Raw genomic sequence first — 56,546 nt, 5'->3', positions numbered from 1 at the left:
TTCTGTATATTTAATAATAGGTGATAAAATGGATAATAAAATTATCGCAATCATTATTGCAATCATAGCCATTGTTGCTGTTGGAGCATTCTTCCTAACAAGCAGTGGCGAAACCGTAACTATTGGATATCTGCCTTCCGATCACGATGCAGCGCTATTCGTTGCAGATGCTCAAGGACAATTTGCCTCTAACGGCATCAACACCAAATTGGTTCAGTTTAACAATGGTGGTGACCTGATGACCGCCATGGCCAGTGGAGATGTTGATGTCGGTTATGTAGGTATCACTCCTGTTTTGGCATCTATTCAAAAAGGGGTTCCTGTTAAAGTCATTTCCGCCGCTCAAACTGAAGGAAGCGGATTGGTCGTTGCTAAAAACTCAGGAATCAGTTCAGTTTCTGACCTTGCAGGAAAAACTATTGCAACTCCTGGTGAAGCTTCAATCCAATACATGCTGCTTCAATATTACTTGGAACAGAATGGAATGTCTTTAAATGATTTAAAAGTATCTTCAATGAAAGTCCCTTCAATGAATGATGCGCTCAAGACAAATAAGATTGATGGAATGATAACCTTTGAGCCTTATGTCACTATCGCTGAGAAAAACGGTGCTACAGTGCTTGCAGGTTCACAGGACATTTTGCCAAATCATCCATGTTGTGTTGTAGTTGCATCAGATAAGTTCCTGGAAGAACATCCTAATGAAACCAATACCATTTTGGAAATTCATGAAAACGCTACAGAATTCATCAACAGCAATCCTGATGAAGCAGCTTCAATGATTCCATCAGATATAGTTTCCGATGTTGAAGTTGAAAAAGTAGCTATTTCCAGTTTCCCGTTCATTTCAGGACTTGATGACAGTTACAAACAGGATGTAATGGACTTCATGAACCTGGAAGTTGATTTGGGTGTCTTGAAAAATCCTATTTCTGAAGAGGATATCTTTTGGGAAGGTAGTTAATTAACTGCCTCCATCTTATTTTTTTTTTACAAAATGTTTATATACTCAATTAGTTAATACTATATCAAGGGATTCTATATAACAATTGTTAACTTAAGTAATATATTTATAGTTAATTCATAATACTATAATTAGTAATTAAGTTAACTTAATTATTTGGTGATTATAAATGAATAAAAAGATTACATTTGTTTTAGTGTTAGCACTTGCTGCATTTTTAGTAATGGGTTCAGCCAGTGCTGGTCTTTTCGACTTTTTAGGAGGAGGAGACGACACTGTAAAGATAGGTTACTTGCCTTCAGATCACGACGCAGCTTTATTTGTCGCTGATGCTAAAGGCATGTATGCTGATAAAAACATTACTACTGAACTTGTCCAATTTAACAATGGTGGAGACTTGATGACTGCTATGGCTAGTGGAGATGTTGATGTTGGTTATGTAGGAATTGCTCCTGTATTATCATCCATTTCTGCGGGCGTACCTGTTAAAGTTATTTCCGCTGCTCAAACTGAAGGATCAGGTATTCTTGTAACTGAAGATTCACATATTTACTTTGCTAACCAATTAAAAGGAAAAACTATTGCTACTCCTGGTGAAGCTTCAATTCAACATGTGTTACTTTCAGCCTACTTACAACAGCATGATTTATCATTAGATGATATTAATGAGTCTGCAATGAAAGTTCCATCAATTAATGATGCTTTAAAAACCAATAATATTCCTGCAGCCATTACTTTCCAGCCTTATGTAAGTATTGGTGAAAATAGTGATAACATTAACGAGCTAGCTGATTCCTCTGAAATCTTACCTGGCCACCCATGTTGTGTTGTTGTAGCATCAAATGACTTCATTAAAGAGCACAAAGACACTGCTGAAGAAATTGTTGCAATCCATGAAGAAGCAACCAATTTCATCAATGACAATATCGAAAACGGTACTACTGATAAAGTAGTTGAATTATTACCTGAAGACATTGTCACTGACCCTGCTGTGGAAGCTGAATCATTAGAAAGTTTCCCATTCATCTCTGGTTTAGATAATGACTACAAAGCTAATGTGGATTCTTTCCAAAAATTAGAAGTGGATTTAGGAATTTTAAATCAAACTATCCCACACCAAATGTTATATTGGGAAGCATAGTTAAATCAACTATGCTTTAATTTTCTTTTTTTTTAAAAATCAGTATTTTTTATATTGTTCTACTAGGTAATCCATCACTTTTTTGGTTTTTTCATCTGAAACCTTATTGATTATCCTTTGGTTTTCAAGCAATTGGTCCATGTAGACTTTTCTTTGCTCTTCGCCGACAATTTTATATCTAGAGAAGTTGACGAGTCCTTCAATTAGCCCGGACATTCCTCTGTTGAATGCTCTGGCTCCATCGTCATTTATTACGAATTTTCTGATTTTTCCGGTAATGAAATAGATGCTGCTGTCACCATTTATTGGGAAGTTTTCAGGAGTCTTGATGTCAATGTCTTCAACGTCAACGATAATGTAAGCGGGAGTGTCTTTAATGATGGCAATGTCAGCATCATCTGTATAATATTCATCGCCCAGGCAATTTAGTGTGGCATAGGTGAAAACCAAGGGGTCTTGTGTTATATTAACTACATATTCATTGGTATCCAGGATGTTTTGCAATGTTTTTGATCCTTCAAAGAGATGGCAGTGCACTTTATCTTCGCCCAAATAGACGAATGCAAATGCGCCTGCATTCTTAATGCCGTCTTTGCTGATTGTGGTTGTAATGCATTCATACTGCAAATCTTTTTCCACTCCGACTTTGCTCAAATCATATTCCATCTTATCAGCTCGAAAATTAGTTAATCATGAATTTATTAAAAAAGAAAAAAGAGTAATTTCTCAAAAAGAGAAATTATAATTTTATTTTAATGTCGAGTGCGCTTGAACCTTCTTCGTAAACGAAGATTGGGTTAATGTCTAACTCGGATATTTCTGGGAAGTCTAAAGTCAATCTGGCTACTCTTTTGATAGCTTCTTTGACTTCTTCAACATCGCAAGGTGCTTCTCCTCTGTATCCTGCAAGTAGTTTGGATACTTTGGTCTTTTCGATTTGTTCATCGATTTCCTGAGAGCTCATTCCTTTTGCGAGGTTGAATTCCACATCTTCAATAAGGTTAACGTAGATTCCACCCATACCGAATGCAATCATAGGTCCGAATTGTTTGTCTCTTATCATACCGACAATGACTTCCTCACCGGAATCCATCATCTTTTGCACTTCCACACCGTCAGGAACAATGTCAGGATGAGCTGCTTTGGCGTTTGCGATGATTTCCTCATAGGTTGCTTTTGCTTCTTCAGCGTTAGTTATTCCTACTTTTACACCGCCGATATCTGACTTGTGCAATATTTTGTCGGATGCAATCTTAAGCACAACAGGGAATTCCATTTCCTCTGCAAGTGCAGCCGCTTCATCAGCGCTTGTTGATAATTTGATTGGTGCTGCTGAAATTCCATATGCTTCAGCTACTGCGTATGCTTCACTACCAAGCAATGTGTCCCTTCCATCAGCTTTAACCTTTTCGAATATTGCAGCTACTGCATCTTTGTCAACGTCATCCACCTTATCAACGACATCGTCGTATACTCTGTTTTCTAATTGAGCATATCTAGTCATTGCTTCAAGGGCAGTTACTGCAGTTTCTGGGAATACGTATGTTGGCACACCGTTTTCTCTTAAAGCTTCGTTTGCAGCTTCAAATGAAGGTCCACCCATGTTGACTACAATGATAGGTTTGTCAAATTCTTTTCTTTCCTCTAAAATTGCTTGTGCAATTCCATCAGGGTCAGCTGATGCGGTAGGACAAACCATAACGATTAGGCTGTCAACTTCATCTTGACTTAATACGATTTCCAAGGATTCTTTGTATCTGCTTACTGGTGCATCTCCCAATACGTCAATAGGGTTTTTAGCACTACCTTCTTCAGTAACACATTCTTTTAATCTTGCAGTAGTTTCTTCATCGAATTGTACGAGTTGCAATCCTACTTTTTCCATTGCGTCTACGGTAAGTACTCCTCCACCACCTGCGTTGGTAATGATAGCTACATTGTCTCCTCTTGGAAGCGGTGCTTTGGAGAATGCTAAACCTAAGTCAAATAATTCTGCCATTGTTTCTACACGCATGATTCCGGATTGCCTGAATGCGGTATCGAATGCAAGGTCACTTCCTGCAAGCGCTCCTGTGTGTGAGGATGCAGCGGCCGCTCCAGCGGAACTTGAACCGGATTTTAAGACAATAATCGGTTTTTTGTGTGCGGTTTCTCTCATGGTCCTTACAAAGTCCTCGTCATCGGAAATTGACTCTAAATAACAGATGATTACGTTAGTCTCATCATCTTCAGCTAGGTATTGAAGCAATTCGATTTCACTTACACCGGCTTTGTTTCCTAAACTGATAACTTTACTGAATCCAATTCCGGAGGTTACGCTCCAATCGATGATAGCTACCATCATAGCTCCACTCTGTGAAATGAATGCCATGTTTCCTGTTGGTGGCATCATCTGTGAAAATGATCCGTTTAACGGGGTATGGGAATCGGTGATTCCTAAACTGTTTGGTCCAATAATGTTTATTCCATATTCTTTACCAAGTGCTGTTAGTTCAGCTTCTAATTTAGCCCCTTCTTCGCCGACTTCTTTAAATCCGGCGGTAATGACTACCATGTTTTCTACGCCTGCTTCACCGCATTCTTTTACAGTAGGATTTACGAATGCAACAGGGATGGTAATTATTGCCAAGTCTACTTTTTCAGGTATGTCTTTTATATTCGCATATGCTTTTTTACCAAGAATCTCTCCGCCTTTAGGGTTTACTGGATATATTGCGCCTTCAAAGCCATCGTTGATAAGGTTATCAACAATAATATGTCCAACTTTTCCTGGTGTATTGGATGCTCCAATAACAGCCACAGATTCAGGTTTAAACATCTTATTGAGATCGATCATAAATTTCTCTCCATATTGGTTTTATAATTGTCATGTTAATTTATAATGATAAATAATTAACAATTATTCTAATATAATATATGTTATATTATTATTTAAATATATTGTTTAAACATATGGTTAAATTCTTATTGGATAGTTTTAACAATTTTTAGGCCTTTTTCATTTTTTTTGGTATTTTAATTCTATTTTTTATAGACATTTCAATTTCATCAGTTAAACTATATAATGTATGATAAACATAATTAAATATTAATTGATAAACTATTGATATTTTAAGATTTTAAGATATCAAATTCAGGAGATATTATGAGCTTAATTATCGCTTACATTGGAAAAAAAGGATGTGTAATGGCAGCCGATAAAAGAAAAATAGGATATTTCGGTGATAAAGAGAATTTGGATACATTAGAAAAGGAATTATATGAAGGAGTCATTGACAACGACGAAGACTTTTTAAACAGGGCGGCAGAACTGGGGATTTCAATTAAAATCACAGATGATGCCAGCAAACTGAAAGTCGTTGGAAATTGTATTCGTGGTGAAGTAAGCACCAAAGGAACTTTTGAAACAAGAAGAAGAAGGATTTATGGTACAACTAACGGTTATCAAATTGTTGAATTGATAGGTTCAGATACCAAGTCACGTAAGGCAGGTTCCAAAGGAATCATCATTTTCGGTAACAAATATGCAAAGGAATTGGCCGAAAATCTGATTTCAAGGGAATGGAAATCCTCCCAAAGCTTGAGATATATGGGAGATGTCTTTGAAGCTATTTTGACTGAAGTGGCTTCCAAGACCCCTACTGTTGGCAACAAGTTTGATGTACTGATACAACAACCTAGTTTCTCAGATACAAGTGCTCAAAGACATTTAAACATGACAATTGACCAAGACATTAAGGTCTTGACTAAATTTAGACAGGAATTAGCAGAAAAACTACTGCAACAAAGCAGGGAAATTGAAATGGCTGACAAAATCATAGATAATGGTAATGTCGGCAAGGTTGTTTCAATTGATGGTAACATGATACAAGTTCAGTTAAACGATAAGACACAGGCTGTGGATGACAACTGGAAACAGTTAGCAGGTCCAGGCGAAAATGTCTTAATGTTTACAGAAAGCGAAGATATCAAAGTTGGAGACAAAGTAGTTATTAAAGATGAAAATCTATGCCTTAAAAAAGATAAATCCTCTCTTAGATGTGATATAATTTTATGTTCATTGTGATTGGGGATTTAAATGAAGATTACATTTTTAGGCAGTGGTGGCGGAAGGTTTTCTGCCATTTCACAGAGAAGAATGACCGGCGGGTTCAGAATAGATAATCTCGGCGGCAAAAACTATCATATTGATCCGGGTCCAGGTGCGCTTATCAGGACTTACCAATTCGGATTCGATCCTCGCAATCTGAGTGGTGTCTTTGTCACTCATGCGCATACTGACCATTATAATGATGCTGAAATTCTCATTGAAGCAATCACACGCGGAATGACCAAGGAATACGGTACAATATTCGGAAGCAAAAGCGTTTTGGAAGGTTTTGAAAAATGGGGGCCATGCATCTCATCATACCATCAATCCAAATCCGATACTGTTATTCTAAATCCTGGTGAAGTCAATGAAGTAAACGGCATTAAGGTAAAGGGTACCAAAACAGAACATGGCGACCCTACAGGTGTCGGCTTCCAGATAGATTATAACGGATTTAAGGTTTCATACACTTCAGACACAGGATATTTCGAAGAGCTTGCTGACCAACACGAAAGTGCCGACATATTGATTGCCAGCGTGTTGAGGCCTGGAAACAGAACCATTCCGGGGCACATGTGTTCCCGCAACTTCGTGGATCTGATCGAAAAGGTGAAACCGAAGGTTGCCGTAATGACACATTTGGGCCTTAAGATGATATCAAATAACCCTGTCGTTGAAGCCAAAAAGATTTCCAAAAGGACAGGTGTAAAAACCATTGCCGCATTTGACGGATTGTCATTCAATGTTAATTACAACAATCCCAAAAAGTTCAGGCTGATTTCACTTAAGGATGTTGAATCATCAATGCACAGTACCAGTCATGCATTGTTCAACAGCGGCAGAAGAAACTCATATCAAACATCCTTTAAAAATAAGGAGTTTGACGAGCTTTCAATTATAAAAAGAGATTAAATATTATTTTCCAAATTAGTCGGGTGGATGAATCCAGAGCGAATCATATGGTCTGCAAGGACAATTGCAGTGCTTGATTCGGCTACGACTGTCACTCTAGGACAGATGCAGGGATCATGTCTGCCTTTAATTTCTATTTTTTTGTTTTCCATCTTTTCCAGGTCAATCGAATCTTGGCATTTGGAGATGGATGGTGTAGGTTTAACGGCTATTCTTGAAATTATAGGCATTCCATTGCTCATTCCGCCGACGATTCCACCAGAATTGTTTGTTTTTGTGGTTATTTTACCATCTTCAATCTGGTATTCGTCATTGATTTCAGAGCCTGTGCGGTTTGCCACATCGAATCCAAGGCCAATTTCAACTCCTTTTACTGCTCCGATGTTCATCAGGATTCTTGCAAGGTCTCCGTCAAGCCTTTCAAACACGGGTTCTCCGAGGCCTGCAGGCATGCCGACAGCTATTGTCTCTACGATTCCGCCGACTGAATCGCCTTCCTGTTTTTTTGCCAAAATCAATTCTTCCATTTCTTTTGCAGCATTCATGTCTGCACATCTGATTGGATTTTTCTCAATGTTTTCCTTGATTGCATTGAAGTCCTGAGGCTCTGCTTTAATGGTCCCGATTTGGGTTACATGGGAAATGATTTCAATGCCCTGTGTTTTTAGGAGCTTTTTGGCTATTGCGCCACCGATTACATGGCCGATAGTGACTCTTCCGCTTCCACGGCCACCGCCATTGTAGTCGTAGTTTCCATATTTGCTCATCCATCCGAAATCGCCGTGGGACGGGCGTGGAGTATTCTTGAACATGGAATAGTCTTTTGATTTTTGGTTTTTGTTGTAGATTACTCCAGTGATGGGTGTTCCGTCAGTTTTTCCTTCAAAGATTCCGGATAATATTTCAACTTCATCGGCTTCCTTTCTGGGAGTTGTGACGCTGCTTGTTCCTGGTTTTCTTTTGTCCAGTTCCTTTTGAATGTCTTCTGCACTTAATTCAAGATTTGCAGGACATCCATCAACAATGGCTCCAACGGCTTTTCCGTGGCTTGCTCCAAAACTTGTTATTCTGAATTTTTCTCCAATTGAATTTGACATTTTTGGCCTCTTTTTGATAATTAGTGTAATATTTGTATGTTAATGTTTTTAAATGTTTAAATTTTCATAAATATTTTCACATTGTTGGAGTGTCAATCCGGCTGTTAAAGTGCCTTTTTCGGTGTCAAGGGTAAAATTTGCTTTGTTTTTAATAAGTTCATAGATGAATTCCTTATAATTTTTCAATGCTTCTTTGCCATTAGGTCCCGCTTCATTTTTTAGTTTTTCAATGTTGTCTCCACAGTTTATAAAATCGAATATTTTGAGAAGTCCTTTTTTTCTAAGTGAGGTTCTTTTAACATCTTCTTCTGTTGGATTTGGAAATAGAAATTTGATATTGTATGATCCCTTTGAAATGTTATCAATGAGTAAATCTTCTGTAGCTATGTAATTTGATTCTAAAAGGGTCATTGTTGAATTTTTAGTATTATTAAATTTTTTCCCTAGTGAGTACATGTTATTTAAAGAGAGGGGATTATTCATTTCATTTCCATATAAATTTAAATTTATTTCACTGAGCGTTTTGATAAATTCCAATCTGTTGTTTTCATAAATGTCATAAACATATTTGATTGTTTCATAATTGCCTTTTGTACCCTGTGATTCTGGATGCTCCTTGAGATATTCTTCTATCTCCTCTAAATCTTTCAGTATTCCATTTAAATAATCGTCATAGTCTTCAATTGTTTCAAATTTCATGATGTTGCCTCAATTAAATGCACTATCCCTTTAGGTATTTCATCTTTATCACTACTGAATAATTCGATAAGTATTCTTAATTTGGCAGTTAAATAAGCTTTATACTTTTTTTCATCAGATGCAGGATAGCGATAAACTCTCCAGGAATGACATAATCCATTGGTTTTTGATTTTGAATTATTAATTAAATAATCAATTTTTTGCTTATCATTGTTTGCATCGATTTTTTCACCATCAAATTCAGTTAATGTATCTATATCGCTTGGATTTTCTTTGGCAGTAACAAAACTACCATCAATCCAATGGTCAAGATAATATCCAGTATTTTTAATTTCTGATAGATGCTTTTTGTATTCTTTGAGTATCTCTCTTCTTTTAGTAGAATCTTCACTGAATATGCTTTCAGATTCTTCAAGACTCATGTTGTATATTCCATAGGGGAGATATCCTTTTTCATCAAATCCGTTAAATTTTTTTATTTTCATTTATATCACTTTAAATTCAACAGGCGTCTGCATTATTATATCTAAAAAAGTCAGCATATATATTTTTTTCCAAATAACTTCCAAATATTTCCCTAATTTATTTATAAACAATTATTATCTTTTTAAATCAATTTTACAGCATTATACTAATTTTTTTATATTAAATCAATTTCACATAATCAAATCAATAACTGTCAATTTTAAATAATTTCAAATTGAAATATTAAATCAAGTGATTATTATGCAATTCCCAACTACAAGAATGAGAAGACTTAGAAAAAATGCAAAGATTAGAAACATCGTGCGTGAAACTAAACTCGAAAAAGAGGATTTGATTTATCCGATTTACTTCAAGGAAGAGCTGGAGGGGGATGAAAAAGAGGAAATATCCTCCCTTCCGGGTGAATTCAGGTACTCCCTTGACAGCGGAGTCGAATTTGCAAAGCAGCTTGAAGCCAAAGGATTGAAATCAATAATAGTATTTGGAATTCCAAAGGAAGATACGAAAGATGAAATAGCTTCTCCAGACTATTCAGCAACAGGAATTGTCCAAAAGGCAATCAGAAGACTTAAAAAAGAAACAAATCTTGTTGTTATAAGCGACGTATGCTTATGCCAGTACACTTCTCATGGCCATTGCGGAATGATAAGGGAAAATGAGGACACCGATGATGGAATTGAGATACTGAATGACGAGTCATTGCCTTACATTGCCAAAGTAGCGCTTTCTCATGCTGAAGCGGGTGCAGACATCGTTGCGCCTTCAGACATGATGGACGGCAGGGTCGGAGCAATCAGACAGACTTTGGATGATGAAGGATATGAAAACGTAATGATAATGTCCTATTCAGCAAAATATGCGTCCGCATTCTATGAGCCGTTCAGGGTAGCCGCCTGCTCATCACCACATCTGGGCGACAGAAAATCATATCAGATGGATCCTGGAAATTCCTTAGAAGCAATCCGTGAATGCGAGCTTGACGTAATAGAGGGCGCTGACTTCTTGATGGTAAAGCCTGCACTTCCATATTTGGATGTGGTTCGCATGGTCAGGGATGAGTTCATGCTGCCTTTGGTTGCATATAATGTAAGCGGGGAATATTCCATGATAATGGCAGCCATTGATAAAGGATATTTAACTGAAAGGGCAATAACAGAAGCATTGCTTTCAATCAAAAGAGCTGGAGCAGACTTAATAATCACTAACTTTGCACCCTATTTACTTTTAAATGATGTGATATAAATGGATGCATCAGAAATTGCAAAAATAGCTCAAATTGCTTCTGCTTTAGAGGTAAGCGGCTATCCGAAACCGGGAAATGTTCACAGGACTCGTGACTATGATGATATGGTCTTTGAAGACTTCATAATAAGTGGAATTGTAATTGGAGATGCGATTCGTGAAGCATGCACTGATGTTGATGTTGAAAATCCGAAATTGGGAAAATACATCCTGCAGGCAGTTGCCGAAACCGACAGGTGGATCAATAACAACACCAACCTTGGAATTGTCATGATGATAACTCCTATTGCCGTTGCGGCTGCCATAAGCGATTCATTCGATGACATCAGAGAAAACGTTAAGATAGTGATGGGAAATACATCAGTTGACGATGCATGTGACTTGTATGATGCAATCAACATTGCCGACGCCGGTGGAATGGGCGATCAAGACGAATATGATGTAGCAAGCGACAGCGCCAAGCAGGAGCTTAGGGATAATAACCAAACCATGTATGACGTATTAAAGATTTCAGCTCCATGGGATATGCTGGCCCGTGAGATGACAAGTGACATGCCGGCCGTTTTTGAAATAGGTTATCCTACTTATCATGAATTAAAACAGGAAAAAACTCAAAACGAAGCTTGCATATTGACATTCTTGACAATACTGTCTCAAGTGCCGGATACCTTAATCTCAAGAAAGTACGGTTCGGATGAGGCCCTGAAGGTATCCATGATGGTCAGGGACTTGCTTAATTTGAAGGATGAACCCGACTTTGCAGAAAGGCTTAAGGAATTCGATGACTTTTTGTTCAACAACAAATTGAATCCCGGAACAACAGCCGATTTGACAGCAGCTTCAATATTTGTCAGTTACTTGAAATCAAATTTTGAATAGGATGATAATATGGCGGAAAAAATAGCATTGGCTCCTTGCAATGGAATGAGCGCAAACGGACTGGTATCCCGCGTTGCCGTTGGAGACTGCAGAAAAGAGCATGAAAATGTAATCTCAATCTGTATGGGATCAACTTCAGCGGATATCGATGGCAAAAACAATGATGCTCTTAAAAAATATCCTATAATAGCCATAAACGGATGCACCAACAACTGTGTTAACACCATTTTGGAAAATAAGGGCATAGAAGTATTTAAAACAATCAATGCTGCAGATGTTTTGGATAATTATGATGTAAGCGCAAACGACCCATTCAGGCTTGACGCAGAAGCTGAAGAATGTGTGAAGATAATCAAGAGGGAAATTGAAAAATCAATCTAACAAGCTTATATAGAAAACTGTTACGGGTGAAAAAATGGAAATAAGGTATAATAAAGATGTAAAGAACCCTCCTTTGATAGAGGATTTGGTAAATGAATTGTTGAAAGATGATTTTGTGCACTTCAAGATATTGTGTGCAAATGAGGTTCATCATTTCCACAAGGAAGATGATACTATCATCGAGTTTCAGCAAACCTACATGAAGGAATCAAGGTCTAATGGCGACAGGCTATATATAGCTTATCCGGATATTTTTAGGGTTAAATTATACAGGGATATGGCACAATATCTCGAAGATGAAAAGAAGGCTGACGCTTTCAATGAAATCGATTGGACAGGCAATAGAATTATTTTCTAATTGTCTTTTTTTCTATTTTTTTTAAATTTTACACTATCTTTATAAATCACTTTAAACATATATTATCATATTATTAATCTTAATTTTTGGTGTTTAAATGAGTGAGGATATTAAAAAAACCATTAATGAATTGCATATTTATGAAAAGAAACTTTTAAAAGAACTTGAAGCGAATCCGAATGCGACTCCCGAGGAAATTGCCGAAAATACCGGCATGGACATTAAGGCGGTCATGAGTGCAGCAGGATCCCTTGCTTCAAAGGACATCATTGAAGTTGAAAAGGATGTTGAAGAGGTCATTTCCCTAACCGATGCAGGTTTGGACTATGCCGATAAAGGCCTTCCGGAACGTAAGATTCTAGAGGTTCTTGTCGAGAAAAAGGAATTGCCTATGAAAGACCTGGCCGATGCTTCAGGAATTGACAAGAAAGAGACAAACATCGCTATCGGCTGGCTGCGCCGTAAGAACTGGGCTCAAATCGATAAGGGAGTAGTCAAAATAACAGACCTCGGTGATGAAGCCAGTGATAAAATCGGTGACGATGAAGAATTGCTGAATCACTTGACCGAAGCCAGAAACATCATCAAAGGCAAGTTGGATGATGCATTGCTTGACGGATTCAAAAAGCTCAATGACAGGAAAAACATTTTAAAAGTTAAAAAGAATACCTCACACTCTTTTAAACTATTGGATAAAGGTGAAGCTATTTTAAATGAAGGGTTTATTATCCAGGAACAGGCCACTCAATTAACACACCAACAATTAAAGGATGGCGAATGGAAAAGCCTACAGTACCGTCCTTATGACATTACCGCAGAAGCGCCAGTGGTTTTTGCAGGCAAAAAACACCCGTTAAGAGTCATCATTGATGAAATCAGAGAGATTTTCTTGAACATGGGATTTTCAGAAGACAATGGGGAATTTGTTGAATCCGCATTCTGGAATTTCGATTCCCTTTTCCAACCGCAAGACCACGCAGCCCGTGAAATGCAGGATACATTCTATCTCAAAAATCCATTGACCTGCGATTTGCCTGATGATGCGCTTGTTAAGCTCACTGCTGAAACTCATGAAACCGGTGCGGATACCGGTTCAATCGGCTGGCAATATGACTGGAGTGAAGACATCGCACGCCAAAGCGTGTTAAGGACCCACACTACCGGAATATCCACAAAACACCTGTTTGAACATGAACCTCCAATTAAAATGTTTTCTGTTGGAAGGGTATTCAGAAGAGAAACCTTTGACTATAAGCACTTGCCTGAATTCCACCAAGTCGAAGGCCTTGTCTGCGATGAAGGAATCAGCTATCAAAACCTTTTAGGTACATTAAAAGAGTTCTATAAGAAATTAGGTTTTGAAGTAAGATTCAGGCCGGCATATTTCCCTTACACTTATCTGTCTACCGAAACCGAAATCTATCTGGAAGAAAAGGAAAGCTGGATTGAGCTTGGAGGAGCTGGAATGTTTAGGCCAGAAGTATTGAAACCTCTTGGAATCAACCAGCCTGCTTTGGCTTTCGGTTTAGGTATTGAAAGGCTTGCAATGATCAGGTATGATGTGGAAGACATCCGTATGCTCTACAAAAGCGACATCAAATGGCTTCGCGAATTGCCTATTGATAGGGGAGTCGAATTATAATGTCAATCAAGCTGGTTTCATGGAATGTTAACGGCATCCGGGCAGTCACCAAAAAGGATGAGTTTTGGGACTGGTTTGACAATACCGATGCGGACATCATAAACTTTCAGGAAGTAAGGGCAACCCATGACAAGATTCCAAAGAAATTGGCTAATGTGGAAGGTTTTCATTCACATTTCAATGAAGCTGAAAAGAAAGGATACAGCGGTGTCGGAACATTCTCGAAAATGGAGCCTGTAGAAGTCGTAAGGGGGCTTGGCGTAGAGGAACTCGACAGCGAAGGCAGGGTTTTGAGAATCGAATATCCCGACTTTATCTTATACAACATCTACTTCCCGAACAGCGGCATGGAAGCCAAAAGGCTTGACTTCAAGGTCGCCTTCTGTGACGCTTTGCTGGAGCAACTTGTTGAGCTCAAAAATCAGGGAAAAAATCTAGTAATTACTGGGGATTATAACATTGCCCACAATCCGATTGATGTTTACAATCCTAAAAACTGTGAAGGAAAATCAGGGTATCTGCCTGAAGAACGCGCATGGCTGGACCAGCTAGAAGAGGCTGGCTTTGTAGACACTTTCAGAATGTTTGACGAAGGCGAAAACAACTTTACCTGGTGGAGCTACAGAACCCGCGCACGCGAAAGGAATGCAGGGTGGAGACTCGACTATTTCTATGTCAATGAGGAAATGGCGAGTAATGTAAAATCAGCTGAAATATTATCAGAAATATACGGCTCAGACCACTGTCCAGTAACCCTAGAGCTTGAATTTTAAAAAAATAGTAAATTTGGTGATTATAAGATAGTTACGACATCACCAATATCTTCAATTATTGTAATATCTAGTTTTTCTTCTTTGATGTATTCCCTGTCCTCTTCGGTAACATCGGAGTTGACGAGAATTGCACTCATTCCAGCATTGACCGCACCCAATGCATCTGCCTTGAACTTGTTTCCGATCATGACGGACCTTTCAGGGTTTCCTTTCATTTTTCTGAGCGCAACATCATAAATCAGTTTCTGTGGCTTTTCTTTGCCGACCTCTTCTGATGTTATGACTGCATCAAAGAAAGAGTGTACATTGAGCCTGACAAGCTTTTCCCATTGTTTAATTGTAATACCATTTGAAATTACAGCAAGGCGGTATCCTTGGCTTTTGAGATAAATTAAGGTATCAATTGTTTTTGGATATGGCCTTAAAAGTGCCATCTTAACATTGTGGTAGGTAATCATTCCAAGCGCTACAAGCATTGGATCTTCATGACCTAAGACAACTTGTGTTAAAACATTAAAGTGTTTACTATAATTGGATCCTTTTTCACGGATAATTGTTTTTAAAACACCATATGCTTCATCTTTATCAAGTGGCAGACCATTATCTACCATTAATCCAATAGCTGCTTTTCTTGCAGTTTCAGCAAAATCTGAAGTATCCAGTAGTGTGCCATCTATATCAAAAAAGACAACACGGTCATCATCATTTTGAATCATATGGTTTTTATTATAACCTTAAAAATATTTAAGCTTTTTTAGAAGAACGCATCCAAACTTTGCTGGACTTCACCACGAGCCATGTCTTCTAAATCTTTTTTTGTGTATCCGAATGAATACATGATTCTTTCGATTGCAGGAATCAGCTGATTATGGATATAATAGTCCTTGTCATAGGTATATCCTTCACTATAATCGTAAGGAACGGCGCGTTCACTAATGGATCCTTTTCCTTTAACGATTATATACTGGATGATGGTTCCGCGTGTAACTTTAATGCCATGTTCCTCTATTCTCCTTGCAGCTATGACATGAGGTCCGACCTGTTTGTATTGGTCGAGAGGTTTGGTGATTTGGGTATGGATAATCATTTCCTTTTTGTCGACTTCGCCGTTTTTTATTTTTTTCAAAACCTTTTTGACTTCACTGATGGCCTTGTCAGAATTTCCTTCTTTCAGTATTGCCATCAAAACGGATTTTTGGGTGTTTTTAACGATTGGAGCCCAGTCCCTTCTTACCAATTCTAATCCTTTTGCTATGATTTCGCCGTCTTCGATTACGGCATACCTCTTTTTGCTTACGAAAAACCCTCTTCTGTAAAATCCTTCATATTCCAGTTCCATACTTTCCGGAAGTGTTGAATTAAGGTATTTCAGGAATTTTTGAGCTTGGGATTTGATTTCGGCTTCAAGTTCCAACTGTTCTTTTGTCTCTATTATCTCATCTGACATTAATCTTAATTTTGATTTACATATTAATAATACTTTTCTAAATCAATTTTTCATTATTATTTCAATTTTGTTGCTTTAAAATTAGATTATTCAATTTATAATGGCTTTAAATTACTTTTCAAATGCTCTTCGGTATTATTTATATCTTATTAGAGATATACTATGTGTGAGGTTGATACAATGAAAAAAAGATTGATTTCAAGTTATGATGAGGTAAACGATACCTTTGTTGGAAAAGTTGATGGTGAAAACGGATTTTGTGCTGACTACGGCATTGCAAACGGCGTGTTTTTGGGAATCGACAAGGACAATTTCCCGAACTTAGTGTTTGTTAATAATGCATCTGAAGTTTTAAATACTTCAAAACAGATTCTGGAAAATTCGAATGTTAAAATCAGCATTGAATGCGATGCAATATGCTTATACTTTAACATGTTCATTGAAGGTTTGAAAATTTGTTCAATAAGATGCAAAAACAGCTTTGGAATTCCAAATATCAACTTTGAGATAGACAGTAACCATTGAGGTTACTGTCTAAATAATACCCATTTAAATATAACTTAATAAATAATAACAATTACAAATTGTTGAGGTTATCAAATGGTTAAAATTAATTATTGTCCTTCATGTGGTTATAGGTTATCACAGGGTAGTTTCATTTGCCCTTCATGCAATCTAGATATTGAGGAATTGTTTGGAAAAGGTTATTTGCTTATAAGTAATGATGATAATAATTCTATTGAATTATTTGAGGGAGATATAGACAATTTGGCTGTTGATAATGTTAGTAATGTGAAAATGGAAGATGATATCTTGGATAATCCAAATTTTAATATACAATCAGGTGATGAAATAGTCATTATTGTTCCTGAAGGCACTGATGAAGATGAAATAGTCATTGATTTAGATGAATTGGGCATTGATGTTGAAAATCTCGATGAAGATGTCAACATAATAATTCAGGTTGAAGGAGAAGACGATTTTGATGAGGATATTGACGAAGAGTATTTCGATGAGCCAAACGAATGGTTTTTCGATGATGATCCGTATGGCATCGTTTATTATGAATTTCCGGATGAAGAGGATTAGGTGGATTTGATGGGAAAGGAAGTTCCTTATTATATATTGGATGAAGATGGTTCCATTGAGAACATATCTTCAAATGGGGAAGCTTACATTGATGATGAGGATTTAAAAGATTTATTAATTGATTTTTTAGGCGATAAAGTTTCAAAAGAGGATATTCAAAAAATCTTAGAGGCAGCATCCGATGAAAAATTAAGTGAAGAAGACTTCGATAAGCTAGTTGATGAATTCATTTTAAAAAATAAAAAATGAATTTCCTGTTTTTGGCCTTAAAAATAAAACATTTATATATAATGATAGATTAATATTTTATTATCATTATTCATTAAGGCTCTTTTTTGCTCTCAAAAATTAGGCTATCATTAATCTTGCCGATAGCTTGATTGAAAAGAGGCTTGATGGCAGCGATTATTAATTATAGATTCAAATTTATTAGGTGAAAAAATGTCAATTTCTCAAGGAAAATCAACAAGGAGTCCTTCCGGTGCAAGAAATGTTGCACACCGTGGAAAAAGGAAATCAGAACTCGGAAGAGACCCAGCTGAAACTAGATTAGATGAAAAAAAATTAAGAAAGATTAGAACCCGTGGTGGAAACGAAAAGCTCAGATTAGCAACAGGCAACAAAATTAACGTAACCGACGCTAACGGCAAAACCAAAGTTGTAGATATTCTTAACGTAGTTGAAAACACTGCAAACCCTAACTACGTAAGAAGGAACATCATTACCAAAGGTGCTATTGTAGAAACCCCTGAAGGTAATGCTAAAGTAACATCCAGACCTGGTCAGGATGGAGTTATTAACGGAATTTTAATTTAAAGATTTTTTCTTTAAATTCTCTTTTTTTCATATTTTTTTAACTAAATTAATATACTTGTTTTTACAAATATTATTTCATTAATTATTACTATAATTAGGAGATAAAATGTCAGACGATAAAATCAATATGAATCATGGTGCTGGCGGCGAAGTAATGGCCAATTTGATTGCCAGCACAGTCCTTGACAATATCACCAAAAAGAGCGTAAACGGTGGTATCAGTCTGGATGCATTGGATGACGGTGCATCAATCCCTATTGGGGATGATTATGAGATTGTCTTTACGACTGATGGTCATACTATCGATCCGCTGTTTTTCCCGGGAGGGGATATAGGCAGGATTTCCGCTGCAGGAACAATCAATGATGTTTCTGTAATGGGGGCTCGTCCGTTGGCAATTTCAAATGCAATAATCATGCAGGAAGGGTTTCCAATTGAGGATTTGGACAGAATAATGAAATCATTGAACGAAGCATGTGAAGAAGTTGACGTGGCTGTCATTACAGGGGATACCAAAGTGATGCCTCAAGACAAGCTTGAAGGGATTGTCATGGTAACTACAGGTATAGGAATAGCCAAAAAGGGCGAAGTGATTCGCGATTCAACTTTAGAAGTCGGCGATAAAATAATTATCACAGGTACTTTGGGCGATCATGGAATGAGTTTGATGTCCTTTAGAGAAGGATTTGGTTTTGAAACCGATTTGAAATCTGACGTTGCTCCGATGTGGAATATTATTAATAGAGCTTTAGAAATCGGTGGAGTCACTGCCATGAAGGATCCTACCCGAGGAGGCTTTGCAAATGCCATCAATGAAATGGCATCAAAAGCGGGTGTTGGAGTTGTGCTCGAGCAGGATGCGATTCCAATCAGGCATGAGGTCCATGCAGTATCTGAAATGTTAGGCATTGACCCATTTGAGGTAGCTAACGAAGGAAAAGTCGTCATGGGCGTTAAGGCCGATAAGGCTGAAGAAATCCTTGAAGCTATTAAGGGCGAAAAGTATGGTGAAAACGCAGCCATTATTGGCGAAGTTGTTGAAGGGGATTATGTTGTGGTAAACACTCCAATTGGTGGGGAAAGAATTCTGGAAGCACCAATTGCAGATCCGGTTCCTAGAGTTTGTTAAGGTGATAATATGGTAAGTATATTTTCAAGAAGAATAATTGCATATGTAATGGATTTCTTTGTGGTTTCAGCATTTATGTGGATTTTAGCTTATTTATTATCCTTAGTTATTGAGCCATACTATTCTTATACTGTTTATCAGTATTTTCCATATATTGTGCCTATTATAATTATGGTTTATTTTGTATTATGTGAGAAATGTGCCGCTGCTACTGTTGGTAAATCATTAATGTATCTGCAGGTCAGGTCTCAAAATGGTTCTTTTATTACCTGGCCTCAAGCTATTGTGCGCAATTTAACAAAGATTTATTGGATTCCAATTATTTTTGATTGGGCTATTGGAAGGGCATTGAATACTGATAGAATACTCAACCACATTACAAAAACTATTGTTGTTGATGAGCTTTAAACGCTCTCATTTTATTTTTTCTGGTTAAAATGATTAAGAAAGTTCAAGTCCTTTGGTATCTAAACAAGGATGATTTGGAAAACTATTGCATTGATTTTAAGGAATATAAATCACATAAGCTTGAAGGATATGAGATTGTCGATGTTGATGAGGATTTGATATATGATTTATGCGATAGGGACCCCGACAGGCTGGAGCCTATTGGATATTTTAAAAATAAAAAGGAACTTGAAAATTATATATCAGACTACATTACGAACAATGAGTTTGATTTGGAAATAGGGTCTCCTGAACTTACAGGCAAAATCAATTCTGCTTGCGAATCAATTGAATTTTCCGGTGAAGATTATTATATTTCAATCGGTGAAGGCATTGGAACTGAAGGCAATAGGATAGCCAGTTGGTTCGATTCACTTAAAAAAGAGTATAACAGTTCATCAAAAGATAATATTTGGGTTTTGACAGTCACTGGTTATGACCCTTATGATTTATCATTGACCGGCAGAACATTATCATTTATTTTAGCCGATATTTTAAATGTAACTGAATCATCTTTAGATAGTTTAATTCCAAATAAGGGGCGCATAAGCGTTGAAGAATGGAATGGAATATTAGATAAGGTATATAAAAGGAATAAAATTTATCTGGGTTTAAATAGGGCAGTTTAATTATACATTTCCTTTTTCAAATTCACTTGGTTCAAAATAAGATATTTGAGCCAATCCGTTTTCCAATAATTCTCTATTAATATCCTTGCTATCAGTGTAAACGATAGCTAGTGTACGCCCGTATTTATCTTCTGGCTGTTCATCATCAATATCTAAATATACTGTTTTTCCAAGACATTCGTCTTCAACAAATTTCTTTGCCTGGCTGAATCCAGGTTCGGTGCTTGGAGTGTCTACCTGAATCAGCTGGACCCTGCCAACGCCATAGACCTGAATTGTATTTCCATCGATGACCTCCAGGCATTTTCCGCTCTTTTCGTAGTTGATTGCCGTATTATTGATTGTCAATGTTCCGGTCTGATTTTCTATTGTGTTTGCATCCTCCAGAAATACGTTGGCAACAGTCAATGCCAAGGTGATTACAAACACGATTAATAGGATTAAGGATATTGTTTTTTTGTTCATACGAATCTATTTTGCATGTTCGCAATTCTTTTTAAATCTGCAGGAATTGCATTTTCTAGGGTTTTTGGTTGGCATGAATGGTTTTGAACCTTCAAACAAGCCATGCATCCTGTCAATTGTAAATCTTATTTCATTTTCTACATCCGGAGTGAATACTTCAATCCAAAACAGGTTGTCGGTACCGCGTTCCCTCAGTGCCCCTTTGATCTTTCTTGTATCTCCTGTCATCTCTTTGAAGGCAAGGCAATATGCTCTTACCTGATTCATTGTGGATGGGTAAGGGGTCCTTCCAGGCTTGTCGTCAATAATTACAATTTCGTTGGGTTTCATCCAGATTTCATCAATATAGCCTCTGATTCCATATTCTGGAGCTATTACAAAGCATTCCCTTGACATTAACGCATCGGTTCTTGATGTTTCAAGTGCATCTTCAAATGTTGATTTTTCCGAGTCTTGCTTAAAGATATCTTCAAGCTGTTTGTGGATTTCACTTCCATGTGTCATTTCCGGTGTTGCGGGGGTTTCTATGCCTTTCATATATTCGAGATATATCTGGTATTCGCAATATCCCTGTTGGTTGAGCCAACTAATGGGGAAATTGTTTTTACCTTCAATTATTTGAAGGCCTTTTATTGAAGGATGCTCTTTAATGTCATATTCCTTTGAGTATCCAATAATGTTTTTCTGTTGCATAATTTTACTTTGTAATTTGTGATATCTAATACTTTTCATATGCTCTAGCCATCATATTAATAGTGTTAGTGTCAAAGTTAATTACATGCATTATGTAAACTCCAAAAGCATATTATCTTCTAAAAACGGAATGAACCTTTATAGAGGTTGCACCCATGGCTGCATATATTGTGATTCCAGAAGCGAAATATACAACATGAATCACAAATTTGAAGATATCGAAGTTAAAAAGAACTCTTTAGATTTGCTTAAAAAGGAACTCCTAAAAAGGCCGAAAGCGATGATTGGAACGGGAGCAATGACAGATCCCTACATCCCGCTTGAAAGAGAGTTGAAATATGTTAGAAAGTCACTCGAGTTAATTTATCGTTATGGGTTTGGATTTACTTGCATTACAAAGTCGGACTTAGTTTTAAGAGATTTGGATTTGCTTAAGAAAATCAATGAAAAGTCAAAGGCTGTCGTTCAGATGACATTGACAACCGCAGATGATGATTTATGCAAAATTCTGGAGCCGAATGTCTGCACCACTTCCCGCCGTGTTGATGTCTTGAAGGCTTTAAATGAGAATGGCATTCCGACTGTTGTCTGGCTGTGTCCGATATTGCCCTACATTAACGATACCGAAGAAAACATCAATAACATATTGGATTATTGCATAGATGCTGATGTCCATGGAGTCTTATGCTTTGGAATGGGCCTTACCCTTCGGGATGGAAATCGCCAGTATTTCTATGAAAAGCTAGACAAACACTTTCCAGGCTTAAAAGATAGGTATATTAAGGAATTCGGCGAGAGTTATTCAATTCCATCTCCTAATGAGAGGGAACTAATGGAAATTTTTAAAAGAAAAACGGAAGAGAATGGAATTTTAAATGACACTTATGAAATTTTGAAATATTTGGCTGAATTTCCACAAGATTCAATTCAAAGTAAATTACTTTAAATAACTTATTTTTCAGATATTATATTAATGAATTTCAATGATTTTAACATTTCAGATGAGATTAAAAAAGCTATTGGAGACATGGGTTTTACTGAAGCAACCCCCATTCAAAAGATGGCCATTCCTGATGCTCTAAAGGGTATTGATATAATCGCTCAAGCACAAACAGGTTCTGGAAAAACTATTGCATTTACAATACCTGTCCTTGAAAAGATTTTTATTCCAGATAAATCTCCACAAGCTATTGTTTTATGTCCAACAAGGGAATTATGCATGCAGGTTGCAGATGAAATAGCTAAAGTTGGTTCAAAGATAAAGAAACTTAAGGTTTTAGCAGTTTATGGGGGCCAACCAATTGGAAAACAAACAAGGGTGCTTAAAAAGGGTGTTCACGTTGTTGTTGGAACGCCCGGCAGAGTCATTGATCACATTGAAAGAGGCAATTTGGAGTTAATAGGTATTGAAAGCGTTGTTTTAGATGAAGCAGATGAAATGTTGGAAATGGGTTTTAGAGAGGATATAGAAAGAATTTTAGCAGATACTCCAAATCAAAGACAGACTTTACTTTTTTCCGCTACAATGCCAAAAGAAATCAGAGACCTTGCTAAAAAATATCAAAAGAATCCAAAATTCATTAAAGTCGCAGATAAAAAACAGAATATTCCAAAAATAACTCAATATGCATTTAAATGTGATATCAAAGATAAATTCGATGGATTAACTCGTCTGATTCAGGCGTATGATGTTAAATTGATTTTGATATTCTGCAATACAAAAAAGAGCGTTGATTTTGTAAAAAAACACCTGAAAAAGCAAGACTTTTCAGTCGATGCACTTCATGGGGATATGACCCAGCAGGCAAGGGACAAGGTAATGAACAAGTTCAGGAACGGCAACATTGGTATACTGGTTGCAACTGATGTGGCCAGTCGTGGCCTTGATATCGATGGTGTTGATGTCATCATCAACTATGATGTTCCACAAAATTCAGATGATTATATACATAGGATTGGAAGAACTGCCCGTGCAGGAAAAGCAGGCTTTGCATTCACCCTTGTTTCAAAAGATGAAATTTCAAGGTTCAATACAATCAAAAAATCAAATAAGGGAATTGTTTATAGGGAAATACCCACGCTTGGGCAGATAAATGAAATCAAGTGTACTTTAATTTTAGAGGACGTCAAAAAATCAAAAGATAATCTAGAAGATTATGTTAAAATCATAAAAAAGAATGAAAATAAGGAATTTGGCTCAACCGAATTGGCAGCTGCCTTATTAAAAAGGATAAGGGAAAATTAATTATTTTGCCCCATCAATAATATTATATTTAATTTTTTCGGATTCAAGTTCGCGAGTGAATGCTTTGCTCATGTCACCGACACAAATTGCCAAAACGTTCAGGCCTTTGCGGGCGGCATTTGCAGTTGCTTGCGGAGCGGCATATTCAATATCAAGCGGTAATCCTAGTTTATTTATGACGGCACGTGAAACGGTACCTGCTGCGGCCACCTTATCGATTTTTTCACCGCTGTTTGTCCCTTTGTCATAAACATTTTTGATTAGCTCCAAGTCACATGATTTGGAACCACCATCTTTGATGGTTGGGACATTGATGACGGTAACTTCGCCGATGCTCATATCAATAATGCCTGTGAGGTTTGTTAAGGCAACATCCATGCCTGCTTCAGCATCATCCAAAACAACGCCTGTTGCATTCTCTTCTTTTTTATGAGCATATAATACTCCATCTTCCATGAAAAGACCGACAATGTCGTCTTTCTTAAGTCCTTCCCTTGCAATCGCTGGCCAAATGGTTTTGTAGTGATTCATTGTTTCCAGAACGGAATCGGAGTATTTCCTTAAGCTAATTGCATCTTTTTTAACTTTGTCGATACCTGCTTGGGTAATTTTATAAGGTGATCTTCCGTCTTTGGAGGTAATATAGCCTAATTCGATTAGAGTTTTGATGTTTTCAGAAACAGCTTGTATTGTAATTCCCAATTTGTTAGCCAAATCTTTTTGTTTGAGGTGAGGGTCTTGTTTTGAAATTTCGCTTAGAATTTGGAAATGTGTTAGCGCACCTCTTTTTTTAAATGCTTTCATCATATTCATTCCTCAATTAAAATTGATTAATGATATATTTCTTCTTTATATTATATATACTAATTAGTTATTTTGCCATTTAGTTTATCATTAAACAGTTCAATGAAGTCTGATTTTTTATCAAGTGGAATGTAGGCTCCGCAGGCCATTGAATGACCACCGCCAGTTCCTCCGACTTCACCAGCAACTTCCCTTATCATGTTACCGAAATGTATTCCGTCATATGAAAGCAATCTTGAACATCTTAGTGATACTTTAAGACCTTCCTCATCGGTCTGGGTAAATCCGATAACGGGTTTCTTCCAGTTGCAGTATCCCAAAATCATACCTGCTATTGTCCCGACGATTTCCGGTTTTATTCCGGTGCCGTCAAAGTATTGAAGGTTTTCCATTTCAATGATGTTTGTTTCATCCCCTTCAGCCACGCTTGAAATTGCCTGGGCAAGATTGCGCCTATGGTTTAGACTTACTGCTTCAAGTTCATCTAAAGCTACAATTCTATCCCCTTTTAAAACTTCCATAGCAATCTTTTCTTCATGATTTCTTCCACATGCATTCATTGCAGTTGAAAACTCAGAAGCATCTCTTAAAAAACTATCGGAATCCTCTTTTAGGAATGTATAGGAATCACCAATAATCAATTGAGGGATGTATTTGATATATTTTCCAGGAACCACTTTTGAAATCGTTTCAACAAGGTACTGGTAGATTTTTCCCTTTTCAGCCATTGTCAATTGATTCAGGGTTTTTCTGTTGTGCTTTTCATCAATTCCCAATTCTTCCAGAACGGCCATTGTCTCTGTAGTATTGTTTGTAATCGGCAGCTTCACGTCATTGAAGTATGAAAGAGCAACGAATAGCGGCCTTGTATTCCGACCATAGATGTTCAGGTCATTTTCGGTTACTTCAAGATATCCTCCATCGATTGCGTCCTGCTGGATAATTTCGTTCAGGCCTTCAAAGTGTCCGCTACCGGTATTCTGCATATCTCCGATGGCTGAAAGTAATCCAATCCAGCTTAGGTCATCATATCCGAATTCCTTTGCCAGAAAGTAGCATAGTCCTCCTCCGCACACGTAATATGATCCGTCGATTCCATGGTGAATGGGGTTGATTTCCAGATAAGTGTAATTCTTGCCGTCCTTATAGTTCAAGTCCCTTAGAGGAGGGTGGTGGTCCAGGATGATAATCTTTTGACCTTCCTTTGCATTGGTGTCGATGAGCTGGCCTGAACCCAAGTCTGAAAATATAGTAAGCTCATGGGTCAGCTCAATGTTGTCCAAAACATCGAGGTTTACGAATTCGATTTCATGTTCCTTGTTCTGTCTGTCTAGTATGGTTGATAGTATTGCGCCTGAACAGATGCCGTCGCAGTCAATATGGGAATACACCTTGATGTCGTTTGAGTTCTCGATAATCTCCCTTGCCTGCCGGTACTGTTCCTGCATCGGTTGTGGTATTTGCATAGTAATCAGTTTCTTATTTCTTTTATTTTTAAGCTAACTTCACGAATAAGTTCTAATTTTGTATTATCCCATTCAACAAGAGCCCTTCCGGATTTTTCATACCATTTGCCAGGGTATGCTCTTTCTTTTTCAAGTTCATATTTAAGCCCAAGTCTTTTTAAGGCTTTTTCTATTTCATTTATTGAAGGATCTTTCACGCAATCTTCTTTTGCGATTTTGCGACCTTCCTTAAGGGATAGATTCTTATTTAAATATTGTGGCCATATAGTAATCATTTTTTTCCACCTATCTTGAGTTTAGTGTATTGAATAATAATTCCATCATGTCTGGAACTGTGTAAGTATCTGGGTAAATGTAGGTAATATTATATTTGTCCAAGACCTTTGCAGTAATAGGGCCAATGCAGACGGTCAACAGGTTTTCGGAAAGCAGTTTGGCTATTTTTTCTTTGTCCTTTACAATTTCAAAGAAGTTTTCAACAGTCAGCGGGCTTGTAAATGTAATTGCATCAATTTCCTTATTTTCGATTTTTGAAATCAGTTCTTCAACCGCATTTTCATCCATCGGGAAAAGAGATTTATATGCTTCAGCCAATATAACTTTATTTCCAAGTTTTTCCAGCTCTTCGGGAAGGACTGGCCTTGCAGAAGCGGTTCTTGGAATTCCAATTGTTTTATTGGTAACTCCTCTTTTTTTAAATTCTTCAATGAGTCCTTCTGCTGTGAAATCTTCAGGCATCAAATCAACCGTTAATCCTTGTTTTTCAGCCAGTTTGCCGGTCTTGTTTCCAATGACGGCCAATTTACAATTTAAGCTTTTTAAGAATTCAGGATGGAATTGTTTCAGTGAAACGATTGTAGTCGGTGATGTGAATATGATCCAATCGAGTTCATCCTTTCTTTCAACCAGTTCCCTTAGGGATTGCGTGTTGACAGGTTTCAAATCAAGTGTCGGTGCCAGGACGGCCTCACCACCCAATTTTTCCACGATATCACAAGCTTTCTTCGCTCTATCCTTTGGTCTTGTAATTGCAATGACAGGTTTTGACATGATATATTACCTTCATTAATTTATAATGTTAAATATTTATGTTTTGGTTGTTTATATTATTTGTTTTGATTTTCATTAAATCTATATACCAATAAAAAATATAGTAATTATTAATACTAGTTTATGTGATGATATGCAGGATGAAAACGATTTTAAACATAGGCATGAGTTAAAGTTCTGGTCAAAAAGGGTAAAGGATGAAAAAACATTAAAACAGATTTCCGGCGGAGCCCCTTACGAAAAGTTTTACATCAATGACTTTAACTTAACCTATGAGGATTATATGGACAAATCAATATTGGACATTGGATGCGGTCCAAGGGGAAGCCTTGAATGGGCCGACATGGCATCCTTAAGAGTGGGCCTTGACCCATTGGTCAACGATTATTTCAAATTGGGCGGGGGGACATTGTTTCACAAGATGCATTATGTGCGAGGATACAGCGAAGACATGCCCTTTGAGGATGAAACATTCGACTTTGTCTTCTCTATCAATTCGCTTGACCATGTTGATGATTTGGACGAAACTGTTTCTGAAATCAAGCGTGTCCTTAAGGTTGGCGGAATCTGCGGCATAATCGTCGATACGAATCACAAGCCAACTCCAATGGAGCCGATAACTATCGATTTGGATTTAAAGGATAGGTTTTTGGATGTCTTTGAGGTCATTGAGGAGAGGGTTTATGAAGTGATATACAAGACAGGATTTAGGGATAATCTGGACAACCCCACATTTTATGACTTTGAAAATAAGGAGGAACGCCCTTCAATATTGCTATTGAAATTCAGAAAAGTTAAAGAGTTTGAAGGTGGATCCAGTAAAAAGTTAAAACATGATGCTGATGTATTCAATAACTTAAATGAAGAGGTAAGAATGCTTAAAAAACAAAATTCTAAACTTAAAAAAGAAAACAAGAAGCTAAATAAAGAATTAAATGCATTTAAAAATAGGAAAGTTGTCAAATATGTTGATAAACTGGCTAGAATTGTTAAATAAATATTGGTGATAAGATGACTAAAAAGGTTATAGTTATAAGCTCTTCACCTAGAATAGGTGGAAATTCAGATACATTGTGTGATGAATTCGTAAGGGGAGCGCTTGATGCGGATAATGCAGTTGTAAAATACAATCTGGAGGAAATCAGATTCCATGCCTGTAAGGCATGCAGAAAATGCAAAACTCCTGAGATGAAATGTTTCCAGGAAGACGGGCTTGCTGAAGTTTTGGATAAAATGATGGAAGCGGATGTGATTGTATATGCAACTCCAATCTACTATTATTCCATGTGCGGAACCTTAAAAAGATTCTTTGACAGGTGCTATCCGATATTCGACAAATTGGAAGATAAGGACTATTACATCATAACTTCTGCAGGTTCTTCCAATGGAAATGCGCTAACCGGAATCAGGGACTTCATCAGCTTTTCCAAAAATCCAACCGAAAAGGCAGTATTTACTGTCATCGGTGATGCTAAATCCCAACCTGATTTGTTAAAAGAAGTGTATGAAGCAGGTTTTGACTGCTAAAAATTAAAAAAAAGAGGATAAATTCCTCTTAAAACTATTTTTTTTATCCGTTGAACGGATTTGAACTGTTATATGTTTGGCCATTGACAGTCAATGTGTATTCGCCATAGTCGATGTTTCCGGATACGGTCAGACTAGATACTGTACTGTCGCCGGTCAATGTCCAGGTAGAGCCGCTGCCGACATTAACGGAAGTATCTCCAGTAGAGTCGATTGCTCCTGTAAATTCGGTATTTTCCATATTCCATGTTAGGGAGCTTATTGAATCAACAATAACATTACCATCTATTTTTTCGTTATTTGTGTTTAATTCTGCCACTCCTCCGTTGGAACCTGTATTTCCCCATTGGTTTTGGCTGGAAACTTCTAGAAATGTTCCGCTGCCAAAGCTTAATTCGGTGTTGTCTAAGTTTATTACACAGGCAGTGTTGGTTACATGAAACATCGGGGCTTGTGAGTAAACTGATGAGTCCTCAGCTATTGTCAATTTGGAATCTTTTGCGGTGAATAAGGATGTTCCAACATCAGCGTCTCCGCTCATGCTCTGATAGATGAATATTCCGCCTAAATCAACATAGGTATCCCCATCCTGTCTGTTTCCTTCAGCGTAACCTGTAAGGTCACAGTCTGTAAGCTCAATTGAGTTTTTACCTTCAATGCAAGCTATTTGGGATACATGGGAAGTACCTTTGCTGTTTTCTAGGGTAATGTTTCCGGTTGAGTAGATTAAAGGTGATCCTCTGCCGCTGGTTTTGCTCACTCCGGTATTGATGTCGGAGTTTTTGACATGCACCTCACCTTCTCCACGGTCGGTTGCAAGTGCCGCACAGCTTTGGCCGTCAGTGTTGATGATGACATTTTCTGCATTGATTATGCCGTTGTAGGTCGCATCAAGGCCTCTTGACTTGTCTGAATGTGTTGTGATTTTAACGTTTTTGATGTTTGCTTCTGTAGTTCCTGAAACTGTACTTTCTTGAGGCTGTCCGCCCCCGCCGGAACCTTGTCCGCCATCAGGCATTTCAGGAGGCTGGCCCCCATTGCCATTGGCTTCAGGAGGTTGCCCGCCAGCACCACCTTGTGATGAACCATCACTGGAAGCTTCGGCATTTGTTACAAAAATACCATTTGATCCTTTTGAATCGGTGTTGATTTCAACGTCTGATATGTCTAAAGTTCCATTTGTGTTAACTAGGATAGCGGAGTTTACTCCATAAAAATCAGCGTCATCACCGCTTGTAGCGGTGTCTCCAGTTTTGTTGATAATTGAATTTACCAGTTTCAATGCCCCTCCGTTTTTGATTAGAATTGCGTTTATGTCTGAGGAGTCTGTGTGGTATAGTCCGTTATTTTCATCTAAGCTTTCAGAGTCAACAACAAGGTTTGCTCTGTCCTCCAGTGCACTTGCATCGATATCTATTTGGTTATTGTTTGAAAAAACATTGGAAAATGCAAATATGCCCATACCAATTATTATCACGATTGCAATAAGTGAAATTAAAATTTTCCTGTTCATGAAAATTGTTAACTTTAATGTAATATTTAAGTATTTTCACAAAATTAGATTTTAAATGAAATCCTAGATTGTCATTTAAATTTTTAAGAAGATTTTACATATATGTAAAAAGATTTTTTTCATTGGTTTATTCAAAGTTATCATTTACTTCTTTTAGGTAGTTTATAACTTTTTGAAATGATTTATCCATTTCTTCCTGTGATTCAAATAATTTTTTATTATATTTGACATATTCATGAATAACAACTTTTTGTGGAATTTCCATATAGTTTCCATACCATATTTTTAATAGTTCCTCTGATTTATTGGGACATTTTAAGGCATACCCTTCAAATTCTTTAGTTGTTGTTGGAAACAATAATTCTTTTTTGAAAGGAGGAAAATTATCAGAAAAACTTGCATCTATTCCTTCTGCAATAAATGGGGTAGGCAAGTAACTAAAACCTAATTTTTCGAATTGTTTATCAAATTCTTTTTCATAGGAGAAGTTTTTTGCATTGTATAAATTTCTAAAATAAAGTTTATGATACAAATAATTTTTATTATAATAATTTATTGATTCTGGTTTAATAAAATCAAATGGAAAGATATCTAATTTAACCATTGGTTTTATCCATCCAATTTGTAAGAATAATGATTTTCCTAATCCTGGAGTATTGAAAAATTCATCATGGCCTATTTCTTCATTATAAATATTATTGAAATCAGTAAAAAAATTATCTTTTTTATTAATTAATTTTGTTAATGCACAATTTTCTTTAAAAAATTCATGTTTGTTAATTTCTTTGGGTAATACTTCAATTAATTTATCATAATCGCTTCTAATCATTAAGATATCACAATCATCATCCCAGGGTATAAATCCTTTATGACGGATAGCTCCCAATAATGTTCCATAAGTTAAACAATATTCAAGATCATATTTTGCACATACATTATCAATAAATCTCAATAATTCTAAGTATACTAATTGAATATCTTTAAGTGTTCCTTTTGAAGTCATATCCGATGATGTTAATGTTAAATTAGGTTTTGGTCCGGTTTGATTGTTTTGGCGAATGAATTGAGTTAATTTCAGAGAGGATATAAATATTTTTTCAGATTTTTGGATTGGGTCGGGTAATTTTTTATAAAGTTCACTTAAATTCATTAATATCCCTCATTAAATTATTTTTCTTTTAAATGTGCTTCGGCAATTTTTAAATCAATTTTTCTAGTGATTTTGAAGTTAGTCGTTTCACCTTCAAATAATTTTATGTCCCCATCTCTTAAAAAGAATAACATCATTGCTTCATCTAATTTACTTATTTCCTCAGCACTTAAGTCTTTATAGATTTCTATAAATTTATTAATCTTAAAACTTTGCGGAGTTTGTGAATGCACTAAATTTTTACGCAACGGAATATCTGTTAATTTTCCTTTTTCTTTACTTTCAAAAATCACATCAATAGCGGGAATTACAGGACTTGCCGCATCATGATCTTTTACATTAACAATACTCTTTTTTATCAATTCTGGACTAACAAATATTCTTGGAGCATCATGGGTTATCAGAATGGGATCTTTGTCATCGTAATTTGTTTTGACATATCTAATTGAATTTAGAATTGTATCATTTCGAGTTTCGCCACCTTCTATGACAACGATTCTTTCATTTTTATCAAAATAATCTTTTACGAGTTTTTCTGTTGCTTTAATATAATCTTTAGGTGATGATACAATTATTTTATCAATTTCATCAACTTTTAAGTACTTTTCAATGGAATGGGCTAAAATTGGTTTATCACCTACAATTTCGAATTGTTTTGGTTTATCCAAACCCATTCTTGTTCCAATACCTCCAGCCAATATTGCTGCAAAAATCATTCATAAACCATCCCAAAATTTATTAAATGCTAATCTAGGATTTTTTTTATCCACAATAACTTCATAAACAAAATCGACTGTCAAACTTTCAACACCATATTTCTCACAGATATCTTTCATTATCACAGTCGTATTTCTTCCTTCAAATAATATTCCTGATGATTTTTCATCAACAATAATTCCCTGGCCGTATAAAACGCCTAAGGTATGATTTCTACTTACAGATAAAGTTGATGCAGTAATTATGTCTCCAAAACCACAATAATCATCGACAGTATCTCTTTTACCGCCTAATGCTTCAATAATCTCTTTTACTTCACTGTAACTTTTGGTGAACAATGCAAATCTTGCATTGTCATTAATGTCTAATCCTTCACAAATGCCCTGACTAATGGCCAAAACATTTTTTATGATGCCGCAAAACTCAGTACCGGTTACATCTGTATTTGCATTAACTTTAAATTTTTTTGTTTCTAATGCTTTTTTAACAGAATTTAAATAGTTATCATTAGAACAAGCAATAGTTGTTGCTGTAGATAGATTTTTAGCCATTTCAGAAGCAATATTTGGTCCGGATAATGCAACGGCAGGCCTATCGGTAATCTCTTCAATTACTTCAGTCATACGTTTATTAGTATTTGATTCAATTCCTTTTGCGGTTGTTACTAATATACAATCTTTAGAAATAATTTTATTAAGTTCACTAGTTACTTCTCTAATCGTAGATGATGGAATGCATAGAAAAATAATACTGGCTTCTTTTAGCTTGTTAAAATCATTTATTCCTATAATATTCTCTTTTAATTTTAAATTAGGATAATATTGGGAATTATAATGATTTGAATTAATTTCGTCACATATTTCTTTTTTTCTGGCATATAAAAATAAATTATTTACATTTTCGGCTATTGATTGTGAAATTGCAGTTCCCATTGCACCTGCACCAATAACTCCAATATCTAATGTCATTTTTTCACCTTTTATATTTAATATTCTCCAAAATCTATTTTTTCAGGGGCGGGACGGAATCTTGATTCTTCTGGAGGTAATTCCATATATTCCCCATATGTTCTTTTTAATATTTTATCATAATCCTTAGGTATATTAACTTCAATATCTTCAAATTTAGCTTTTTTAGGTGGTAACCAATCTGTTTTGTAATAAACAGGCATTTGGCATACCGCTGGAAAATCACAAACCTCATCACAGTTTTCATGTTCATATTTTGAAAAAGATTTTATGCATTCCTTTTTAATTGTGTATGGAGAAACGGGTGTTATTTTTATCAAATAATATACTATTTGCTGTATGATTTTTTTAAATTTTGAAGTATTATCAAATTTAATAAAAGCGTACATAGTTGCTTGATTCAGTATAAAGCTCTTCCATTTATGTATAAATCTTTTAAATTTATTATTAGGAATATTATCTAAAATAAATATGTCAATAAAGATATTTTGGGTAAACTCTACTTGATCATACCACCATTCATTAAAAACAGTATTTTTAAGTAATAATCTGCTGAATGTATATGGAAATGTTTCTTCGTTTAACGCATTAATGAAGGAATATTTTTCATCAATATTATTTTCAAAAATTTTATTTAATTTTTCAAAGTCTTCTCGAAACATTATGACATCGATATCATCATCCCATGGTATAAATCCTTTATGTCTTATAGTTCCAAGTAAACTTCCACCGTATATAAAGTATGTTAAATCATTTTTTTCACAAACTTCAATTAAATATTTTAAAATTTTCATTTGAACTTTTTGTAAATGTTTTAAAGTTTCATCATCATATCTTTTGGATTTAAACATATTTTTCTCCATTACATTTTTCTTTTTATTAATATTATATATTTTGGAAATTTTTAAATATTTCTTTTTTATAAAATTATATTAATAGATATAATAATATTTAATTTAATAAGGTCATAACTATGAAATCCGATAAACCGATTGTTTATACTTGTTTTTGTACAGATATCATCCATGAGGGACACTTAAATTTAATTAATGAAGCTAAAAAATATGGAAATGTTGTAATAGGCGTTCTTTGCGATTCTGAAATGGTTAAATATAACAGATTTCCATTAAAAACCACTTCCGAACGTGTTAAATTAGTTGAAGAGATTCCTGATGTTGATAAGGTAATTATTCAAAATAAAATAATGTATGATGATGTGGTTCGCCAGCTTCGTCCAGATTACATTATCCATGGAGATAACTGGTCAGAAGATTCAATGAAGATTATAAGGCAGAATATCGTTAATGTTTTGGATAAATATGGTGGAGAACTAATTGAAGTTCCATACACTTTTAATGAGAAAATCCAAAAAATTGATAAACAAATGAAAGAACAGCTTGCCATGCCCGAGCTTAGAAGATCTAGGCTTAAAAAGTTATTGAAAATGGTCCCGATTGTCAAGACAATTGAAGTCCATAGTGGTTTGACTGGTTTGATTGCTGAAAAAACTGTCATTGCTGATGATGAGCATATAGATCAGTTTGATGCGATGTGGATTTCAAGTTTATGTGACAGTACCGAAAAAGGAAAGCCGGATATTGAATTGGTGGACATGACTTCAAGATTCAGAACTATTAATGATATTATGGAAGTTACCACCAAACCGATTATTTTTGATGGGGATACTGGAGGAATTGCCGAGCATTTTGTTTACACAGTAAGGTCTCTTGAAAGATTGGGAGTGTCAGCGGTCATTATTGAAGATAAGATAGGCTTAAAGAAAAATTCGTTATTCGGAACGGAAGTCGAGCAGACACAGGATGATATTGAACACTTTTGTGAAAAGATAGCTGCTGGTAAAAATGCCCAATTGTCTGATGATTTCATGATTATTGCCAGAATTGAAAGTTTGATTCTTGAACAGGGTATGGAAGATGCACTTAAAAGGGCATTTGCATTCCGTGATGCTGGCGCTGATGGAATAATGATACACAGCAGGAAAAAAGAGCCAGATGAAATATTGGAATTCTGCGATAAATTCAGAGCTGAAGATAAAGAAACACCAATCATTGTTGTACCTTCTTCTTATAATACCATTACTGAAGAAGAGCTTGTTAAACATGGTGTTAATATTGTAATTTATGCTAATCAATTGTTAAGAGCAGCATTTCCTGCAATGCAAAAAGCTGCCAAAAGCATTTTAAAATATCACAGAGCGCATGAAATAGATGAAGAATTACTTTCAATTAAAGATATAATTACATTAATTGATGAATTATAAGAATCGTGATTAAATTGTCGAAATATGCAATATTGTCAGATATTCATGGAAATCTATTTGCCCTAAAGGAGGTAATTAACGATTTAAGCAATCGTGATATTGAATCAGTTATTCTATTGGGTGATTTGATAGATTATGGAATGCAATCAAATGAAGTTGTTGCGTTCATTAAAGAAAACTTGTCCTCTAAAATTATTTGCAATATATGGGGAAATCATGAAAATGCTATTTTAACTGAAGATTTTAATCATTTTTCAAGCAAGCGCGGTGTTGAATCTGCAAAATTTACTGCTTCGCAGTTAAATGAGGATGCTGAATCTTATTTGAACAATGAATTAATTCATGATGGCAAGTATAAATTTAAGTTGGATGGAAAAGATGTATTGGCAATTCATGGTTCATTAAATGATAGCTATTGGAAATCTATTTTTCCAGATAACCTTAATGGGGATTATTCAGGATATGATATTGTTTTATCAGGTCATTCTCATTACCCTCATTGTTTTCAAAAGTTTTATGAGGTCGACAATCCGGAAATGAGGAACAAAAAAGCGGTTTTATTTATTAATCCTGGATCTGTCGGACAGCCTAGAAATCATAATCCGAATGCACAATATGCCATTTTGGATAGTGAAAATATGGCAGTTGAATTAAAGGCAGTCAAATATCCAGTTGAAAAGGCAATGGATTTATATGATGGTCAAATTGATGAATTTTATCAAAAAAGATTAAGAAATGGAATTTAAGGTGTATTTCTATGAAAGTTTTATATGTAATTAGTGGTGTTACCGGCATGACAGGTAACGAGTTGGTAAGACAACTTTTAAACCAAGAGGAAGATGAAGTAAAAATCATAGGCTTTGATAATTTTTATGCATCTTCAATTGATACAGTAGCAGACTGTTTGGATGATGAAAGATTTGATTTTTATGAATATGACTTAAATAACAAGGAAGAGATGAATAAAATCAAATCATTTGTATTGGAATCTAAAGATTGCTTTGATGAAGTTGTATATATCAATTGTGCGGCAGTAGTTCACACAGAGCATTTTTATAAGGTTTATGAAACCTATGAAACTAATGTGGTTAGCATGAATGATTTCTTAAGTCAGGCTATTGAAGTTGGGGCTGAAAAATACATCAATTGTTCCACTTCAGAGATTTACTCTATGAATTCATGGAATGAGGATGGTGGAGTTAAAGAATCAGACTTTATCACAATGGCTGATGCGGAACACAGTCAAAGAACAAGTTATGCAACCGGAAAACTGTTAACTGAGTTTTTCATGAAGGATGCAGTAGACAACGGCAAAATTAAAGGATGTTCTATTCGTTTCGCAAATGTTTACAGTAAAAATGAAAAATTGCCAAAACATATCATACCTCACATTATAAACAGCTTTATCAATGATGGTGAAGTAACACTATTAGAAAATTCTAAAAAGAACTGCAGGACATTTTTAAACAATTATGATAGTTGCAGTGCAGTATTGGCATTGGCTAAAACAGATTCAGCACTGGATGGTACAATCTATAATGTTGCAACCGATGAAGAGATATCAATCATAGATTTGACTAAATTAATTGCTAAGAAAATGGGCATTGATGAACCGGTTATTAAGTTTGAAGGTTATCGTGAATCTGATCCTGAAAGGAGATTATTATCAACCGAAAAAATCAGAACAAGAACTGATTGGGAACCAATCATTGATTTGGATAAGGGATTGGATGAATGTCTTGAAAATTACCTCAATTTAGGTGAATAGATTTGAAAATCGTAATCATTACCGTAGCGGGAATTTCAAGCAGGTTCAATAAGGATGTTCCTGAAGATGAAAAAATCTTGAAGTGTCTCTATTATGAAGAAAATCCTTGTGATACTTTAATTTATCGGATGCTTGAAAAAGCAGGTTATGCCGATAAAATTGTAATTGTCGGAGGATACAAATATGAAGATTTGGTTGACTACATTAACAATCAGATTCCTGAAGATTTACAGGATAAAATTCTAACTGTTTATAATGACCATTATAGTGATTTAAGTTCAGGTTATAGTTTATATCTTGGAATAAAAGAATCTTTAGATAATTTCAATGATATTGATGAAATATTGTTTGTTGAAGGGGATTTGGATATTGATGAGGAATCATTTTCTAATGTTGTGGAATCCAGCAAAAATGTTTTAACATTTAATTTTGAACCGATTTATTCAAATAAGGCGGTTGTTTTATACCAAAATGAACAAAATGAATATCATTATTTATTCAATAGCGACCATGGATTGCTGTCATTGGATGAGCCTTTTAAGGCCATTTTCAATTCCGGACAGACTTGGAAATTCAAAGATATGGAACTGCTTAGGATTGCCAATGATAATTTTTATGAAAACCTCATAGATGATACCAATCTTGGAATAATTCAGAAATATTTTGATTTGGTTGAAAATACTTCTGATGTGGATATCATCGGGTTAAAGCATTGGGTAAACTGCAATACCCGTGAAGATTATAAATTAATCAAAAATTACTGGGAGAAATAAAATGAAAACTTTAGATGAAAGATTAAAAATTGTTGAAAAACATGTGAAAGATGATGAAATTACAATCATGATTATTGGTTTGGGAAGTGTTGGAACTTATCTATTGGACTTTTTAGTTAGTAAAAATGACCCTGCAATAAAATTGGTCGTCGTTGGAAGGAACCAAGAAAAAATGCAGTCTGATGTTAATATTGTCCGTGTTGCAAGCCTTATTCGTGAATTAAATAAATCTGAAATCCTTGTTGAAGCGGGTGTTGATTTAAATGATATTGCTTCAATTGAAAGTGCTATAGCCAAATATAGTCCAGATTTCATTGTTAATTCCAGTAGAGCTTATCCTGGTCTTAAATATGGAAGTATCTCTTGGAATAATGTAAGGGCATATGGTATTTGGACTCCATTGTCAATTAGATTTACTAAAAATATCATGGAAGCATGTGAAAATGCCGATACTGATGCTGTCGTAATTAACACTTCTTATTCTGATGCAGTTATTCCATGGCTTAAAAGTGCTGGAAAAGCGTATCCCGACTTTGGAAGTGGAAATTTAAATCATTTAATCCCAAGGATGAAATTTGCTGTTGCAGACATTTTAGGAGTTGGCGATTTTTGGAATGTTGACTTCAATTTTGCCGCAGCGCATTTCCATGATGTCTGCATAAGTAAAGAAGGACAGACTGAAGGTGTCGAATTGCCTCTTAAAATATATTATAAAGGCGAAGAGCAAGACATCCCTCATGATGAAATATTCAGCAGATGTTCCATTAGCATGCCAGTTGATCAAAAAAGGAACATGATGAACGCTTCAAGTAACTATCGCATTATCAGTGCTGTCATTGATGCGATTCGCACCGGTGAAAATCAAAAGGTATTTGCGCCAGGAGTATTCGGCCATATCGGTGGATATCCGGTAATTATTGGATATAAAGATGACAACATTTCTGCTTGGATTGATGAATCAGTATTTAGCTTTGATGAAATGGATAAGGCAAATCGCGAATCATTAGCATTGGATGGTGTTGAAGATATTCGTGATGCAACATTAATTTACACTGATGATCTAATCCGTAAAGTTAAAGATGCTTTCGGTGAGGATTTGCCTAAAGAAGTTAAGTATGATGATATTGAAAAAACTGCAGAGTTCCTTATAGAGAAAATAATCACTCCACAATTAAACAAGTAGGAAAGTACAATGAAGGTTGAAGATTTTGTTGAAATTTTAAATTGTGATTTCTACACCGGCGTTCCGGATTCACAACTGAAAGCATTATGTAATTATTTAATCAATACCTATGGCATTGATGAAAAACATCATTTGATTGCAGCTAATGAAGGTAATTGTACTGCTCTGGCTGCAGGTTATCATTTAGCCACTGGAAAAGTCCCAGTGGTATATATGCAAAATAGTGGCGAGGGAAATATCATAAATCCTGTTGCTTCTTTGTTAAACGATAAAGTTTATGCAATTCCTTGTATTTTTGTAATTGGCTGGCGTGGTGAACCTGGCATTCATGATGAGCCACAGCATATCTATCAAGGACAGATTACTTGTGATTTACTTGATTTGATGGATATAAAAAACTTTGTAATTGGTGAAGACACAACTGCAGAAGAGCTTAAATCAATAATGCGAGAGTATGATGATATTTTAAATTCCGGAAAGAGCGTAGCTTTTGTAGTTCGTAAAAATGCTCTAACTTATGATGAAAAGGTAACTTATGAAAATGATAATGATATGATTCGTGAAGAAATCATTGAACATATTGTTAATGTGACAGGAGAAGACCCAATCGTTTCAACTACAGGCAAGGCCAGCCGTGAGCTTTTCGAAATTAGGGAGTCTAATAATCAAGGACATCAGTATGATTTCTTGACTGTCGGTTCTATGGGCCACACTTCTTCTATTGCTTTAGGTGTTGCCATTAATAAGCCTGATGAGAAGATTTGGTGTATAGATGGTGATGGTTCAGCATTAATGCATATGGGTTCTTTAGCGGTTGTAGGTAATGTAAATCCAGACAATTTAGTTCATATTGTCATAAATAATGCAGCTCATGAGACTGTTGGTGGAATGCCTACGGTTGCATCAACAATGGATTTGGTTAATGTGGCTAAATCTTGCGGTTATTCTTACGCAACATCTGTTGATAACTTCGATGATTTGGATAATGAATTGAAATTAGCAAAATCAAGAAATGAACTTTCATTTATTGAAATATTGTCTTCAATAGGTTCTAGAAAAGATTTGGGAAGACCAACAACAACAGCTATTGAAAATAAAGAAAATTTCATGAAATTCCTTGAATAATAGTGGTAATGTGAAACTAAAGAAATATGATGACACTACTTTAAAACATATTCATGATGTTGAATTAATGATTTTAAAGGATCTAATCAGGTTTTGTGATGAAAATGGTCTTACCTATTTCATGTATGCGGGTTCTTTATTGGGAGCTATAAGGCATAATGGTTTTATTCCATGGGATGATGATTTAGACGTCTGCATGTTGAGGAATGAATTTGAAAGATTCAAAAAGTTATTTTCCTCCAATGAAAAATATGACCTATTGTCAATAGAATCACAAGAAGATTACCCTTACTTATTTGCCAAATTGAATCTTAAAAATACAAGATTTGAAGAAAAAGGGGCATTGCAACTTGATTTTACTATAGGCATTAATATTGATATTTTCGTTTTGGATGATTTGGCAGACAATAAATATAAACGTTTTTACCAACTTAAAAAAGCATTTTTATACAATAGATTATTAATAGTGTCTAAAATAAGAATAGATGATTTGCCGGTTATACCAAAACTAATTTCAAATACTGCATATCATATTTTAAACATTTTAAAGTTAAATCCAACTAAAATAAACAAAAAATGCTTGAATTTTTTAAGTAAATATTCTGATGCAAATGCTAAGAACGTATTTGATATCTCAGCAATGGCTCATGAATATCCTTTAATATATGATAAAAGTGATTTTAAAGAAGTTGAAAAGGTACAATTTGAAGATATATATGTTAATGTTCCTAAAAATTATGATAAGATATTGACAGAATTATACGGTGATTATATGGTATTGCCTCCTGAAGAAAAAAGGTATAATCATCCGATTGATTTCATTGATTTTGGGAAATATTAGATATTCATTTTATTAATTAATTATAACTGAAGGGAAAGGAAATTATGACAGACAAAAATGAGTGGGGCAGTAACTTGTCATTCATATTGGCAATGATAGGTTCTGCAGTCGGACTTGGAAACATTTGGAGATATCCTTATGTGCTGTATTCTAATGGGGGAGGAGCATTCTACATACCATATATAGTTGCAATCCTTTTGATGGGAATTCCTTTTTTGATTTTGGAGTACGGTGTTGGATATAATTACAAATCTTCCTTTGCAAAGGCAATTACAAACATAGATTCCAAATGGCAGTATTTGGGATGGCTTTTGCCGGTTGCAGTATTCATGATCATGATTTATTACTCAGCCATTCTCGGTTGGGATGGAATCTATATGATTTTGAGCTTCTTTAAGGGATGGGGAGCAGACCCGAATTCCTTCTTTACTACTACTCTTCTCCAATCTTCAGATTCATACATGGGATTGACCAATTTCATTCCGTTGATTGCAGTTGCAATGCTTATCGGTTGGGCTATCATTTGGTTTATCTCTCATAAAGACCTTGAAAAGGGGCTTGGTAAAGTATCAAAGGTTTTAGTGCCTCTGTTATTCATAATAATGATTGTCATTGTAGGATTTTCCCTCACTTTGCCTGGAGCTTCAATAGGTCTTGCAGAACTTTTCAATCCTGACTGGTCTCTTCTGGGTAATTTCAACATTTGGATGGCTGCATTCGGACAGATTATTTTTTCATTAAGTCTAGGGATGTCAATCGCATTTACATATGCAAGCTACACCAAGGATGATGCGGATTTAATTACAAATACCCTTTCAATTGCTTTTGCAAACTGTGCCTTTGAAAACTTCGCTGCTTTAGGAGTATTTTCAATTTTGGGCTACATGTCAATGCAGTCAGGAACTGCAGTAGCAGACCTTGTAACCCAGGGAACTGGGCTTGTATTCATCGCATACCCTACAGTATTCAACGTATTGGGAAATTGGGCATTAGTGCTTGGGCCACTGTTCTTCTTGACAGTTTATCTTGCAGGGCTTACAAGTATATTATCTACAATCGAACCATTGTCCTTTTCAATCCAGAATAAATTCGGATTGACACGTTCAAAAACAATGACAATATTGTGCATAACCGGTGCTGCAATATCCATGCTTTATGCAACATCTTATGGAGGATCCTTGCTTGGTTATGTGGACACATTCATCAATCAGATTGCACTCCTGTTTGGTATTATAGTTGAATGTATCGTATTTGCCTGGATATTTGATGCTGAAAAACTGATTGATTTTCTCAATTCAAGAACCAAAACAATTAAAGTCGGCAAATGGTGGCTGATAATAGTCAAATATGTTCTCCCGATTGCAATTTCAATCATCTGGATTGGTGGAATGATTGATGTAATAAACAATGGGTCTATGGAGCAATTGATTTTTACTGTTCTAACAGCATTGGTATTGCTGATAGTCACTTTGGTTTTGACTGTCCGTCATGCCAAAACTGGTGATTGGGAAAATGCTGATGAGAGAGTTTAGTTTGTTAGTGTGATTAGTTTTAATCTAATCCAATTTTCTATTTTTTTTAATTATTGCTGTAATTTCGTAAAATTGCTTTCAAATAAAAGTTAAATTTAAATATAACTGCACACTTATGTTTTAACATAGAATCGCACTTCAAAAAGCATCAAATATAAAATAAAACTAAGTTTAATTGTGGTTTCTAAACTTCAATTAAATATTTGGCCATATATTCTATTATTGATTTTAAGAGACTTAAAATTAAATAAAGGGTATAAAATATGTTTGATTATAATATTGAAGATGCACAAAGGATATTAAAATCATTTGATAGTGCTGATTTAAGATTAGAAAATCATGTATTGGATAATTGGTTTGAAAGAGATGTTGACTTTAATTATATTTTTGATTGTTTAACAGATAAGATTCTTTTAAGCATTTCAAAAACATCTGAAAATCGTTTTAAATTAATTTATCCCCATGAAAATAGTAAAACAATGGATTTATATATTGTAATAGAAATTGATGATTTTGAAAAAATTACTGTAATAACAGCTTATTCATTTAGTAGTGCAAGGAGGCAACGTGAAAATGAAAGAAGATAACATGAAAGAGGTAATATGTTACTATGATTTATCATCAGATATCTTAGGAATTAAAGTCAATCATGATTTCAGCTATGAAGAAACAGTTGAAATGGATGATGGGATGTTACTTGATTTTGATGTTAATAATGTTCCTGTTTCTCTTGAGGTATTGGACGCTTCACAAAGATTCAATCTGCCAAAAGAAAGTTTAAACAATATTGTTTGTTTTGAAATGGATGTCTTCATTGATGAAAAGTCAATTTCAATAAATGCTAAGATTGGTGTTTTAATCAATAATGTCGAAAACAATCAATTTTTCAAATCTCATGCAAGCAATTATGGCAATTTCCCAAATGCTTCAGTACAGCTGGCATTAGTTTAGGTAAAAAATTTATCTAAAAAACTTTCATTTTTTTCATTTTCTTTTAATGTGATGGTTATAATCCCGTTGGCATCTTCATATACTATTTCCTGGTTATTTTGGGAAGTGCTGTCACTACCAATGTCTTCTGAGTAGTAGACTCCTATAATCAACCCCAATATGGAAAGTAGGAATATGAGTAAAATCACGGTATTCTTCATGTTCATGTTTTATAATTTATGCTTCGGCATATATAAATAGAATAGAAAAGTATTTTAATGGCTTCACTCAAATTTCTATTGAAAGTTTTGTGAGGTGAAAAATATGGATAACTTAGTTAAAATTTTGATAGGTGCTATCGTGGCATTAGTTGTCATTGCCGGTGCTGTTGCAGCACTTAACTTAATGGATGACGGTTCTGATGATTCAGATATTTCAGAAGATGTTGATTCCTCATCCGTTGAAGAGACTGATGATGTAAAAAATGCAACTCTTGTTGATGATGATACAGACTCATCAGACGATGACAGTGATGTTGTAAGCGAAGAAGTCAAATTCAATTATCAAGATGGTTACGGATATTACCGTGAAGTCACATACAAAGACGGCGGGTTCCGTCAATTTGATACAGAAACAGGCGAATTGATAGGTTCTTCATATGATTCAGATCAAGATAAACTTCCTAGCTTGGAATGATTCAAATGATTCTTAAAGACATTTTGGAATATTTTAGTATCGAGGAATCATTTCCGGATTATCTTTTAGAGCAATCTTTCAATAAAGTGTTTCTGGATGGAAAATTGTCTAAAACAGATAACAATTATAAGATAGTAGTTAAGACAAGACAGGATGTCACACATCAAATGTTTTTAAGACCTGGCGATGATTATCCCGTAGCCATCCTTTCCGAGCTTCCAAACGGTTTGCTCAATGGAATGAAATTCGGACTTACTGAAGATGATGTGGCATACATAAACAAATTGTAACTACTATTTTTTTCATTTTTTAACTTATTTTTATATAATATTAAAATCAAAAATTATATCATAATAATTTAATTGTTTTGTTGATATCATGAACAAAAAAGAGTTAATTAATTCTGGAAAAGTAAAAAGCGTTTTCACCACAGACAATGAAGACCAAGTAATTATCGAGTTTAGGGACGATATGACTGCTGGTGATGGTGCAAGAAAAGAAGTTATGAACGATAAGGGAGCTTACAATGCTGTAATCTCTTCCAAAATATTCAAGGTTTTAGAGGAAAGCGGTGTTGAAACCCAATTCATCGATTTGCCCGAACCTAATGTCATGATTGCAAGAAGACTTGAAATGATTCCTATTGAAGTTATAGTAAGAAACATTGCAACAGGCAGTCTGGTTCGCAAATATCCGATTGAAGACGGTACAAAATTGGAACCTCCTATTGTTCAAATGGATTTCAAAGATGATGAATACCATGATCCAATGCTTAATGATTCCCTTATCAAGGCCTTAGGCATTGCAACCCAAGAAGAAATCGACATCATAACCGAAAAGGCATTGAAAATCAATGAAACCTTAAGGGAATTCTTTGCAGATGCAGGAATTATATTGGTTGATTTCAAGGTTGAGTTCGGTAGGGATAAGGATGGCAACATTATTTTAGGCGATGAAATATCCCCTGACAGCTGCAGATTATGGGACAGCGAAACCTTAGACATGTTGGATAAGGAATTGTTCAGAAAAGGAAAAGATGATGAAGTAATGGAAGCTTATATTGAAGTTTATAACAGAATTATTCCAGATGATGAAAAGGTGATTTAAGTGTTATTTGATATTGAAGTAAAAATCTCTTTAAAAAGCGGTATGTTAAACCCTGAAGCAACTACAATCGAAAGATCTCTCGATTTACTTGGATATGAAGTAAAAAACGTCAAAACTGTCGAAATCATTAAATTCCAAATGGAAGGCGAAGACAGGGAAGTAATTAGAGAGAATGTAGTTGACATGTGTGAAAGATTACTCTGTAATCCTGTTATTCATGATTATAAAATCAATGTCATTCCACAAAACATGGCTTGCGGTAAATAGGTGATGAAATGAAAATTGGAGTAATTAGATTCCCAGGAACTAATTGTGACAGGGATGTTTATCAAGCTTGCCAATTGGCAGGCCTGGAACCTGAATACGTTTGGTGGAGTGAAGAGAAGCTCACAGATTTTGATGGCATTGTCATTCCTGGAGGATTTTCCTATGGAGATTACTTAAGGGCAGGTGCAATGGCTTCAATCACACCTGTTATTGATGGAATCAAAGAACTGGTAAAGGAAGAAAAGCCTGTTTTGGGAATCTGTAACGGAGCTCAAATTTTAGGTGAAATCGGTTTGATTCCTGGAATTTTCATAACAAATGAGAATCCTAAATTCAACTGTGAATGGGTCGATTTGAAAGTCGCAACCAACAGAACCCCATTTACAAAGGCATTTGAAAAGAATCAAAAGATTGCCCTTCCTATTGCACATGCCGAAGGAAGGTTTTACACAGAAAATATGGATTTATTGAAAGACCAAGACCAAATAGTATTGCAGTTTGAAGGCAAGAACCCTAACGGATCCATGGAAGCTATTACAAGCGTTTGTGATGAGTCAGGACTTGTGGTAGCTATGATGCCTCACCCTGAAAGGGCTTGTGAGAAGATATTTGGTTCAGACGATGGTTTAAACTTTTTTAAAGGATTTTTATAAGTGATTTAGATGGTAGTTTATTTAATTGGTGCAGGACCTGGAGATGCTGATTTAATAACTCTTAAAGCTGTCAAGGCTTTAAATAAGGCGGACGTTGTTTTATATGATTATTTGGCCAATGAGGAAATATTGGCTCATGCTCCGGAAACTGCTGAGAGAATTTATGTAGGTAAAAAGGCAGGCGAGCATTACAAAACTCAAGATGAAATCAATGAGTTGATTATAGAGCAAGCTAAAAATCATGAAAATGTAGTAAGACTTAAAGGAGGAGATCCTTTTGTCTTTGGCCGTGGTGGCGAAGAGATATTGGCTTTAATGGAACATGATATCAAATTCGAAGTTATTCCAGGTGTAACTTCAGCTATTGGAGCACCAACTTCACTCGGACTACCGGTAACTCACAGGGCAGTTGCAACTTCACTTACTATTGTAACAGGTCATGAAGACCCAACAAAAGAGGAAAGTCAAGTGCATTGGGATTATACTGCCGATACTTTAGTTATTTTGATGGGTATTGGCAATATCAAGGAAAACACTGCCGAAATCATGAAATATCGTTCCCCAGATACTCCGGTGTGTGCTATTGAAAGCGGAACACTTCCGGATGAAAACCTTGTATTTGGAACATTGGGTGATATTTCAGATAAGAAAATCAACACTCCAGCTATTTTAATCATTGGGGATGTTGTAAATATGTATAAGGAGATTTATGAATATCAAAGGTGATTAGATGTGCGGAATTGTAGGTTGCATATTAAAAGAAGATGAAGATGTCGCACCAATCCTTTTTGATTGTATATCTAAATTGGAATATCGAGGTTATGATTCAATAGGCCTGGCTACTTTTTCTAATGGTAAAATACACATTAAAAAAGATAAGGGAAAAATTGCAGAAGTGGATAAGAGCTTAAACTTAAGGGACATGCTGGGAAACTTCGGTATCGCCCATGTACGTTGGGCTACACATGGAGACCCATCTAAATTGAATTCACACCCTCATGTCGATGAGGAAAACAGTGTAGCTATTGTTCACAACGGTATTATTGAAAATTACTTGGAAATTAAAGAAAAATTAATGCTTGAAGGTCATGTGTTCAAATCAGATACAGATACTGAAGTCATTGCCCATTTGATTGAAAAGTTTATGGATGAAGGTCTTGACCTGGAACATGCCGTTAGAAAAACAATCGGTGTCATTGAAGGAGCTTATGCACTTGCAGCAATTTCTACAAGGGAACCTGATAAGATTGTTGCAACACGTAAGGACTCCCCATTAATTGTAGGGCTTGGCGAAGAGGGATATTATCTTGCTTCTGATTCACCGGCTATTTTAAAATATGCTCGTGATATAATCTATCCTGAAAGGGGAGAAATTGTAATTTTAGACAAAGATGGTGTCGTTGTTCACGATGAATTTGACAATGTAGTTAACAAAGAAATCGATACAATCAATTGGACTCCTGAAATGGCTGAAAAAGAAGGCTATGATCATTTCATGATTAAGGAAATAAATGAACAGGCAATAGCCGTTAGGAATACATTAACCCAAAAGGACAATATTCAAGAAATTATTGATGATATTGATGATATTCAAAGGATTTGTTTTGTTGCATGCGGAACATCCTATCATGCATCCTTAACTGGAAAGTATTTATTGGAATCTCTTGCAGGCATTCCAACAGATGTTATTTTAGCATCTGAGTTTAAATATTCTGCCAACACTTTAAATGATAAGACTTTAGTTATATTCATCTCTCAATCCGGTGAAACTGCAGATTCACTTAAGGCATTGGATGTTGCAAATCAAACATCAAAAACCTTAGGAATCGTTAATGTGGCAGGTTCATCAATAACAAGAAGAGCCCAATATGTGATTCAAACTCAAGCGGGTCCCGAAATTGGGGTTGCGGCAACAAAAACTTATGTTGCACAGCTCACAGCGATTTACCTTTTTGCAGCATTGATGTCTAAAAATGCAGAACTGCTTGAGGAACTTGAAAAGGTACCTGATTTCATTGATGAAACTCTGGAAAACGTTGATTTCATCAAGCAAATTTCAAAAAGATACAATTATGCTCGTGATTTCTTCTATTTAGGCAGGGGTTATACTTACCCGACAGCTCTTGAAGGAGCACTAAAACTCAAAGAAATCACTTATATTCATGGGGAAGGCTATGCTGCAGGCGAATTGAAGCATGGTCCTTTAGCTTTAATTGATGAAGGCATTCCGGTTGTCGTTGTAATTCCTCCGGGAGACACTTACAAAAAGACAATGAGTAATCTGGAAGAAGTCAAATCCCGCGGAGCCAATGTGTTGGCTGTAGGTTCTGCTGATGACGAATCCCTTAAGGTTAAGGCAAATGATGTAATTGAAATAAACCCTGAAGTCAAAGAGATTATTGCACCTTTGGTTTATGTTGTGCCTTTACAATTAATTGCTTATTACATTACCCTTGAAAAGGGTCATGACCCTGACAAGCCTAAGAATTTGGCGAAATGTGTAACAGTGGAATAAGGTATTTTCTTTACCTTATTGACTTTTTTTCTTTTTTCGGTTTTTTGTTGTTTATTTTAGAAATTAAGCATTTTCCATTAAGTTTTATAACATTTTATTAAATATTTTTTCTATCCTTTATTCTATTTGATTAATTAATGTTGTAGGACTAAATGATTGTTTATTTGTTTATTAGCTTTTTTATTGGTGTTTATTAATCAAACGATTTGATTTTCACTTCAATTTTGTCTTTTGTTAATAGTTTCATCATTTTTAATTTATTCAATATATTTTTAAACTTATAATTGCTTATTTTTCTTAAATTAAGCTTATTTAAGCTTTTTTTTAAAATCAAAAGCTTTTTATACAAAAAGCAAAATATGAATAAATACGAACAAATGTTAAATGGAGTTAACGTTTATGTTTAATAAAAAAATTAGTTTAATTTTATTGACACTTGTTTTTATGTTATCAATTGCGGCAGTTTCTGCTACAGATTCAAATGCAACTGATGATGTAATGACTAGTGATGTGGATGAAGAACCCCCATCGGGTATTTCTCAAGATTCATCTGCAGAAGTGCTCACCGATTCCAGTCCTGAAAAAAATTATTCATTGACTGGCAGTGATGTAAATATGTATTATAAAGGCGGTTCACGTTATACGGCGACTTTATCTGATGGAAAGTCTGCTGTAAAAGATGCATCCGTTGTTTTAAATGTTAATGGAGTAAATTATACTAAAACTACCGATAGTTCAGGTAAGGTTTCCCTTCCTTTGGATTTGGATGTTGGTAGTTATCAAATCTCTGCTTATTTTGGTAATGTAGTCAGCAAAAACAAAATTAAGGTCTTGCCCGTTATTAAAGGAAAAGACTTGACTAAACCTTACAAAGGCAAAGCATCTTATTCAGCTACATTCTTAAAAAGCAATGGTAAGCCATTAGCAAATACAAATGTTAAATTTAAGATAAATGGTAAGACTTATACCAAAAAGACAAATTCCAATGGTGTTGCTAAATTGGCAATCGGTTTGAAGGTTGGCAGTTATACCATTTATGCAATTCATCCAAATGGATATGAAATTTCAAATAAGATCATTGTTAAGTCTTCAATTGCTACAACTGATTTAAAGAAACATTATTTAAGCTCAAAAAAGTTTAAAGCAACATTTTATGACAAAAATGGAAAGGTCCTAAAAAACAAACATGTCAAATTTTATGTTAAAGGAAGTTACTATACTAAGAAAACCAATTCCAAAGGTCAGGCCAGTATTAAGGTAATTTCTAAACCTGGAACCTATAAGATTGTTTCAATAAATCCGAAAACTGGTGAAAAGAAGACAAATAAAATAAAAGTTTCACCAACTATCAATGCAAAATCAATGACTGTCTTTACTGGCAGGACTTCCGAGTTTGACCTGACCCTTTATAAAGGAGAATCATTGGCCAAAAACAAGAAGATGCACGTTTATGTTGACGGCGCTAAAAAAACAGTAAAGACAAACTCAAAAGGTGTTGCAACTGTCAAGTTCAAGTTGGATAAAGGAACTTACAACTTCAAATGCGTCGATCCATATACAGGATATGTCTTAAATAAGAAGGTAACTGTAAAACTGGCATCCATTGATGCTCCGGATGTTACCTATGCAAGGGATAATAAGGAAGGAGGATTTGTAGCTTCACTTGTAACCCAAAACAAGAAAGCGGCTGCACATACCTATATGGAGATTACGCTTAATGGAATGGCACATACAGTCAAGACAGATTCAAACGGAATAGCATTGCTCAAGTTCGAGCTTGAAAAGGGAACTTACAAGGTTACATGTAAAGATCTGTCCACCGGTTACACTATCACTAAAAAGATAGTGGTCCTGTCAGCTGATGGCGGAACAGCATATAATAAGTATGGTGTTTCTGAAGATGGTAAAACTCTTCTGGCTATAGGTAAGCCGTCTGCCAGTGGCGAACAATCAAAATACGGTTATAAATACTATAAAACAGTTCTTTCAAGAGAATGTCCTTATTGCGGCCATGATGATATCTATTGGGATATTTTCTGGGCAGGTGACGAATCAACCGAAACAGCAATCTTCCCGGCAACAGGCCATAGGGAACCTGGAAGCACTGAGGGAATGATGTTTTGCGCCCATTGTGACTGTGATTGGTCAATCTTTGGAAAAAACCATGGTCATACCGGTGGAAATTTAAAAGTATTGTCCGAACCGGTCAAATCCAGTAAAATCGAAGCATATTTGCTTAAAAGTGGATATTATATATTGCCATAATCTCCATTTTTAACTTTTTTTAATCTTTTTTTCATATCAAGAATTCTGTTTGTTGAGTTATTTTTGCCATCCTGCTTTTCTGAATATTTTTTTTCGCATTCTATGATGTAGAATGCCTCATCGGATGTTGTTGACGGTATATTCATTTTAGCCAAGTTTCTTTCTACACGCCTTTTAAGCTTTTCGTCATCCATTTCATCGCCCAGAAATATTGGTGTCTTGACGGCAGATGAGATTCTAGTGTTATGGCGGGCATTGTGTCGCTCTTCGGTTCTTGCATCCAAAATGAATTCGCTGGAATTGTTCAATCCTGGGTCTCTAAATGGAATTCCCACGTCGGACAGTGCAATCCTTATCTCATCGTTTCTTGGAAGTGACCAGTCAAGCATTTCAGGATTAGGGCTGGCCAGGGTTCCGCCCTGCTTTCTTCCGAAAATCGGGCCCAGGCCAATGTAAAAGCCGGCTTCAATAAATCCTTCCCTGACGGGAGCTGATGAGGTGTAGGTCGCAACGATGCCGTCATTTTTAATTATTCTTCTGAATTCCTTGAAGAATTCAATTGAAAACAGTTCAGGAGCCATGTTCTGTGAAAACGGATCTAGAAATATCGCATCGTAAGTGTCATCATCCAGGTTCTGCACGGTCTGCCTTGCATCTTCAATGAATACGTTAATTTTTATATTCTCAGGAATTTCCGCCTTCTCCAGACTTAATGTCGCATAATCCTGAGCGATCAGTTCATCTTCAATGGCCTTTTTGGTGATGTCATGCTCTGGTATCGGTGAAGGCACTAAAAGACCGCATGCAAATGTTGCCTTTGATATTTCAACCATATCAATCCGCAAATTTGATTTGGAGCCATTATTCAAAAAATCAGCTATTGCCGCAGATGAATTGTAGCCGAGTCCGGCGCAAATGTCCAGAATGGCGATGTCTTCATCATAATTGAATTTCATCGGCTTGATAAATTTCTCAAATGACTCACTTATTGCACCTGTAGATGTATGTAACGTTTCAACTTTGTTGTTTATTTCTTTTGAATTAATAGAATAAGATCCATCATCAGTTAAAACGAAGTAATCGTTGTAAGTATCAAAAAAATTAAGTCTGCTTTCATTATTTCGACTACTTTTTTCCTGGGCGAAACATTCATTCACCAGGTCAAATACATCATCACTAATTATTCTTGCGCTGTTTTCGTAAGTCATCTTATCTAACATTAATTTTGGAAGTTGTTTTTAATATACTTTCAACCAATATTCAAAATCAATTCCACACTACATTTGCTTTTTTCCAGACTCATCTGATTATTCAACTTTGACATGAGCAAAATTTATATAATCTTTAACTTAAATTTTATTTAGGTATAAAAACTCCAAAATATAACTTTTTGGATATGATTTTTGCAATAGACTTGTATTTTTTGATGCTTTTCCAAATTTATCAAAATATACTAAGTTTTGCCAATTGAAGAGAGTAAGGTTAAATAAATGTTTGAAATTAAAGCTAAAGATAATATGGGGCGTGTTGGGGTTTTGAAAACCAAGCATGGTGATGTAAAGACTCCCGCACTGATGCCGGTCATCCATCCGCGCAAGCAGGCGGTCGATGTCGGAAAATACGGTGCAGATATCGTCATTACCAACGCCTATCTGATTTATAAGGATGAAGAATTAAAGCAAAAGGCAATAGATGAGGGACTGCACAAGCTGATTAACTTCGACGGTCCGATTATGACAGATTCAGGGTCATTTCAGCTGTCCGTTTACGGTGACGTTGAGATAACAAACAAGGAAGTAATCGAGTTTCAGGAACTGATTAAGACGGACATTGGAACAAGCCTGGACATTCCGACAGCCCCATTTGTGGAAAGGGAAAAGGCCGAAAGCGATTTGAAAATCACTATCGAAAGGGCAAAAGAGGCAGTTGAGTTTAAAAAGGAGCAAAACATGGAAATGCTTTTGAATTCCGTTGTTCAAGGTTCTACATTTCTTGATTTAAGGCGTGAATGCGCCCGTGAACTGTCAAAGCTTGATGCTGATTTGTATCCTATCGGTGCTGTTGTTCCATTGATGGAATCATATCACTACAAGGATCTTGTTGATGTAGTAATGAACTCTATGAAAGATTTGTCAGACACTGTCCCTCGCCATCTGATGGGGGCAGGACATCCTATGATATTTGCGTTGTGTGTTGCGATGGGATGCGACCTTTTTGATTCAGCTGCATATATCCTTTATGCGGAAGACGACAGGCTATTGTCCACAAGAGGAACATTCAAGCTAGAAAACCTGCAGGAAATGCCATGCTCCTGTGAGGTATGTACCAAATACACTCCGGACGATTTGAGGGCAATGCCTAAGGAACAGCGCAGGGATTTGATAGCCCAGCACAACCTGCATGTCTCATTTGCTGAGTTGAGGCTAATCAGGCAGGCCATCTATGACGGTAATCTGATGGAGCTTGTTGAGGAACGCTGCAGAGCACATCCTGCACTTCTTGAAGCAGTAAGGCAGCTTGGAAACTATTCACAGGACCTGGAAAAGTATGATCCGAGAAGCAAAAAGTCAGCATTCTTCTACACAGGACCGGAGTCACTGTGCAGGTCCGAAGTGTTAAGGCACATGCAGAAACTGCGTGAAATGCCTAAGAAAAGGGATTTGATAATACTGCCGCCGACAAGAAAGCCTTACTCAAAGTTCATATCCGGAAAGCTTGGGGAGTTCTACATATATGGTGCCGAGCAGGAAATCGACTTGGACAACACCGATTTCATGGTTCTCGACATTCCGTTCGGTTTGATTCCGCTTGAAATCGATGAGGTCTATCCGCTGAGCCAGAATGACGCTCCAAAAACCCGTGACGTGGACAGCATCGAATTCATCGAGGACTTTTTGAATGAGTTTGTTGAATATTATGAGCAGGTCTTGATTCATTCAAGAATCATCAATGACCTGGAAATAGGCCTTTACAACAAATGCATCGATTCGGATGAAATAAGATACACAAAAGATGATGTTAAAAAGGTCAAGGCGATTGCAGACTATCAGTTTGGATATGGTGCCGGCGAAGCATTGTTTAAGGGCAATATCAATATAGAGAAAAGTAAAAAGACAGGAAAAATCAGACATATCTACGATGGAAAGGTATTAATCGTTAATATGAGGGCATCTGATTCATTATTAATCTTATCAAAAGAAGGTGCAAAAAGACTTCACAATGCAATGCCATATCCGCAAAATAGGGTTGTCGTAAACAAGGACTCTGAACCTTTTGCGCTTGACGGAAAAAGTGTATTCTGTAAATTTGTAGTCGACTGTGATGATGATATACGCGCCCGAGATGAAGTTTTAATAGTTAATGAAGAAGATAAGCTATTGGCCTATGGAAAGGCGTTGCTTGGAGCCTGTGAGATAAAGCAGTTCCAAACAGGACAGGCCATCAAGACACGTAAAGGAATGAAAAAGTGATAATATGGATGATAAGGTAAATACAGGCCATCACATTGAAGATAAAGAATTAATCAAAAATGCAAGAAAGCCAGTTGGAGAGCTGGGCCATCAGATACTTGACAGGATGAACAGGTCCCACGAGGCGATGGCGCAATGGGGCGTAAGCCACTTTGACATTCAGGAAGACAGCAAGATATTGGATATTGGCTGCGGCGGGGGAAGGAATATCCAGCGCTTCGCCGAACAGATTTCAGACAACGGAAGGGTTGTCGGAATCGATTATTCAGAAGTGAGCGTTGAAAAGTCCATTGAACTGAATAAGGAAGCTATTGAAAACGGCAACGTCAATGTACTTCAGGGTTCCGTTTCCGATATGCCATTCTATGATGAAACCTTTGATATTGTGACTGGTTTTGAAACAATATATTTCTGGCCGGACTTTATCAATGACTTGAAGGAAGTCAATAGGGTGCTTAAAAAGGATGGACTTGTATTTTTCTGCAATGAGGCAGTATACAGGGAAGGCAAAATGGAAAAATACGATGATTTGGTAGAGCTTCTTGACATGAAAATCTACTCAGAAGATGTCCTGAAGGAATCTTTGGAAAAGACTGGCTTTAAGGATTTCAAAGCAGATATAAATGAAGAAAACGATTGGATTTGCATAACAGCAAGGAAAATTTAAGGTAATGTAAAATGACTAATAAGGTAAGAACAATATTTGCAAATATGAGCTGGCTGATGGTTTCCCAGATATTGACCAGCGTATTCGCATTTATTTGGACAATTTTAACTGCAAGATATTTGGGACCGTCAGATTACGGTGTATTCGGTACTGCAGTTTCAATATCCACAATATTCGGAGTATTTGCAACATTCGGTATCTTCACTTACCTTGTAAGGGCCATCTCGACGGATTTTGAAAATGAGGACAAGTATGTAAACAATACATTGTCCCTTAAGCTGTTCCTGGCAGTGTTCTATTTTGCAATTATACTGTTGGCCACTTATATTCTTGGCTGGAATCGCTATGTGATAGGATTCTGTATGCTGTTTGCATTCGAATATCTGATTAAAACCTTCCATGACGTATTTTTCTCATCATTTCAGGCACACGAGAAAATCAAGTATCAGGCCATAACAAACATCATAATCAATTCATTGACATTGGTATTCATAGTTCTGGTCATTGTAACCGATTTTGGGCTATTGGGTATTACTTTTGCATATATATTAGCAAACTTTATAGCATTGCTTTATGCATTGTATGCAATGAGAAAGCACATCATGAAACCGAAACTGGCATTTGACTTCGCTTTCTATAAGGTATTGATAAAGGCAGGAATTCCCTTTGCACTGACAGGGCTATTCTATACAATATACTACTCAATCGACATTGTCATGATTACCCAATTTGCATCCACTTATGATACTGGGCTTTACAACTCAGCATATAAGCTCATCAGCGTTCTTGCATTGTTCTATACAATATATTCTGCCGTGATTTTCCCGGTCATGAGCAAGCTGTTCAAGGATGAAAAGGATTTGCTGAAACTCAGTTTTGTAAAGTCAATCAAATACCTGTCCCTTGCTACAATTCCAATAGCGGTTTTCACATCATTATACGGTTATGACCTCATTGGAATCTATGGATCCGAGTTCATTGAGGCGGGAGGCGTCTTGCAGGTACTGATATGGACAGTATGTTTCCTCTTCATTAATGGCGCATGTTCATTGGTTTTGAATGCATCACATGAAGAGTATTCAGTTACAAAAATCTATTCCATTGCTGCGGTCTTTAATGTGATTTTGAATCTGTTCCTCATTCCAAAATATTCCGTTTATGGGGCTTCAGTCGCAACAGTTTTAAGTGAGATTCTGATTCTGATTCTGGAAATGTACATGATTAGAAAGATCGGCCAACTGCCGGACAGGCACCTGGTTTATGACATTCTAAAGATTTGTATTGCAGCGATGATTATGGGAATCGTGTTGTATGTCTTCAATTTCAATTTATGGATAGCTATGGCAGTATCCATTGTAATTTACTTTGCTATGATTATATTGCTCAGGACATTTGATCAAGAAGATATTTCCATTGTTAAACAGATAATTGGTAAATAATGCAAAGATTTATATATTATCAAAACATAAGTTTATTTGTTGTTTATTTTTATGCGGTGTTAGTCCAGCCTGGTTAAGACTCTAGCCTGCCACGTTAGAGACCCGGGTTCAAATCCCGGACGCCGCATTTTTTTATGCAGTCGTGGTATAGTCTGGTTATTACTTGGGCCTTCCAAGCCTACAACCCGGGTTCGAATCCCGGCGACTGCATCTTG

The 56,546-nt window shown here is 35.9% G+C and carries 62 protein-coding genes and 2 tRNA genes; 44 read left to right on the top strand and 20 right to left on the bottom strand.

Annotation, left to right across the window (positions count from 1 at the left end; genetic code table 11):
* The first annotated feature begins 28 nt into the window (after positions 1 to 28).
* On the top strand, positions 29 to 964 hold the full coding sequence (locus ACJROP_RS04850; RefSeq protein ID WP_406534355.1) for an ABC transporter substrate-binding protein: 936 nt from the start codon (positions 29 to 31) through the stop codon (positions 962 to 964).
* A gap of 169 nt (positions 965 to 1,133) precedes the next feature.
* A complete protein-coding gene (locus tag ACJROP_RS04845) occupies positions 1,134 to 2,105 on the top strand; it encodes an ABC transporter substrate-binding protein (protein WP_406534354.1) in 972 nt (323 codons plus the stop codon).
* 39 nt (positions 2,106 to 2,144) lie between these two features.
* Here ACJROP_RS04845 and ACJROP_RS04840 read toward each other — a convergent pair whose 3' ends face one another.
* Positions 2,145 to 2,771 carry a DUF447 domain-containing protein gene (locus tag ACJROP_RS04840; protein WP_406534353.1) on the bottom strand — a complete coding sequence of 209 codons (627 nt, stop codon included), beginning with the start codon at positions 2,769 to 2,771 and terminating at the stop codon, positions 2,145 to 2,147.
* Positions 2,772 to 2,844: 73 nt separating this feature from the next.
* Complete coding sequence (gene acs / locus ACJROP_RS04835; protein ID WP_406534352.1) at positions 2,845 to 4,941, bottom strand: acetate--CoA ligase alpha subunit; 2,097 nt, start codon at positions 4,939 to 4,941, stop codon at positions 2,845 to 2,847.
* 309 nt (positions 4,942 to 5,250) lie between these two features.
* Here acs and ACJROP_RS04830 point away from each other — a divergent pair, with 309 nt between their 5' ends.
* Both ACJROP_RS04830 and ACJROP_RS04825 read left to right on the top strand, forming a co-directional pair.
* Positions 5,251 to 6,171 (top strand): DUF2121 domain-containing protein, encoded by a 921-nt coding sequence (locus ACJROP_RS04830; RefSeq protein WP_406534351.1) that lies wholly within the window; start codon positions 5,251 to 5,253, stop codon positions 6,169 to 6,171.
* Between the two features lie 12 nt (positions 6,172 to 6,183).
* Positions 6,184 to 7,107, top strand: a complete 924-nt coding sequence (locus ACJROP_RS04825) for an MBL fold metallo-hydrolase (protein ID WP_406534350.1) — start codon at positions 6,184 to 6,186, stop codon at positions 7,105 to 7,107.
* Here the strand turns inward: ACJROP_RS04825 and aroC are convergent.
* From aroC to ACJROP_RS04810, 3 genes are read right to left on the bottom strand one after another with little or no spacing between them, the layout of a single operon-like run.
* Entirely contained in the window at positions 7,104 to 8,204 is a 1,101-nt protein-coding gene (aroC, locus tag ACJROP_RS04820) for a chorismate synthase (RefSeq protein ID WP_406534349.1), read from the bottom strand. The genes ACJROP_RS04825 and aroC overlap by 4 nt on opposite strands.
* Positions 8,205 to 8,252: 48 nt before the next feature.
* Positions 8,253 to 8,903: a hypothetical protein gene (locus ACJROP_RS04815; RefSeq protein ID WP_406534348.1), complete on the bottom strand. Its 651-nt coding sequence runs from the start codon at positions 8,901 to 8,903 to the stop codon at positions 8,253 to 8,255.
* Entirely contained in the window at positions 8,900 to 9,388 is a 489-nt protein-coding gene (locus ACJROP_RS04810) for a DUF6932 family protein (protein WP_406534347.1), read from the bottom strand. Before ACJROP_RS04810 ends, ACJROP_RS04815 begins: the two co-directional genes overlap by 4 nt.
* Before the next feature lie 241 nt (positions 9,389 to 9,629).
* Here ACJROP_RS04810 and hemB point away from each other — a divergent pair, with 241 nt between their 5' ends.
* The 6 genes from hemB to ACJROP_RS04780 all read left to right on the top strand — a co-directional run bounded on the left by hemB (position 9,630) and on the right by ACJROP_RS04780 (position 14,664).
* Positions 9,630 to 10,631, top strand: coding sequence for a porphobilinogen synthase (gene hemB, locus ACJROP_RS04805; protein WP_406534346.1), 1,002 nt, complete (start codon positions 9,630 to 9,632; stop codon positions 10,629 to 10,631).
* On the top strand, positions 10,632 to 11,510 hold the full coding sequence (locus tag ACJROP_RS04800; RefSeq protein ID WP_406534345.1) for a triphosphoribosyl-dephospho-CoA synthase: 879 nt from the start codon (positions 10,632 to 10,634) through the stop codon (positions 11,508 to 11,510). It abuts the gene before it with no gap.
* A gap of 9 nt (positions 11,511 to 11,519) precedes the next feature.
* A complete protein-coding gene (locus tag ACJROP_RS04795) occupies positions 11,520 to 11,891 on the top strand; it encodes a putative zinc-binding protein (RefSeq protein WP_406534344.1) in 372 nt (123 codons plus the stop codon).
* A gap of 34 nt (positions 11,892 to 11,925) precedes the next feature.
* Positions 11,926 to 12,249: a hypothetical protein gene (locus tag ACJROP_RS04790; RefSeq protein WP_406534343.1), complete on the top strand. Its 324-nt coding sequence runs from the start codon at positions 11,926 to 11,928 to the stop codon at positions 12,247 to 12,249.
* Between the two features lie 97 nt (positions 12,250 to 12,346).
* Positions 12,347 to 13,891, top strand: coding sequence for a phenylalanine--tRNA ligase subunit alpha (locus ACJROP_RS04785; RefSeq protein ID WP_406534342.1), 1,545 nt, complete (start codon positions 12,347 to 12,349; stop codon positions 13,889 to 13,891).
* Positions 13,891 to 14,664, top strand: a complete 774-nt coding sequence (locus ACJROP_RS04780; RefSeq protein WP_406534341.1) for an exodeoxyribonuclease III — start codon at positions 13,891 to 13,893, stop codon at positions 14,662 to 14,664. The genes ACJROP_RS04785 and ACJROP_RS04780 overlap by 1 nt, the downstream gene beginning before the upstream one ends.
* A 20-nt stretch (positions 14,665 to 14,684) precedes the next feature.
* On the opposite strand, the gene ACJROP_RS04775 is transcribed toward ACJROP_RS04780, so the two are convergent.
* Positions 14,685 to 15,380 (bottom strand): TIGR02253 family HAD-type hydrolase, encoded by a 696-nt coding sequence (locus ACJROP_RS04775; RefSeq protein ID WP_406534340.1) that lies wholly within the window; start codon positions 15,378 to 15,380, stop codon positions 14,685 to 14,687.
* Positions 15,381 to 15,418: 38 nt separating this feature from the next.
* The gene (locus ACJROP_RS04770; RefSeq protein WP_406534339.1) at positions 15,419 to 16,111 is read right to left on the bottom strand and encodes a DNA polymerase domain-containing protein; all 693 of its coding nucleotides are present in this window, start codon (positions 16,109 to 16,111) and stop codon (positions 15,419 to 15,421) included.
* Between the two features lie 162 nt (positions 16,112 to 16,273).
* Here ACJROP_RS04770 and ACJROP_RS04765 point away from each other — a divergent pair, with 162 nt between their 5' ends.
* From ACJROP_RS04765 to ACJROP_RS04735, 7 genes are all read left to right on the top strand, one after another.
* Positions 16,274 to 16,636: a hypothetical protein gene (locus tag ACJROP_RS04765; RefSeq protein ID WP_406534338.1), complete on the top strand. Its 363-nt coding sequence runs from the start codon at positions 16,274 to 16,276 to the stop codon at positions 16,634 to 16,636.
* Positions 16,637 to 16,711: 75 nt separating this feature from the next.
* Positions 16,712 to 17,200, top strand: coding sequence for a hypothetical protein (locus ACJROP_RS04760; RefSeq protein ID WP_406534337.1), 489 nt, complete (start codon positions 16,712 to 16,714; stop codon positions 17,198 to 17,200).
* 9 nt (positions 17,201 to 17,209) lie between these two features.
* Positions 17,210 to 17,449: a hypothetical protein gene (locus ACJROP_RS04755; protein WP_406534336.1), complete on the top strand. Its 240-nt coding sequence runs from the start codon at positions 17,210 to 17,212 to the stop codon at positions 17,447 to 17,449.
* 192 nt (positions 17,450 to 17,641) lie between these two features.
* Complete coding sequence (locus tag ACJROP_RS04750) at positions 17,642 to 18,016, top strand: 30S ribosomal protein S8e (RefSeq protein ID WP_406534335.1); 375 nt, start codon at positions 17,642 to 17,644, stop codon at positions 18,014 to 18,016.
* Between the two features lie 106 nt (positions 18,017 to 18,122).
* The gene (gene hypE, locus ACJROP_RS04745) at positions 18,123 to 19,145 is read left to right on the top strand and encodes a hydrogenase expression/formation protein HypE (protein WP_406534334.1); all 1,023 of its coding nucleotides are present in this window, start codon (positions 18,123 to 18,125) and stop codon (positions 19,143 to 19,145) included.
* A 9-nt stretch (positions 19,146 to 19,154) separates the two neighbouring features.
* A complete protein-coding gene (locus ACJROP_RS04740; protein ID WP_406534333.1) occupies positions 19,155 to 19,553 on the top strand; it encodes an RDD family protein in 399 nt (132 codons plus the stop codon).
* 29 nt (positions 19,554 to 19,582) lie between these two features.
* Positions 19,583 to 20,221 carry a hypothetical protein gene (locus ACJROP_RS04735; protein WP_406534332.1) on the top strand — a complete coding sequence of 213 codons (639 nt, stop codon included), beginning with the start codon at positions 19,583 to 19,585 and terminating at the stop codon, positions 20,219 to 20,221.
* Here ACJROP_RS04735 and ACJROP_RS04730 read toward each other — a convergent pair whose 3' ends face one another.
* A complete protein-coding gene (locus ACJROP_RS04730; RefSeq protein WP_406534331.1) occupies positions 20,222 to 20,686 on the bottom strand; it encodes a thermonuclease family protein in 465 nt (154 codons plus the stop codon).
* A gap of 6 nt (positions 20,687 to 20,692) precedes the next feature.
* A complete protein-coding gene (locus ACJROP_RS04725; protein ID WP_406534330.1) occupies positions 20,693 to 21,379 on the bottom strand; it encodes a PD-(D/E)XK nuclease family protein in 687 nt (228 codons plus the stop codon).
* 85 nt (positions 21,380 to 21,464) lie between these two features.
* On the opposite strand from ACJROP_RS04725, the gene ACJROP_RS04720 reads away from it, so the two are divergent.
* Positions 21,465 to 22,325, top strand: coding sequence for a radical SAM protein (locus tag ACJROP_RS04720; RefSeq protein ID WP_406534329.1), 861 nt, complete (start codon positions 21,465 to 21,467; stop codon positions 22,323 to 22,325).
* A gap of 27 nt (positions 22,326 to 22,352) precedes the next feature.
* Positions 22,353 to 23,624 carry a DEAD/DEAH box helicase gene (locus ACJROP_RS04715; protein ID WP_406534328.1) on the top strand — a complete coding sequence of 424 codons (1,272 nt, stop codon included), beginning with the start codon at positions 22,353 to 22,355 and terminating at the stop codon, positions 23,622 to 23,624.
* Here ACJROP_RS04715 and ACJROP_RS04710 read toward each other — a convergent pair whose 3' ends face one another.
* The 4 genes from ACJROP_RS04710 to ACJROP_RS04695 are packed head-to-tail and all read right to left on the bottom strand — an operon-like array spanning position 23,625 to position 26,944.
* Positions 23,625 to 24,428: a winged helix-turn-helix transcriptional regulator gene (locus ACJROP_RS04710; RefSeq protein ID WP_406534390.1), complete on the bottom strand. Its 804-nt coding sequence runs from the start codon at positions 24,426 to 24,428 to the stop codon at positions 23,625 to 23,627. It abuts the gene before it with no gap.
* Between the two features lie 59 nt (positions 24,429 to 24,487).
* Positions 24,488 to 25,894: a single-stranded-DNA-specific exonuclease RecJ gene (recJ, locus tag ACJROP_RS04705; RefSeq protein WP_406534327.1), complete on the bottom strand. Its 1,407-nt coding sequence runs from the start codon at positions 25,892 to 25,894 to the stop codon at positions 24,488 to 24,490.
* Positions 25,895 to 25,899: 5 nt separating this feature from the next.
* Positions 25,900 to 26,169, bottom strand: coding sequence for a signal recognition particle subunit SRP19/SEC65 family protein (locus ACJROP_RS04700; RefSeq protein ID WP_406534326.1), 270 nt, complete (start codon positions 26,167 to 26,169; stop codon positions 25,900 to 25,902).
* A gap of 10 nt (positions 26,170 to 26,179) precedes the next feature.
* Entirely contained in the window at positions 26,180 to 26,944 is a 765-nt protein-coding gene (locus tag ACJROP_RS04695) for a uroporphyrinogen-III synthase (RefSeq protein WP_406534325.1), read from the bottom strand.
* 133 nt (positions 26,945 to 27,077) lie between these two features.
* Here ACJROP_RS04695 and ACJROP_RS04690 point away from each other — a divergent pair, with 133 nt between their 5' ends.
* A complete protein-coding gene (locus ACJROP_RS04690) occupies positions 27,078 to 27,941 on the top strand; it encodes a class I SAM-dependent methyltransferase (RefSeq protein WP_406534324.1) in 864 nt (287 codons plus the stop codon).
* 14 nt (positions 27,942 to 27,955) lie between these two features.
* A complete protein-coding gene (locus ACJROP_RS04685) occupies positions 27,956 to 28,471 on the top strand; it encodes a flavodoxin family protein (protein ID WP_406534323.1) in 516 nt (171 codons plus the stop codon).
* Positions 28,472 to 28,514: 43 nt separating this feature from the next.
* On the opposite strand, the gene ACJROP_RS04680 is transcribed toward ACJROP_RS04685, so the two are convergent.
* From ACJROP_RS04680 to ACJROP_RS04660, 5 genes are all read right to left on the bottom strand, one after another.
* Positions 28,515 to 29,984, bottom strand: a complete 1,470-nt coding sequence (locus ACJROP_RS04680; protein ID WP_406534322.1) for a hypothetical protein — start codon at positions 29,982 to 29,984, stop codon at positions 28,515 to 28,517.
* A 127-nt stretch (positions 29,985 to 30,111) separates the two neighbouring features.
* Entirely contained in the window at positions 30,112 to 31,134 is a 1,023-nt protein-coding gene (locus tag ACJROP_RS04675) for a phosphorylcholine transferase LicD (protein WP_406534321.1), read from the bottom strand.
* A gap of 17 nt (positions 31,135 to 31,151) precedes the next feature.
* Complete coding sequence (locus tag ACJROP_RS04670; protein WP_406534320.1) at positions 31,152 to 31,850, bottom strand: 2-C-methyl-D-erythritol 4-phosphate cytidylyltransferase; 699 nt, start codon at positions 31,848 to 31,850, stop codon at positions 31,152 to 31,154.
* Positions 31,851 to 32,819 carry an NAD(P)H-dependent glycerol-3-phosphate dehydrogenase gene (locus tag ACJROP_RS04665; RefSeq protein ID WP_406534319.1) on the bottom strand — a complete coding sequence of 323 codons (969 nt, stop codon included), beginning with the start codon at positions 32,817 to 32,819 and terminating at the stop codon, positions 31,851 to 31,853.
* A 17-nt stretch (positions 32,820 to 32,836) separates the two neighbouring features.
* A complete protein-coding gene (locus ACJROP_RS04660; RefSeq protein ID WP_406534318.1) occupies positions 32,837 to 33,670 on the bottom strand; it encodes a phosphorylcholine transferase LicD in 834 nt (277 codons plus the stop codon).
* Between the two features lie 122 nt (positions 33,671 to 33,792).
* Here ACJROP_RS04660 and aepX point away from each other — a divergent pair, with 122 nt between their 5' ends.
* The 10 genes from aepX to ACJROP_RS04610 all read left to right on the top strand — a co-directional run bounded on the left by aepX (position 33,793) and on the right by ACJROP_RS04610 (position 43,273).
* Positions 33,793 to 35,100, top strand: coding sequence for a phosphoenolpyruvate mutase (gene aepX / locus ACJROP_RS04655; RefSeq protein WP_406534317.1), 1,308 nt, complete (start codon positions 33,793 to 33,795; stop codon positions 35,098 to 35,100).
* A gap of 5 nt (positions 35,101 to 35,105) precedes the next feature.
* Positions 35,106 to 35,846: a metallophosphoesterase family protein gene (locus tag ACJROP_RS04650; protein ID WP_406534316.1), complete on the top strand. Its 741-nt coding sequence runs from the start codon at positions 35,106 to 35,108 to the stop codon at positions 35,844 to 35,846.
* A gap of 11 nt (positions 35,847 to 35,857) precedes the next feature.
* Positions 35,858 to 36,868, top strand: coding sequence for an NAD-dependent epimerase/dehydratase family protein (locus tag ACJROP_RS04645; RefSeq protein ID WP_406534315.1), 1,011 nt, complete (start codon positions 35,858 to 35,860; stop codon positions 36,866 to 36,868).
* Between the two features lie 2 nt (positions 36,869 to 36,870).
* Complete coding sequence (locus tag ACJROP_RS04640; RefSeq protein WP_406534314.1) at positions 36,871 to 37,641, top strand: DUF6564 domain-containing protein; 771 nt, start codon at positions 36,871 to 36,873, stop codon at positions 37,639 to 37,641.
* Position 37,642: 1 nt separating this feature from the next.
* Complete coding sequence (locus tag ACJROP_RS04635) at positions 37,643 to 38,824, top strand: saccharopine dehydrogenase NADP-binding domain-containing protein (RefSeq protein WP_406534313.1); 1,182 nt, start codon at positions 37,643 to 37,645, stop codon at positions 38,822 to 38,824.
* A gap of 9 nt (positions 38,825 to 38,833) precedes the next feature.
* A complete protein-coding gene (gene aepY / locus ACJROP_RS04630) occupies positions 38,834 to 39,949 on the top strand; it encodes a phosphonopyruvate decarboxylase (RefSeq protein WP_406534312.1) in 1,116 nt (371 codons plus the stop codon).
* Positions 39,950 to 39,959: 10 nt separating this feature from the next.
* On the top strand, positions 39,960 to 40,790 hold the full coding sequence (locus ACJROP_RS04625) for a phosphorylcholine transferase LicD (RefSeq protein ID WP_406534311.1): 831 nt from the start codon (positions 39,960 to 39,962) through the stop codon (positions 40,788 to 40,790).
* Positions 40,791 to 40,834: 44 nt separating this feature from the next.
* Positions 40,835 to 42,322: a sodium-dependent transporter gene (locus tag ACJROP_RS04620; protein ID WP_406534310.1), complete on the top strand. Its 1,488-nt coding sequence runs from the start codon at positions 40,835 to 40,837 to the stop codon at positions 42,320 to 42,322.
* A 263-nt stretch (positions 42,323 to 42,585) separates the two neighbouring features.
* Positions 42,586 to 42,909: a hypothetical protein gene (locus ACJROP_RS04615; protein WP_406534309.1), complete on the top strand. Its 324-nt coding sequence runs from the start codon at positions 42,586 to 42,588 to the stop codon at positions 42,907 to 42,909.
* Positions 42,896 to 43,273 carry a DUF2283 domain-containing protein gene (locus ACJROP_RS04610; RefSeq protein WP_406534389.1) on the top strand — a complete coding sequence of 126 codons (378 nt, stop codon included), beginning with the start codon at positions 42,896 to 42,898 and terminating at the stop codon, positions 43,271 to 43,273. Before ACJROP_RS04615 ends, ACJROP_RS04610 begins: the two co-directional genes overlap by 14 nt.
* On the opposite strand, the gene ACJROP_RS04605 is transcribed toward ACJROP_RS04610, so the two are convergent.
* Positions 43,270 to 43,479 carry a hypothetical protein gene (locus ACJROP_RS04605; protein ID WP_406534308.1) on the bottom strand — a complete coding sequence of 70 codons (210 nt, stop codon included), beginning with the start codon at positions 43,477 to 43,479 and terminating at the stop codon, positions 43,270 to 43,272. The two genes, ACJROP_RS04610 and ACJROP_RS04605, sit on opposite strands and share 4 nt — an antisense overlap.
* Before the next feature lie 97 nt (positions 43,480 to 43,576).
* On the opposite strand from ACJROP_RS04605, the gene ACJROP_RS04600 reads away from it, so the two are divergent.
* The 8 genes from ACJROP_RS04600 to ACJROP_RS04565 all read left to right on the top strand — a co-directional run bounded on the left by ACJROP_RS04600 (position 43,577) and on the right by ACJROP_RS04565 (position 50,755).
* Positions 43,577 to 43,948 carry a flagellar protein, FliL gene (locus tag ACJROP_RS04600; protein WP_406534307.1) on the top strand — a complete coding sequence of 124 codons (372 nt, stop codon included), beginning with the start codon at positions 43,577 to 43,579 and terminating at the stop codon, positions 43,946 to 43,948.
* Between the two features lie 5 nt (positions 43,949 to 43,953).
* On the top strand, positions 43,954 to 44,238 hold the full coding sequence (locus tag ACJROP_RS04595) for a hypothetical protein (protein ID WP_406534306.1): 285 nt from the start codon (positions 43,954 to 43,956) through the stop codon (positions 44,236 to 44,238).
* Positions 44,239 to 44,326: 88 nt separating this feature from the next.
* Complete coding sequence (gene purC / locus ACJROP_RS04590; protein WP_406534305.1) at positions 44,327 to 45,055, top strand: phosphoribosylaminoimidazolesuccinocarboxamide synthase; 729 nt, start codon at positions 44,327 to 44,329, stop codon at positions 45,053 to 45,055.
* On the top strand, positions 45,056 to 45,322 hold the full coding sequence (purS, locus tag ACJROP_RS04585) for a phosphoribosylformylglycinamidine synthase subunit PurS (RefSeq protein ID WP_292824861.1): 267 nt from the start codon (positions 45,056 to 45,058) through the stop codon (positions 45,320 to 45,322).
* 8 nt (positions 45,323 to 45,330) lie between these two features.
* Positions 45,331 to 45,975 carry a phosphoribosylformylglycinamidine synthase subunit PurQ gene (gene purQ, locus ACJROP_RS04580; protein ID WP_406534304.1) on the top strand — a complete coding sequence of 215 codons (645 nt, stop codon included), beginning with the start codon at positions 45,331 to 45,333 and terminating at the stop codon, positions 45,973 to 45,975.
* Between the two features lie 9 nt (positions 45,976 to 45,984).
* Positions 45,985 to 46,701, top strand: a complete 717-nt coding sequence (gene cobA / locus ACJROP_RS04575) for a uroporphyrinogen-III C-methyltransferase (RefSeq protein WP_406534303.1) — start codon at positions 45,985 to 45,987, stop codon at positions 46,699 to 46,701.
* A 4-nt stretch (positions 46,702 to 46,705) separates the two neighbouring features.
* The gene (glmS, locus tag ACJROP_RS04570) at positions 46,706 to 48,490 is read left to right on the top strand and encodes a glutamine--fructose-6-phosphate transaminase (isomerizing) (RefSeq protein ID WP_406534302.1); all 1,785 of its coding nucleotides are present in this window, start codon (positions 46,706 to 46,708) and stop codon (positions 48,488 to 48,490) included.
* Between the two features lie 444 nt (positions 48,491 to 48,934).
* Positions 48,935 to 50,755, top strand: a complete 1,821-nt coding sequence (locus ACJROP_RS04565) for a hypothetical protein (protein WP_406534301.1) — start codon at positions 48,935 to 48,937, stop codon at positions 50,753 to 50,755.
* On the opposite strand, the gene ACJROP_RS04560 is transcribed toward ACJROP_RS04565, so the two are convergent.
* On the bottom strand, positions 50,740 to 51,963 hold the full coding sequence (locus tag ACJROP_RS04560) for an MnmC family methyltransferase (protein WP_406534388.1): 1,224 nt from the start codon (positions 51,961 to 51,963) through the stop codon (positions 50,740 to 50,742). The two genes, ACJROP_RS04565 and ACJROP_RS04560, sit on opposite strands and share 16 nt — an antisense overlap.
* Positions 51,964 to 52,245: 282 nt before the next feature.
* Here ACJROP_RS04560 and tgtA point away from each other — a divergent pair, with 282 nt between their 5' ends.
* The 5 genes from tgtA to ACJROP_RS04535 all read left to right on the top strand — a co-directional run bounded on the left by tgtA (position 52,246) and on the right by ACJROP_RS04535 (position 56,541).
* On the top strand, positions 52,246 to 54,225 hold the full coding sequence (gene tgtA / locus ACJROP_RS04555; protein ID WP_406534300.1) for a tRNA guanosine(15) transglycosylase TgtA: 1,980 nt from the start codon (positions 52,246 to 52,248) through the stop codon (positions 54,223 to 54,225).
* 4 nt (positions 54,226 to 54,229) lie between these two features.
* Entirely contained in the window at positions 54,230 to 54,892 is a 663-nt protein-coding gene (locus tag ACJROP_RS04550) for a class I SAM-dependent methyltransferase (protein WP_406534299.1), read from the top strand.
* Positions 54,893 to 54,903: 11 nt separating this feature from the next.
* Complete coding sequence (locus ACJROP_RS04545; protein ID WP_406534298.1) at positions 54,904 to 56,331, top strand: flippase; 1,428 nt, start codon at positions 54,904 to 54,906, stop codon at positions 56,329 to 56,331.
* A gap of 53 nt (positions 56,332 to 56,384) precedes the next feature.
* Positions 56,385 to 56,458, top strand: a tRNA-Gly gene (locus ACJROP_RS04540).
* Positions 56,459 to 56,467: 9 nt separating this feature from the next.
* Positions 56,468 to 56,541 (top strand) — tRNA-Gly (locus tag ACJROP_RS04535).
* The last annotated feature ends 5 nt before the right edge of the window (positions 56,542 to 56,546 follow it).

Source organism: Methanobrevibacter sp., from assembly GCF_045220775.1.
Lineage (GTDB): Archaea > Methanobacteriota > Methanobacteria > Methanobacteriales > Methanobacteriaceae > Methanocatella.
Note: the sequence above shows the minus strand (reverse complement) of the source record. Positions and strands in the feature narration are given on the sequence as shown.

Bases quoted from the DNA above. Each gene is read 5' to 3' on its own strand.
- ACJROP_RS04790 (WP_406534343.1), top strand. From the start codon at position 11,926: ATGGAAATAAGGTATAATAAAGATGTAAAGAACCCTCCTTTGATAGAG.
- aepX (WP_406534317.1), top strand. From the start codon at position 33,793: ATGAAATCCGATAAACCGATTGTTTATACTTGTTTTTGTACAGATATC.
- ACJROP_RS04675 (WP_406534321.1), bottom strand. From the start codon at position 31,134: ATGAATTTAAGTGAACTTTATAAAAAATTACCCGACCCAATCCAAAAA.
- ACJROP_RS04845 (WP_406534354.1), top strand. From the start codon at position 1,134: ATGAATAAAAAGATTACATTTGTTTTAGTGTTAGCACTTGCTGCATTT.
- ACJROP_RS04695 (WP_406534325.1), bottom strand. From the start codon at position 26,944: ATGTCAAAACCTGTCATTGCAATTACAAGACCAAAGGATAGAGCGAAG.
- ACJROP_RS04665 (WP_406534319.1), bottom strand. From the start codon at position 32,819: ATGACATTAGATATTGGAGTTATTGGTGCAGGTGCAATGGGAACTGCA.
- aroC (WP_406534349.1), bottom strand. From the start codon at position 8,204: ATGTCAAATTCAATTGGAGAAAAATTCAGAATAACAAGTTTTGGAGCA.
- hemB (WP_406534346.1), top strand. From the start codon at position 9,630: ATGCAATTCCCAACTACAAGAATGAGAAGACTTAGAAAAAATGCAAAG.
- ACJROP_RS04815 (WP_406534348.1), bottom strand. From the start codon at position 8,903: ATGAAATTTGAAACAATTGAAGACTATGACGATTATTTAAATGGAATA.
- cobA (WP_406534303.1), top strand. From the start codon at position 45,985: ATGGTAGTTTATTTAATTGGTGCAGGACCTGGAGATGCTGATTTAATA.
- ACJROP_RS04545 (WP_406534298.1), top strand. From the start codon at position 54,904: ATGACTAATAAGGTAAGAACAATATTTGCAAATATGAGCTGGCTGATG.
- ACJROP_RS04720 (WP_406534329.1), top strand. From the start codon at position 21,465: ATGCATTATGTAAACTCCAAAAGCATATTATCTTCTAAAAACGGAATG.
- ACJROP_RS04750 (WP_406534335.1), top strand. From the start codon at position 17,642: ATGTCAATTTCTCAAGGAAAATCAACAAGGAGTCCTTCCGGTGCAAGA.
- ACJROP_RS04725 (WP_406534330.1), bottom strand. From the start codon at position 21,379: ATGCAACAGAAAAACATTATTGGATACTCAAAGGAATATGACATTAAA.
- ACJROP_RS04735 (WP_406534332.1), top strand. From the start codon at position 19,583: ATGATTAAGAAAGTTCAAGTCCTTTGGTATCTAAACAAGGATGATTTG.
- purQ (WP_406534304.1), top strand. From the start codon at position 45,331: ATGAAAATTGGAGTAATTAGATTCCCAGGAACTAATTGTGACAGGGAT.
- ACJROP_RS04825 (WP_406534350.1), top strand. From the start codon at position 6,184: ATGAAGATTACATTTTTAGGCAGTGGTGGCGGAAGGTTTTCTGCCATT.
- ACJROP_RS04680 (WP_406534322.1), bottom strand. From the start codon at position 29,984: ATGAACAGGAAAATTTTAATTTCACTTATTGCAATCGTGATAATAATT.
- ACJROP_RS04690 (WP_406534324.1), top strand. From the start codon at position 27,078: ATGCAGGATGAAAACGATTTTAAACATAGGCATGAGTTAAAGTTCTGG.
- ACJROP_RS04620 (WP_406534310.1), top strand. From the start codon at position 40,835: ATGACAGACAAAAATGAGTGGGGCAGTAACTTGTCATTCATATTGGCA.
- ACJROP_RS04760 (WP_406534337.1), top strand. From the start codon at position 16,712: ATGGTTAAAATTAATTATTGTCCTTCATGTGGTTATAGGTTATCACAG.
- ACJROP_RS04800 (WP_406534345.1), top strand. From the start codon at position 10,632: ATGGATGCATCAGAAATTGCAAAAATAGCTCAAATTGCTTCTGCTTTA.
- ACJROP_RS04795 (WP_406534344.1), top strand. From the start codon at position 11,520: ATGGCGGAAAAAATAGCATTGGCTCCTTGCAATGGAATGAGCGCAAAC.
- ACJROP_RS04785 (WP_406534342.1), top strand. From the start codon at position 12,347: ATGAGTGAGGATATTAAAAAAACCATTAATGAATTGCATATTTATGAA.
- ACJROP_RS04660 (WP_406534318.1), bottom strand. From the start codon at position 33,670: ATGTTTAAATCCAAAAGATATGATGATGAAACTTTAAAACATTTACAA.
- ACJROP_RS04595 (WP_406534306.1), top strand. From the start codon at position 43,954: ATGATTCTTAAAGACATTTTGGAATATTTTAGTATCGAGGAATCATTT.
- ACJROP_RS04730 (WP_406534331.1), bottom strand. From the start codon at position 20,686: ATGAACAAAAAAACAATATCCTTAATCCTATTAATCGTGTTTGTAATC.
- tgtA (WP_406534300.1), top strand. From the start codon at position 52,246: ATGTTTGAAATTAAAGCTAAAGATAATATGGGGCGTGTTGGGGTTTTG.
- acs (WP_406534352.1), bottom strand. From the start codon at position 4,941: ATGATCGATCTCAATAAGATGTTTAAACCTGAATCTGTGGCTGTTATT.
- recJ (WP_406534327.1), bottom strand. From the start codon at position 25,894: ATGCAAATACCACAACCGATGCAGGAACAGTACCGGCAGGCAAGGGAG.
- ACJROP_RS04610 (WP_406534389.1), top strand. From the start codon at position 42,896: ATGAAAGAAGATAACATGAAAGAGGTAATATGTTACTATGATTTATCA.
- ACJROP_RS04605 (WP_406534308.1), bottom strand. From the start codon at position 43,479: ATGAACATGAAGAATACCGTGATTTTACTCATATTCCTACTTTCCATA.
- ACJROP_RS04700 (WP_406534326.1), bottom strand. From the start codon at position 26,169: ATGATTACTATATGGCCACAATATTTAAATAAGAATCTATCCCTTAAG.
- ACJROP_RS04765 (WP_406534338.1), top strand. From the start codon at position 16,274: ATGTGTGAGGTTGATACAATGAAAAAAAGATTGATTTCAAGTTATGAT.
- ACJROP_RS04600 (WP_406534307.1), top strand. From the start codon at position 43,577: ATGGATAACTTAGTTAAAATTTTGATAGGTGCTATCGTGGCATTAGTT.
- ACJROP_RS04635 (WP_406534313.1), top strand. From the start codon at position 37,643: ATGAAAACTTTAGATGAAAGATTAAAAATTGTTGAAAAACATGTGAAA.
- ACJROP_RS04645 (WP_406534315.1), top strand. From the start codon at position 35,858: ATGAAAGTTTTATATGTAATTAGTGGTGTTACCGGCATGACAGGTAAC.
- ACJROP_RS04850 (WP_406534355.1), top strand. From the start codon at position 29: ATGGATAATAAAATTATCGCAATCATTATTGCAATCATAGCCATTGTT.
- ACJROP_RS04770 (WP_406534339.1), bottom strand. From the start codon at position 16,111: ATGTCAGATGAGATAATAGAGACAAAAGAACAGTTGGAACTTGAAGCC.
- ACJROP_RS04565 (WP_406534301.1), top strand. From the start codon at position 48,935: ATGTTATCAATTGCGGCAGTTTCTGCTACAGATTCAAATGCAACTGAT.
- ACJROP_RS04780 (WP_406534341.1), top strand. From the start codon at position 13,891: ATGTCAATCAAGCTGGTTTCATGGAATGTTAACGGCATCCGGGCAGTC.
- ACJROP_RS04715 (WP_406534328.1), top strand. From the start codon at position 22,353: ATGAATTTCAATGATTTTAACATTTCAGATGAGATTAAAAAAGCTATT.
- ACJROP_RS04685 (WP_406534323.1), top strand. From the start codon at position 27,956: ATGACTAAAAAGGTTATAGTTATAAGCTCTTCACCTAGAATAGGTGGA.
- ACJROP_RS04670 (WP_406534320.1), bottom strand. From the start codon at position 31,850: ATGATTTTTGCAGCAATATTGGCTGGAGGTATTGGAACAAGAATGGGT.
- ACJROP_RS04840 (WP_406534353.1), bottom strand. From the start codon at position 2,771: ATGGAATATGATTTGAGCAAAGTCGGAGTGGAAAAAGATTTGCAGTAT.
- ACJROP_RS04830 (WP_406534351.1), top strand. From the start codon at position 5,251: ATGAGCTTAATTATCGCTTACATTGGAAAAAAAGGATGTGTAATGGCA.
- ACJROP_RS04615 (WP_406534309.1), top strand. From the start codon at position 42,586: ATGTTTGATTATAATATTGAAGATGCACAAAGGATATTAAAATCATTT.
- glmS (WP_406534302.1), top strand. From the start codon at position 46,706: ATGTGCGGAATTGTAGGTTGCATATTAAAAGAAGATGAAGATGTCGCA.
- ACJROP_RS04710 (WP_406534390.1), bottom strand. From the start codon at position 24,428: ATGAAAGCATTTAAAAAAAGAGGTGCGCTAACACATTTCCAAATTCTA.
- purC (WP_406534305.1), top strand. From the start codon at position 44,327: ATGAACAAAAAAGAGTTAATTAATTCTGGAAAAGTAAAAAGCGTTTTC.
- hypE (WP_406534334.1), top strand. From the start codon at position 18,123: ATGTCAGACGATAAAATCAATATGAATCATGGTGCTGGCGGCGAAGTA.
- ACJROP_RS04550 (WP_406534299.1), top strand. From the start codon at position 54,230: ATGGATGATAAGGTAAATACAGGCCATCACATTGAAGATAAAGAATTA.
- ACJROP_RS04755 (WP_406534336.1), top strand. From the start codon at position 17,210: ATGGGAAAGGAAGTTCCTTATTATATATTGGATGAAGATGGTTCCATT.
- aepY (WP_406534312.1), top strand. From the start codon at position 38,834: ATGAAGGTTGAAGATTTTGTTGAAATTTTAAATTGTGATTTCTACACC.
- ACJROP_RS04740 (WP_406534333.1), top strand. From the start codon at position 19,155: ATGGTAAGTATATTTTCAAGAAGAATAATTGCATATGTAATGGATTTC.
- ACJROP_RS04810 (WP_406534347.1), bottom strand. From the start codon at position 9,388: ATGAAAATAAAAAAATTTAACGGATTTGATGAAAAAGGATATCTCCCC.
- ACJROP_RS04560 (WP_406534388.1), bottom strand. From the start codon at position 51,963: ATGACTTACGAAAACAGCGCAAGAATAATTAGTGATGATGTATTTGAC.
- ACJROP_RS04775 (WP_406534340.1), bottom strand. From the start codon at position 15,380: ATGATTCAAAATGATGATGACCGTGTTGTCTTTTTTGATATAGATGGC.